The 46571-nt window shown below is 44.4% G+C and carries 47 protein-coding genes; 30 read left to right on the top strand and 17 right to left on the bottom strand.

The features are described 5' to 3' along the window. Nucleotides 1-140: 140 nt before the first annotated feature. From AB4589_RS12920 to tsaA, 6 genes are all read right to left on the bottom strand, one after another. Nucleotides 141-467, bottom strand: a complete 327-nt coding sequence (locus AB4589_RS12920) for a hypothetical protein (RefSeq protein WP_009847438.1) — start codon at nt 465-467, stop codon at nt 141-143. A 236-nt stretch (nt 468-703) separates the two neighbouring features. After that, nucleotides 704-895, bottom strand: a complete 192-nt coding sequence (locus tag AB4589_RS12915) for a DUF4250 domain-containing protein (protein WP_009847437.1) — start codon at nt 893-895, stop codon at nt 704-706. A gap of 1 nt (nt 896) precedes the next feature. Continuing rightward, nucleotides 897-1100, bottom strand: a complete 204-nt coding sequence (locus AB4589_RS12910) for a YaeP family protein (RefSeq protein WP_009847436.1) — start codon at nt 1098-1100, stop codon at nt 897-899. Between the two features lie 210 nt (nt 1101-1310). Continuing rightward, nucleotides 1311-2000 carry a tellurite resistance TerB family protein gene (locus AB4589_RS12905; protein WP_372100718.1) on the bottom strand — a complete coding sequence of 230 codons (690 nt, stop codon included), beginning with the start codon at nt 1998-2000 and terminating at the stop codon, nt 1311-1313. 189 nt (nt 2001-2189) lie between these two features. Next, complete coding sequence (locus AB4589_RS12900) at nt 2190-3905, bottom strand: proline--tRNA ligase (protein ID WP_372100716.1); 1716 nt, start codon at nt 3903-3905, stop codon at nt 2190-2192. Nucleotides 3906-4006: 101 nt separating this feature from the next. Beyond that, nucleotides 4007-4702, bottom strand: a complete 696-nt coding sequence (tsaA, locus tag AB4589_RS12895) for a tRNA (N6-threonylcarbamoyladenosine(37)-N6)-methyltransferase TrmO (RefSeq protein WP_372100714.1) — start codon at nt 4700-4702, stop codon at nt 4007-4009. 124 nt (nt 4703-4826) lie between these two features. Between tsaA and AB4589_RS12890 the strand changes: the two genes are divergently transcribed. The 3 genes from AB4589_RS12890 to AB4589_RS12880 all read left to right on the top strand — a co-directional run bounded on the left by AB4589_RS12890 (nt 4827) and on the right by AB4589_RS12880 (nt 7188). Further along, nucleotides 4827-5087 (top strand): type B 50S ribosomal protein L31, encoded by a 261-nt coding sequence (locus AB4589_RS12890; protein WP_009847432.1) that lies wholly within the window; start codon nt 4827-4829, stop codon nt 5085-5087. A 1-nt stretch (nt 5088) separates the two neighbouring features. Continuing rightward, the gene (ykgO, locus tag AB4589_RS12885; protein WP_009847431.1) at nt 5089-5214 is read left to right on the top strand and encodes a type B 50S ribosomal protein L36; all 126 of its coding nucleotides are present in this window, start codon (nt 5089-5091) and stop codon (nt 5212-5214) included. A gap of 387 nt (nt 5215-5601) precedes the next feature. After that, complete coding sequence (locus AB4589_RS12880; protein WP_009847430.1) at nt 5602-7188, top strand: AbgT family transporter; 1587 nt, start codon at nt 5602-5604, stop codon at nt 7186-7188. Between the two features lie 277 nt (nt 7189-7465). Here AB4589_RS12880 and AB4589_RS12875 read toward each other — a convergent pair whose 3' ends face one another. Beyond that, nucleotides 7466-7909, bottom strand: coding sequence for a YaiI/YqxD family protein (locus AB4589_RS12875; protein ID WP_009847429.1), 444 nt, complete (start codon nt 7907-7909; stop codon nt 7466-7468). Nucleotides 7910-7947: 38 nt separating this feature from the next. Next, nucleotides 7948-8235, bottom strand: coding sequence for a hypothetical protein (locus AB4589_RS12870; protein ID WP_009847428.1), 288 nt, complete (start codon nt 8233-8235; stop codon nt 7948-7950). A gap of 768 nt (nt 8236-9003) precedes the next feature. Here AB4589_RS12870 and AB4589_RS12865 point away from each other — a divergent pair. Further along, nucleotides 9004-9522, top strand: a complete 519-nt coding sequence (locus tag AB4589_RS12865; protein ID WP_009847427.1) for a GNAT family N-acetyltransferase — start codon at nt 9004-9006, stop codon at nt 9520-9522. On the opposite strand, the gene AB4589_RS12860 is transcribed toward AB4589_RS12865, so the two are convergent. Together AB4589_RS12860 and AB4589_RS12855 are read right to left on the bottom strand one after the other, a co-directional pair. Next, on the bottom strand, nt 9488-9796 hold the full coding sequence (locus tag AB4589_RS12860; protein WP_009847426.1) for a DUF3301 domain-containing protein: 309 nt from the start codon (nt 9794-9796) through the stop codon (nt 9488-9490). The genes AB4589_RS12865 and AB4589_RS12860 overlap by 35 nt on opposite strands. A gap of 84 nt (nt 9797-9880) precedes the next feature. Then, nucleotides 9881-10921 (bottom strand): DUF3549 family protein, encoded by a 1041-nt coding sequence (locus AB4589_RS12855; protein WP_372100712.1) that lies wholly within the window; start codon nt 10919-10921, stop codon nt 9881-9883. Between the two features lie 87 nt (nt 10922-11008). On the opposite strand from AB4589_RS12855, the gene AB4589_RS12850 reads away from it, so the two are divergent. Further along, complete coding sequence (locus AB4589_RS12850) at nt 11009-11323, top strand: YqcC family protein (RefSeq protein ID WP_012604609.1); 315 nt, start codon at nt 11009-11011, stop codon at nt 11321-11323. After that, complete coding sequence (gene truC, locus AB4589_RS12845; RefSeq protein WP_029223042.1) at nt 11323-12072, top strand: tRNA pseudouridine(65) synthase TruC; 750 nt, start codon at nt 11323-11325, stop codon at nt 12070-12072. The genes AB4589_RS12850 and truC overlap by 1 nt, the downstream gene beginning before the upstream one ends. 161 nt (nt 12073-12233) lie before the next feature. Here the strand turns inward: truC and AB4589_RS12840 are convergent, their stop codons facing one another. From AB4589_RS12840 to map, 3 genes are all read right to left on the bottom strand, one after another. Then, nucleotides 12234-12617 carry a DUF3461 family protein gene (locus tag AB4589_RS12840; RefSeq protein ID WP_004734354.1) on the bottom strand — a complete coding sequence of 128 codons (384 nt, stop codon included), beginning with the start codon at nt 12615-12617 and terminating at the stop codon, nt 12234-12236. Between the two features lie 217 nt (nt 12618-12834). Beyond that, nucleotides 12835-15456 (bottom strand): bifunctional uridylyltransferase/uridylyl-removing protein GlnD, encoded by a 2622-nt coding sequence (gene glnD, locus AB4589_RS12835; RefSeq protein ID WP_372100709.1) that lies wholly within the window; start codon nt 15454-15456, stop codon nt 12835-12837. A 139-nt stretch (nt 15457-15595) separates the two neighbouring features. Then, nucleotides 15596-16474, bottom strand: coding sequence for a type I methionyl aminopeptidase (map, locus tag AB4589_RS12830; RefSeq protein ID WP_012604605.1), 879 nt, complete (start codon nt 16472-16474; stop codon nt 15596-15598). Between the two features lie 457 nt (nt 16475-16931). On the opposite strand from map, the gene rpsB reads away from it, so the two are divergent. The 21 genes from rpsB (at nt 16932) to AB4589_RS12725 (ending at nt 39713) form a co-directional block, all read left to right on the top strand. Beyond that, nucleotides 16932-17663 (top strand): 30S ribosomal protein S2, encoded by a 732-nt coding sequence (gene rpsB, locus AB4589_RS12825; protein WP_009847420.1) that lies wholly within the window; start codon nt 16932-16934, stop codon nt 17661-17663. Nucleotides 17664-17800: 137 nt separating this feature from the next. Next, on the top strand, nt 17801-18646 hold the full coding sequence (gene tsf / locus AB4589_RS12820; protein WP_009847419.1) for a translation elongation factor Ts: 846 nt from the start codon (nt 17801-17803) through the stop codon (nt 18644-18646). Nucleotides 18647-18802: 156 nt separating this feature from the next. Then, entirely contained in the window at nt 18803-19534 is a 732-nt protein-coding gene (pyrH, locus tag AB4589_RS12815) for a UMP kinase (RefSeq protein WP_009847418.1), read from the top strand. 98 nt (nt 19535-19632) lie between these two features. Continuing rightward, nucleotides 19633-20190 (top strand): ribosome recycling factor, encoded by a 558-nt coding sequence (frr, locus tag AB4589_RS12810; RefSeq protein ID WP_009847417.1) that lies wholly within the window; start codon nt 19633-19635, stop codon nt 20188-20190. 98 nt (nt 20191-20288) lie between these two features. After that, a complete protein-coding gene (locus AB4589_RS12805) occupies nt 20289-21041 on the top strand; it encodes an isoprenyl transferase (RefSeq protein WP_371708267.1) in 753 nt (250 codons plus the stop codon). Between the two features lie 16 nt (nt 21042-21057). Next, nucleotides 21058-21900 (top strand): phosphatidate cytidylyltransferase, encoded by an 843-nt coding sequence (locus tag AB4589_RS12800; protein ID WP_017096810.1) that lies wholly within the window; start codon nt 21058-21060, stop codon nt 21898-21900. Between the two features lie 51 nt (nt 21901-21951). Further along, complete coding sequence (gene ispC, locus AB4589_RS12795) at nt 21952-23160, top strand: 1-deoxy-D-xylulose-5-phosphate reductoisomerase (protein WP_135382665.1); 1209 nt, start codon at nt 21952-21954, stop codon at nt 23158-23160. Next, nucleotides 23157-24515: a sigma E protease regulator RseP gene (gene rseP, locus AB4589_RS12790; RefSeq protein ID WP_017103660.1), complete on the top strand. Its 1359-nt coding sequence runs from the start codon at nt 23157-23159 to the stop codon at nt 24513-24515. Before ispC ends, rseP begins: the two co-directional genes overlap by 4 nt. A gap of 48 nt (nt 24516-24563) precedes the next feature. After that, the gene (gene bamA, locus AB4589_RS12785) at nt 24564-26969 is read left to right on the top strand and encodes an outer membrane protein assembly factor BamA (protein ID WP_372100707.1); all 2406 of its coding nucleotides are present in this window, start codon (nt 24564-24566) and stop codon (nt 26967-26969) included. A 27-nt stretch (nt 26970-26996) separates the two neighbouring features. Then, entirely contained in the window at nt 26997-27497 is a 501-nt protein-coding gene (locus tag AB4589_RS12780; RefSeq protein WP_009847410.1) for an OmpH family outer membrane protein, read from the top strand. 5 nt (nt 27498-27502) lie between these two features. Further along, a complete protein-coding gene (gene lpxD / locus AB4589_RS12775) occupies nt 27503-28534 on the top strand; it encodes a UDP-3-O-(3-hydroxymyristoyl)glucosamine N-acyltransferase (protein WP_371695425.1) in 1032 nt (343 codons plus the stop codon). A gap of 93 nt (nt 28535-28627) precedes the next feature. Continuing rightward, on the top strand, nt 28628-29080 hold the full coding sequence (gene fabZ, locus AB4589_RS12770; protein ID WP_009847408.1) for a 3-hydroxyacyl-ACP dehydratase FabZ: 453 nt from the start codon (nt 28628-28630) through the stop codon (nt 29078-29080). Between the two features lies 1 nt (nt 29081). Beyond that, on the top strand, nt 29082-29870 hold the full coding sequence (lpxA, locus tag AB4589_RS12765; protein ID WP_009847407.1) for an acyl-ACP--UDP-N-acetylglucosamine O-acyltransferase: 789 nt from the start codon (nt 29082-29084) through the stop codon (nt 29868-29870). Nucleotides 29871-29999: 129 nt separating this feature from the next. Continuing rightward, complete coding sequence (gene lpxB, locus AB4589_RS12760; protein ID WP_372100704.1) at nt 30000-31196, top strand: lipid-A-disaccharide synthase; 1197 nt, start codon at nt 30000-30002, stop codon at nt 31194-31196. 48 nt (nt 31197-31244) lie between these two features. Beyond that, complete coding sequence (rnhB, locus tag AB4589_RS12755) at nt 31245-31865, top strand: ribonuclease HII (RefSeq protein WP_012604594.1); 621 nt, start codon at nt 31245-31247, stop codon at nt 31863-31865. A 143-nt stretch (nt 31866-32008) separates the two neighbouring features. After that, on the top strand, nt 32009-35488 hold the full coding sequence (dnaE, locus tag AB4589_RS12750) for a DNA polymerase III subunit alpha (RefSeq protein ID WP_009847404.1): 3480 nt from the start codon (nt 32009-32011) through the stop codon (nt 35486-35488). 45 nt (nt 35489-35533) lie between these two features. After that, the gene (gene accA / locus AB4589_RS12745; protein ID WP_009847403.1) at nt 35534-36493 is read left to right on the top strand and encodes an acetyl-CoA carboxylase carboxyl transferase subunit alpha; all 960 of its coding nucleotides are present in this window, start codon (nt 35534-35536) and stop codon (nt 36491-36493) included. 130 nt (nt 36494-36623) lie between these two features. Continuing rightward, complete coding sequence (gene tilS / locus AB4589_RS12740) at nt 36624-37970, top strand: tRNA lysidine(34) synthetase TilS (protein WP_372100702.1); 1347 nt, start codon at nt 36624-36626, stop codon at nt 37968-37970. Nucleotides 37971-38016: 46 nt separating this feature from the next. Next, the gene (locus AB4589_RS12735; protein ID WP_012604592.1) at nt 38017-38340 is read left to right on the top strand and encodes a cytochrome c; all 324 of its coding nucleotides are present in this window, start codon (nt 38017-38019) and stop codon (nt 38338-38340) included. 130 nt (nt 38341-38470) lie between these two features. Further along, nucleotides 38471-38809 carry a nitrogen regulatory protein P-II gene (gene glnB / locus AB4589_RS12730; protein WP_017063373.1) on the top strand — a complete coding sequence of 113 codons (339 nt, stop codon included), beginning with the start codon at nt 38471-38473 and terminating at the stop codon, nt 38807-38809. A gap of 61 nt (nt 38810-38870) precedes the next feature. Further along, complete coding sequence (locus AB4589_RS12725) at nt 38871-39713, top strand: endonuclease/exonuclease/phosphatase family protein (protein WP_009847399.1); 843 nt, start codon at nt 38871-38873, stop codon at nt 39711-39713. Nucleotides 39714-39867: 154 nt separating this feature from the next. Here the strand turns inward: AB4589_RS12725 and AB4589_RS12720 are convergent, their stop codons facing one another. From AB4589_RS12720 to gloB, 3 genes are all read right to left on the bottom strand, one after another. Then, a complete protein-coding gene (locus AB4589_RS12720; protein WP_009847398.1) occupies nt 39868-40554 on the bottom strand; it encodes a YIP1 family protein in 687 nt (228 codons plus the stop codon). Then, nucleotides 40551-42122 carry a LysM peptidoglycan-binding domain-containing protein gene (locus AB4589_RS12715; protein ID WP_017103656.1) on the bottom strand — a complete coding sequence of 524 codons (1572 nt, stop codon included), beginning with the start codon at nt 42120-42122 and terminating at the stop codon, nt 40551-40553. Before AB4589_RS12715 ends, AB4589_RS12720 begins: the two co-directional genes overlap by 4 nt. 70 nt (nt 42123-42192) lie before the next feature. Then, complete coding sequence (gene gloB, locus AB4589_RS12710; protein ID WP_009847396.1) at nt 42193-42951, bottom strand: hydroxyacylglutathione hydrolase; 759 nt, start codon at nt 42949-42951, stop codon at nt 42193-42195. A gap of 53 nt (nt 42952-43004) precedes the next feature. On the opposite strand from gloB, the gene AB4589_RS12705 reads away from it, so the two are divergent. After that, entirely contained in the window at nt 43005-43790 is a 786-nt protein-coding gene (locus AB4589_RS12705) for a class I SAM-dependent methyltransferase (RefSeq protein WP_122046034.1), read from the top strand. 56 nt (nt 43791-43846) lie between these two features. Here the strand turns inward: AB4589_RS12705 and rnhA are convergent, their stop codons facing one another. Further along, a complete protein-coding gene (gene rnhA, locus AB4589_RS12700; RefSeq protein ID WP_372100700.1) occupies nt 43847-44311 on the bottom strand; it encodes a ribonuclease HI in 465 nt (154 codons plus the stop codon). Between the two features lie 56 nt (nt 44312-44367). Between rnhA and dnaQ the strand changes: the two genes are divergently transcribed. Next, complete coding sequence (dnaQ, locus tag AB4589_RS12695) at nt 44368-45135, top strand: DNA polymerase III subunit epsilon (protein WP_009847393.1); 768 nt, start codon at nt 44368-44370, stop codon at nt 45133-45135. 9 nt (nt 45136-45144) lie between these two features. Continuing rightward, on the top strand, nt 45145-46392 hold the full coding sequence (locus AB4589_RS12690) for a TIGR03503 family protein (RefSeq protein WP_135384116.1): 1248 nt from the start codon (nt 45145-45147) through the stop codon (nt 46390-46392). Nucleotides 46393-46571: the final 179 nt, after the last annotated feature.

Below are 46571 nucleotides of genomic sequence, written 5' to 3'. Positions count from 1 at the left end.
TAACTGATCGGCATTACCCCTTTGGGGCCTTTTTTGTATCTGTAGGTATGAGAGTTAGGTTATCTGAGAATACAGAAAGGCAGGTACTAAAAAGGGTTAATGCTTTCACATCAACCCTTTATCACTTTCTTGTGTCGCTTCTACTTTTTAATGCTAAGTAGGGTGCCTGACTTACACTTGAAAGAGTAGTAGTGACGGCTTTCGTTGAATTTACCTAAGCCTTCGCCATCACAATAGTCGATGTTGATATCGCGCATAATTTCTAGCGTATCTTCACTGTTCAAGGCAAATTTAGAGCCGTCAGAGCAGACGATACGTACTCTTTCATCATGGCTTACAGAGTAGATATCGACTTCAGTATTACACAGCTCAAAAGAGGCTTCACGGAAGTTGTCTTGTTGAGTATTTGAAGCACAACCTGCGGTAAATACGGCTGCGATAACGGCTAAAAGTCCGAGTCTTTTCATTGTTAGTCCTTCGATATCATCGAATTTGGTGATGAGTTTTATATGCTGTTTGGAGTAGCCTATACAACAACACGCTTTGATTCAAGGCGCGTTCGCTGACTCTAGGATATAAAAGTATAGGCGCAACCAGATAATTTCTAATAAGTTTATTCGTCTTTAGCCTATTATGTACCCGACCAAAAATAAAAAAACCAACACGGAGGTTGGTCTTTAAAATTTAAGTTTGTTCTAAATGACTATCGAAACTGTTTTGCTTCCGGAAGAAACTCAAAACCAGCAGACGCAAGTTTTGCGGTCAATGCAGCTTTGTCGATTTCATAGAAGTTGACTACTCGATCTAAATCACCGCCGAAGTCGTCACGCAGCTTCATGTTGACGATGCTCATCAACATCACAGGATCCATCTTTTCAAAGTTAGCGAGGTTCATATTAGTCCTCGAAATCTGAGATCAGTAGATTCGCTGCGGCAAATGCAGCACGATCTCTTGCTTCTTTAGGAAGAGATTCATCTGCAGCAAGGTCGTTCAATGTTTTTACCGCGCAGGTGATCGCTTTAGGGATATAGCCTTGGTCGCCACTGCCAATTTGAGAATACAGTTCACGCACCAAATCACAACAATCGTATACTTTCATTTTTATACCTAACCAAATGATAACTGATCTCAATATACACATAGAGATAGGCAAAAACAAAGTGGATCTGACTAAGTTCATAGTTAGTTTGTTCTTGCTCAATATCTCATTCTGTTGATGCTCAATATCTCATTCTGTTGATGCTCAATGTATCACTTTGCTAACTTGTTACTTAGCGTGATATTTACTGATTCGCCTGATAACTACCGCTTAACTAGAGATCTGCTGTTCAAGTTGATGAGTGACCTCATCAGCTAAGTTGAGCTGCTTTGCTAACTCTTTGAGGTAAGCCTTCTCCATAAAGTTCTGCTCATCCGCTACAATCAAAGAGGCTAAGTAGATCTCACTCGCTTGTTGAGGTGACGTTGCTAATTGAGCAATTTCACTTGGATCGAGTGGTTTGTGCAGCTCTTCAGAGACCAATTTAGTCAGTTGATAATCGGCGCCCATATTTTCGACCGCTTGCTCGATCTTTGCCATCTCCTCTTCATCGACATGACCATCGGCTTTGGACGCAGCAATCATCGATCTTAGAATCAGCACACTATGGTTTGAGTCGTTCTCATCAAATTGAGCTTGTTCGGAATTCGGTGCTTGGCCTTGTTTAGACTGATAGTCGTTATAGACCTTGTAAGCGAGTGCGCCAAGTGTCGCTGCGCCACCAATACCAGCGGCTTTCTTACCCATTTTCTTGGTTTTCTTAGAGCCCATTAACGCACCTAAGAGTCCGCCGCCAACTGCGCCTGCGCCGAAGGCTCCGAGCGTGCTTTTGTTGATATTCTTACCACTGCCGCCTTGAGTTAGGCCACTTAAACTTGAAGAGCCTTGGGAAAGCTTCTGAGTACCTTGTTTAACTAGATCTGACTTAAGTGCTTGGTTAAGTAAGCTTTTGATATCCATCGATACCTCCAATGTAATCGTGTCTAAAGAGTTGATGAACCCAATATACGGATTTAAAGATGAACAGGGGATTAACTTACGTTATTTACTCTACTGATAAATAGAAGGGAGTTTGAAGAGAAACGACAGGCACAAAAAAGGCCACCTAATGGCAGCCTTTCAATGTTTATCTAGTAAGTAATCGGATTACTAAGCTAGTTGAGCTTTAAGGTGCTCGATAACCGTGTCCATTGCGATAGCTTCTTTATCACCTGTACGACGGTTTTTGTATTCGAAGTTACCTTCGTCCATGCTGCGATCACCGATAACGATAGTGTGAGGGATGCCCACTAGCTCGATATCTTTAAACATAACACCTGGGCGCTCTTTACGGTCATCGAATAATACTTCGATTCCCATAGCCGTTAATTCAGCGTATAGCTTCTCAGCTGCTTCTTTAACGCGCTCAGATTTGTGCATGTTCATTGGTACGATAGCAACTTGGAATGGTGCTAGTGCGTCTGGCCAAGTAATACCGAACTTATCGTGGTTTTGCTCGATAGCAGATGCAACAACACGTGAAACACCGATACCGTAACAACCCATTTCTAAGATTACGCTCTTACCATCAGGACCAAGCACGTTACAGTTCATTGCTTTAGAGTAAGTATTACCTAGTTGGAAGATGTGACCAACTTCGATACCGCGCTTAAGTTGGATGGTACCTTGACCACATGGGCTAAGGTCGCCTTCAACAACGTTACGTAGGTCTTCAACTTGAGCAAGCTCTACGTCACGACCCCAGTTGATGCCAAAGTAGTGCTTATCATCTACGTTTGCGCCAGCGCCGAAGTCACTCATTACAGCAACAGAGCGGTCAACGATGAATGGCAGTTCTAAGCCAACAGGGCCAAGTGAACCAGGACCTGCACCAACAAGTGCACGGATTTCTTCTTCAGAAGCCATCTCTAGCGGAGCAGCAACCTGTGGAAGGTTCTCTGCTTTCACTTCGTTCAGTTCGTGATCACCACGGATGATCAGTGCGATGATGTCTGCATCTACTTCATCAGAAGCTTTAACGAATAGAGTCTTAACGGTCTTCTCGATTGCTAGACCGTGCTGCTCTACAAGCTCTGCGATTGTTTTTGCGTTTGGCGTATCAACCAGTTCCATCTCTTGAGTTGGCGCTGCCGCTTCAGTCGTTGGAGCTAGTGCTTCTGCTTTCTCGATGTTCGCTGCGTAATCCGATTCTGAAGAGAATGCGATTAGGTCTTCGCCGCTTTCAGCAAGAACGTGGAACTCTTGAGAGCCGCTGCCGCCGATTGCGCCAGAGTCTGCCAATACTGGACGGTACTCAAGGCCCATGCGGTCGAATGCTTTACAGTAAGCATCGTGCATCGCTTGGTAAGACTTTTCTAAGCCTTCTTTATCGATATCAAAGCTGTACGCATCCATCATCGAGAATTCACGTGCACGCATTACGCCAAAACGAGGGCGGCGTTCATCACGGAATTTAGTCTGGATTTGGTACAGGTTTAGAGGAAGCTGTTTGTAAGAGCTGATCTCGTTACGTACTAGGCTCGTCACAACTTCTTCAGCTGTTGGGCTAAGAACAAACGGACGAGAATGACGGTCTGTGAAACGAAGTAGCTCAGGACCCATCTTTTCAGAACGGCCAGTCTCTTCCCAAAGCTCAAACGGTTGAACTACGGGCATCAAGATTTCAACGGCACCTGCATTATCGATCTCTTGGCGAACGATATTTTCGACTTTACGCAGTACACGTAGACCAGTAGGTAGCCAAGTATATAAACCTGAAGCTAGCTTACGGATCATACCTGCACGTAGCATCAGCTGGTGGCTGATAACTTCTGCGTCGTTTGGAGTCTCTTTCAGAGTAGAAAGAAGGTAGTTACTGGTACGCATTCTATGGTATCCGTTTCATCATTGATAAAAGAAAACTTGCTGTGGTTAATGACAACAGCAAATCTGATATAGCCGCATATAATATCAGCCTATTTGGGATCTCAAAAGCGTTCAATGTCAGTTACATTGATGAAAAGCGTTTCAACCACGAATTTCACGTTAAGATCGAACAAATTTACCGCATATTCCTTGTTGTCAGGCTTACCTTTCTTATAGGCAGGGCGAGGATCTTGGCCTAATACTTCTTTGCTCACCTGAATGATATGGCGTGCTTGTGGGTGGCTTGCGAGCTTACTTTGCGCTTGTTGCGAGAAGTTAACGTCGAGCACTGCTGGTTCATCGGCGGCAAACCCCCCTAGTGCATCGGGAATTGAATCCGAGTAGGGGATATAAGGTTTGATGTCGATGATCGGTGTGCCGTCAACGAGATCAACACTGCCCAAGTCCAACCAAGTTTGTCCCTTTTCTTGAGATACCCCTTTGAGTTCAACTGCAGACATGCCTATTCCATTCGGTCTGAATGTGGCACGAGACGCGAATACACCAATACGTTCGTTCCCGCCAAGGCGAGGTGGCCTCACGGTTGGTTTCCATCCTGCTTCAAGGTTCTTATCGAACAAAAACAACAACCACACATGGCTAAATTGTTCAATATTACGAACAGACTCAAGGCAGTTCGCTGCTTCAACTAGCCTGACTCTTGAGGTAGAAGTGGGTACTAACCTAGGCTGTCTTGGCACAGCGAACTTCTCTTTATAAGGAGACTCAATAAAGCCAACAGGTTCAATGGTGTACATAGCAAGGTGTTCTCTGGTTTCAGTTAAGACGGAAAAATATCATAAAATCACTTGTTTTTCTTTTGATAATAATTATCATTTGATATGTTATAACATATCAAATTAGCCATTTAAGGGAAATACAATGAAACCGAATATCCACCCTGATTACCGCCCCGTGGTTTTTCATGACACCAGTGTCGATGAGTACTTCTTAATCGGATCTACATTGAAAACAGATCGCACTATCGAATGGGAAGACGGAAATACTTATCCTTACTTCACGATTGAGGTGTCGTCAAAGTCGCATCCTTTCTATACGGGTAAACAGCGAGTGCTACATAAAGAGGGACGCGTTGCGAACTTCACTCGTCGTTTTGGTCAATTAGGTAAGGGAGCGAAATAGAATGAAAGTTGTGAAATCACTGAAAAGTGCGAAAAGCCGTCACCCAGATTGCCAAATAGTAAAGCGTAGAGGCCGTCTCTATGTCATCTGTAAATCCAACCCGAGATTCAAAGCGGTTCAAAAATAGTCAGTCAATTTGATGTGACATGAGTGTAAAAACGAGGGGAAAGTCAAACTTCATTCATTTGTCTGTTTTTCTTTTCCTTCGAGAGGAACTTTGTAGGAGAGTATGTGCTCACTTAGCGTACGTTGTTTCTTATTTGTCACTTTATCAATGGCTTACAAGCGCAAGCATAAACCGAATGAATGCATCCATACCAATTATAAACCTAACTTTCATACTTTAATTGGAGTTATTTGCTAATTTTTTGTTTTTATTAAGTTAAAAAGAATGGTTTGTTACACACTTTGTAACATTTGCGATTTCTAATTGACCCTTTTGTCGAGTAATCTGCGCGGGCAATTTAAACATCTTTGTCACAATTGCACAGGAATCACTACAAGGAGGGAACTGATGAGTTCATCAGCTTCAATAAAAAACAATTCGCCTAAAAAACCTATTTTTACTCGCTTTTTAGATGGCGTTGAATATTTGGGGAACCTATTACCCCACCCAATCACTCTTTTCGCAATCTTCTGCTTAGCAATCCTCGTTACTTCAGGTATTGCTGGTTACTTCGAAGTGTCTGTTATGGACCCTCGACCAGAAGGTGCTAAAGGTCGTGCTGCTGACGGCATGATCCACGTTGTAAGTCTGCTTAACGCAGAAGGTCTACAACTTATTGTGACTAACTTAGTTAAGAACTTTGTTGGTTTTGCTCCACTAGGTACTGTACTTGTTGCTATGCTTGGTGTAGCGATTGCTGAACACTCAGGTCTACTATCTGCTGCAATGCGTGGCATGGTAATGGGTGCTTCTAAGCGTATGGTTACAGTAACGGTTGTGTTTGCAGGTATTATCTCTAACACAGCATCAGAGCTTGGCTATGTGGTACTTATTCCACTAGCAGCAATGCTTTTCCATTCTTTAGGTCGTCACCCTCTTGCTGGTCTTGCTGCGGCATTCGCTGGTGTGTCAGGTGGTTACTCTGCAAACCTACTTATCGGTACGGTTGACCCACTGCTTTCTGGTATTACAGAAACAGCGGCACAGATGATTGACCCGTCTTACACGGTTGGTCCTGAGTCAAACTGGTACTTCATGTTTGTTTCTACTTTCTTCATCGCGATTACAGGTGCATTTGTAACTGAGAAGATTGTTGAACCTAAGTTGGGTAAATACAACGACGAAGAAGCTTCTGAAGATTTATCAAATGATTCGATGGGCAGACTGACGGATGTTGAGAAGAAAGGTCTAAAACTAGCAGGTATTGCTGTATTGGCTGTTTCTGCACTTCTAGCGTGGACTATCGTTCCAGCTGACGGTGTTCTACGTTCAGCGTCTGGTACGGTTTCGGGTTCTCCATTCTTGAAGAGTATTGTTGCGTTTATCTTTGTATTCTTCGCTATTCCTGGTTTTGTTTACGGTAAAGTTACCGGTTCAATGAAGAACGATCGTGACGTGATCAACGCGATGGCAACGTCTATGTCTTCAATGGGCATGTACATTGTTCTTGTATTCTTTGCTGCACAGTTTGTTGCTTTCTTTAAGTGGACTAACTTTGGTCAAGTAATCGCTGTTGGTGGCGCTAGCTTCTTACAAGATATCGGTCTTACTGGCCCAATGTTGTTCTTTGCATTTATCCTAATGTGTGGCTTCATTAACCTAATGATCGGTTCAGCTTCTGCTCAGTGGGCAGTAACAGCACCTATCTTTGTACCTATGCTAATGCTTGTTGGTTACGCACCAGAAACGATTCAAGCTGCTTACCGTATCGGTGATTCAACGACGAACATCATTACACCAATGATGAGCTACTTCGGTCTTATTCTTGCTGTAGCGACGCGTTACATGAAGAACCTTGGTATCGGTACTCTGATTGCTACAATGCTTCCATACTCAATCTGCTTTATGTTCGGTTGGAGCATCTTGTTCTACCTATGGGTGTTCGTATTTGGTCTTCCAGTAGGCCCAGGTGCAGCAACGTTCTACACGCCGTAGTAACGTTAGTACAAGTCATATTGTTAGATTTTAAAGCCTGCCTCGTGCTGGTTTTTTTTGATCGAAATTATGGTGTACCAATCACGGAAAGTGATCTGAAAGAGTGTAGAAAATTGGGATGATTTAAAAAGAAGAGATGGTGGCAAGATGGATCATCAATACTCCGTTAAAGTAACACTTAGTATCAAGTGTTAAGTAACAAGAACGGAGTATGTCGACAAACATATCTACAGGTTCACGGTTATGGCTATGAACGAATATCAATGTTTCTTAATGATTATCGCTTTGCTAGCAGGCGATCAAGGTGATTCGCGAACTCACGACGATCGGTCTGTGAGAGGGCGCTTGGTCCACCCGTTTGGATGCCGCTTGAACGCATGGTATCCATAAAGTCACGAATGTTCAGGCGCGCTTTGATGGTTTCTTTGGTGTAGAGCTCGCCACGAGAGCTAAGTGCTTGACCACCTTTGGTGATCACTTCATCGGCGAGAGGGATATCGGATGTAATCACGAGATCACCGGGTTCAGTGCGTTTTACGATTTCATCATCTGCAATATCAAATCCGCTTGGGACTTGAATTGAGTGAATGTTATTACGCTTGGGAACGGGAACCAAATGGTTCGCGACAAAGGTACATTCGACCCCTGTGCGCTCAGCTGCGCGTACGATTGTTTCTCGGATAACCTTGGGACAAGCGTCCGCATCAACCCATATTTTCATAGTGTTCTATTTCTCTGTTAGCTTATTGCTCAGTTAACTTATTGTTCCGTTAACTTGGCTTCTAGCGTGGCAACGCGGGTGGTAAGTTCAAGGATTTGCTTTTCCAGTTGGCTAACACGATCGAGTGCTGGCTCTTCTTGTGTCGCGACTTCAACTTTAGGAACGCGATTCGCGCTTTTCCAGCTCTTGATGGTTGTGATTAAAGCGGGCATCGGAACCGATGTACTCATACGAGCTTTAACTAAAGCAACTGTAGGCTCTTTCCCTTGTGCTTGCAGTCCTTCAAGCACTGATTTCAACTCTTCAGACACATCTTTTGTCAGCATGTTGACCTCCATTTTTAGTCTTCAGCCATTTTACTCGCTCTGGTGAGTGATAGCGAATCATAAAACCGCCCATAGCTTGTGAGAGATCTCTTACAAAGGTTGTGAGATAACACGAATACATCGCTAGAGAGATTGAGGTGCATATGATTAAGTGGTTGATTTTTTGTTGTTTTATATAATTAACAACTTTTATGAATTCAAAGTGTGATGCAAATCTATTGTCCCAAATCGTAAATCGCGTAAATTAAACCTTGTCGGAAGGATTCTGACACGGAACAGGAAAGCACCAAGGATTTGGTTATCTTCAGGATGAAGATTTGGTTACTTAGGATTGAGTAGTCAAGCATGGAGCGTAAGGACATTGTAGGGATACAGTCAGTTAACAGGAAGTTAGCTGCAACGGAATGACAATGGACACCTTTAGGATTTAAAGGGTTGGATTAGCATCAGGACGATGTAAAGGACACCGCTCACGGAACAAGTGATGTGCGCTAACTAGGATTGTTAGCTTTCAGGATGATTGGACACCGCTAGGACGGCGAAGTAAAGGAAAGAGCTGAAGGATTACAGCCACTATTATGGATGATGCATGGAGCATTTATTAGTAGCCGGACTGCTGCGAGTAAGACCCTAGCCCTGACACTTCGGTGTCGGGGCTTTTCTTTATCTGAGGCTTTTCTTCTCTCTAGGGGGCTCTTTAATTCAGGAGCTTTTATCTAAGATCGCGACATCTGCTTTTCTGCTAATGGTCAACACAAGGAGTGTTTTATGACGATAGCAACCTCAAGAACGCTGTTGGTACCTTATACCGAACAGCTACAACACGACTTTATCAAGTTGAATTGCTGCCCCGTTAATCGTTCTGAAATGAATGGGCCGCACTCTATTGCCTCTGCGAAGTTCTTATTTCAAGAGATACTGCAAGACAACGTCGGCTTCTGCCGCGCTATCATCCACAACCAAACCCGTGAATATCTTGGGCATGTCTTTATTTCATCAGAAGAGGGTAGGCATGAGCTTGGCTTTATTTTGGATAAAGAGTATTGGAATCGCGGCTTTGCTAGTGAGGTGCTAAAACCATTTTTAAGTTTGGTGTGTTTTGAAGAGCGCCTAACGAATGTTGTTGCGACTGTGAATGTCGGCCACAACCCATCGATTAAGTTATTAGAAAAACTAGGGTTTGAATTTAAGGAAACCAAACAAGATTCGTTTGGCCCTTATCATGAATATAGCTATAACGCGCACTGCGACGTTACATTCTATGAGGCTGTAGCTCAAACCGCATAGAGCGGAAGCCGACCATGGTCAGTTTTCCTTGGTATAGGTCATCACCTAATGCCGAAAATTCAAAATGGTACACAGTATGCCAGCGCCAAATGGTCGTGAGCTCATGGCGCATCTTAAGTTTATGACCGTTGAAGGCAACGCTTAATAGCTGCAAGTCGAGCTCTTTACACTTTCTCGCAATGGCAGCTTTCGCAAGCTCGGATTGCCTGCGCTGCTGCCAAAACAGAAAGCAAAAGAAGCACAGCATCAAAATAGCCACTAAGTTATCTATCATTTAGTCCATACTTCCTTTTATCTTTCTATTCCAATTGTGTTTTGAGCTCGTTGTTACGAGCTACTGAGCTGTTCTGTCTAGTTTTTATTGCGACTTAGCCGCTTGTTGTAACTCAATCAATGCGTTTGCGAGTTCTGGTGATGGGTTCGAATTCAACAACGGCAAAAATACCATTCTTAGTGTCGGAATCATCACTAAATCTGCAAATAACTGATTGAACAGGTTTTGGTTGCCTGTTTGTGCGAGGCGCAACAAGAATTGCTCGGCAATCGCTGGATCTTGTAGTGCGTGCCAGCTGCGACCCGCTAAACCAATTAACACCTCTTGGTGGCTAAAGCGTGGACTCGCGAGAACTTGGTTAATGATGTTATTCGCGATCCTTTGTTCTGCACCGGAAAGGGCACGAACCAAAGCTGACAGTAAGAACAGATCCGGCTCTTGACTGTTAATCTCATTGTCTGCCATTTCTTGTAAGCGTTGAGCGAGCTTATCATTGATTTGCGTGTGCTCAAGCGCCCCTAGTGTTGCGTATAGCGGCTCTGATGGCAGTTTATTCAATGCTTTGCGAATAGCGACACCGTTTTGCTGACTGCCTAAGCGAGCACACATATCGGTGATGCCTTGAAGACCAACGGTTTTCCAGTTATCCCAACCAAGCTCACCTGTGAAGTAATGCTGAGCGTGCTCGTAATATTGGCTCGTCGCGAGGTCTAACCCTGCTCTTACTTGGCTATGGAATACGGCCATTTTGTCTTCAGAAGGCTTGAAGGTATAAGGGTTGTTTGACAGCTTTTGTTGTTGCTCTTCGCTGATATCACCGTTCAAACGAGTGCCCATCGCTTCGATAACAAACTTAAGAAAATTACCCACATCCCCTTGATGCAGTAAGCCTCTTTCATCGAGTTTGAATTTTAGGAACCAGATCCAAGGTTGCTTGTGTTCGTTCCAGTAGCTAATCGCTAAGTGAGCTTGTTTCTGAAGTGGAAACGGGTATGGCTGTTTCCCCTGCTCAACATCAGAGAATAGGGTGTTGTCGATTTTCTGGATACGACGACCTAGGTCGTAGATGTCGTATTGGCAACCGCTATTCTTTAGTAACTGAGTGAGCGTGTGAATGGTTTCCATAGTAATAAAGCTCCTAACTTTCTTTCCTAAATAGATGGTACTCTATGCCCCAATTTCAAGGTCACTAGATAAATAACTTGGTGAAAAATGACAGCTGCCACAAAGTTACCTCTTTTACTTCAACAATTAGAACAACAAATGCGCCAATGTTCGCTATGGAGTGATGTTTCGCCTTCGGATGAAGCTTTGGCGAGCGTTGAGCCTTTTGCGATTGACTCGCTACAGCCAGAAGAGTGGTTGCAGTGGATCTTTATCGTAAAGATCAACGCAATGATGGATGCCCAAATGAGCCTACCGAAAGGCTTTGCGATTCATCCTTATTTTGGTGAAGTGTGGAAAAATGAGGCAGACAAAGCTGAGCTGCTAGTGACGATTCAGAGCATTGATGAGGTATGCGCGTAATGTTAGAGATCATTTATCAAGATGAGTATTTTGTCGCGGTGAATAAGCCTGCGGGTATGCTAGTGCATCGCTCATGGTTGGATAAACACGAGACTCAGTTTGTGATGCAGACTCTGCGCGACCAAATTGGTCAGCACGTATTTCCTCTGCATCGCTTAGACCGTCCAACGTCTGGCGTATTGGTGTTTGCTCTGTCGAGTGAAGTTGCCTCTGAGGTGATGCCGATGTTCGCCAACCACGAGATGCAAAAAACCTATCATGCGATTGTGCGTGGTTGGATAGAAGAGGGCGATACGCTCGATTATGCGCTTAAGGTTGAGCTGGATAAGATCGCCGATAAGTTCGCGAAAGAAGATAAAGAACCACAAGAAGCCGTCACTGTTTACGAGCCGTTAGCTAAAGTTGAAGTGCCGTATTCAACAGGCCGTTTTCCTACCAGTCGTTATTGCTTAGTTGAGATGATGCCAAAGACAGGACGTAAACATCAGCTGCGTCGTCACATGGCTCATCTAAGACACCCAATCGTGGGCGATACTTCACATGGTGATGGTAAGCATAACCGACTGTTCCGTGATGATTTAGACTCACACCGTCTGTTGCTGCATGCTTCTGAATTGCGCTTCATTCATCCTTTCACTAAAGAAGAATTGGTGATGAAGGCGAACTTAGATGAAACGTGGTTAAGGTTGTTTGAAACTTTTGAGTGGGATGCCCACTTAATCGATGCTCAAACTTGCTTGTCGAAGTAAGTCACGCGTGTTTAAGCAATCGCGAGTCTAAGTGAATAGAGAAAATAGAATAAAAACAAAGGGCTGATAGTGATATCAGCCCTTTTTGATGTCTGTGCTATCTTAACAGCATAACTAATGTTGGTTGGTTAATCGTTAATCGCTAACCGTGAATCGCGGGATCATTTAAGTTTTTCTAGATCGGCTTCGATCTCTGCGATCTTGCTTGATACCACTTTTTCTAGATGGCGTAAGTCAGTAAGGATCTTCTGCTTCACATCCACCTCAGCCGTTGGCGTCGGTTTGGTGATCTTGTTGAGTTCATCAATCACAAGAGTGAGGTTGCGGTTAATCTCGGTCACTTCTTTGTATTGATTATTGCCGCCGCTAACAAGCACACTTTTTACTTGTCGCGGGTACTTAAACTTAACGCTTTTCGCGAACAGTTCACCTTTCTGCTTACGAAAGTAAATCTTCAGGATATCTTTGTGCGCTTCTTGGCGAAGGGAGTAACGTTCAATCTGTTTAGGTTCGTGGATACCTAAGCCAGTGAGGTTTGGATACATAAGCGACCTCTAGGTTATGAATGTAATACTTTTATGTAATTGACTTGATCAATGTAGCAGCCTAACGACGAGCTAGATAGTTGATATCTGTGAATTGATTGTAAGTTGTGGGCAAGATCGCTCTCTATCTTTGCCCACACTTATTTGGCTATTAAGCAGCTCCAAGAGCTAAACTTGTTTCCTAGTCACAACTTACTTCTAGCTCTAAATTAGCTTTCTAAGGTGCGAGTTCTGAAACGTGTTCGGTTAATCTTTCTCTTAAGGCTTGTTCTTGTTCTTCAGACAACCTTCCTCCCGCGTCACTGGTCAGAATAAACAAATCTTCTGCACGTTCGCCGATGGTGGTAATTTTAGCGCCGTGCAAATTGATGTCTAACTCAGCAAAGGTTGCGCCGACTTGAGCCAACAACCCCGGTGTATCAAGAGCTCTCAACTCCATCAAGGTGCGCTTCTTGCTCTTGGTTGGTAGGAACTCAACCCGAGTTTTTACCTTGAAATGCTGCAAGTTTCGAGGCGTGCGACGTGTCTTAATCTTAGTTGGACGGCCATCAGCCAGAACATGAGTTAGATGTTTCGCAACGGCTTTGTGTCTTGCTTCATCAATCGCTTCACCATGCTGATCAAGTACGATAAAGGTATCCAAAACGTGACCATCTTTACTGACCATGACCTGCGCGTCATGAACGTTGAAGTTACGTCTATCAAGCTCAGCTACAACGGTCGCAAAAAGTGCGGCTTGGTCTTTACAGTAAACAAACACCTCAGTACCGCCACGCGTCGCTTTCTTGCTGATCAAAACTAACGGTTGGCTCGGATCTTCTAAGCGAAGTAGGTGCTCACAGTGCCAAGCAATTTGAGTGTGTGTATGACGCAAAAAATAGTCAGCTTTAAAACGCTGCCACAACACTTCAATTTCACGAGCGGAGAAACCTTCTTTACGCAGCAGTGCAGATGCCATTTGTTGATTGTGACGAATACGGTCTCTGACATCGACTGGGTTTTCCAAGCCGCGACGCAGTGCTCGCTGTGTTGAGTGAAATAGCTCCGCTAACAGGGTGCGTTTCCAGCTGTTCCATAATTCAGGGTTAGTCGCACAGATATCGGCGACGGTTAAGCACACCAGTAGCTCTAAAGATTCTTCATCGCGGACTTTTTTAGCAAACTCAGTGATGACATCAGGGTCGTAGATATCACGGCGTTGGGCGGTGACAGACATCAATAGGTGGTTCTGAACGAGCCAAGCGACTTGTTTTGCTTCTGGTTTTGACAATCCGTGTTCGATACAGAAGGAGTAAGCTTCAACTGCGCCAATTTCCGAATGGTCTCCACCACGGCCTTTTCCGATGTCGTGGAAGATAGCGGCTAGGATCAGGAGTTCTTTTTTCTGAACTCGAGGGTACACTTCACAACAAATTGGGTGTTTGTCGTGGTTCTCTACTTGGCTAAAGCGGTTGATGTGCTTGAGCAGGCGAATACTGTGTTCATCCACGGTGTAAACGTGGAACAGATCAAACTGCATTTGGCCGACAATTTGGCTCCATTGCGGTAAGTACGCCGATAGCACGCCCAGTTTATGCATCAAGCTAAAAGCTTTGTGCAGTGCGTTGGGGTGGCGAACTAAATCCATGAACTTGTCACGAGCTTCAGGAATGGTATGCAGGAAGCGGTTCAATCGGCGACGCGCCGTTCGCAGTTGTCGTAATGTTGGGGGGCTTACCCCTTCGATCGTCGAGTCATTCGCGATATGGATAAACATATCGAGAATCGTTTCTGGTCGTGCTTGGAATAGGGCTGGCTTACGCGCTTCGATTAATGAACCTCGACGTTGGAAGTCATTGTCGAGAATCTCGGCTTCTTGTGTTTGACCACCGTTAATGATTGCTTGGTCAAACAGCTTAAGCAGCATTTTGTTGAGCTCTGCTACACGACGAAGTGTTCGGTAGAACTCCTTCATCATCATTTCTACGCCGCGATTGCCCTCACCAGTGTAACCAAGGTGTTCGGCTACTTGAGCCTGATGCGCAAAGGTAAGACGATTGTCGTAGCGGCGCAGCTCTATGTGCAGTGCAAAGCGAACGCGCCATAAGAAGTCTTGGCACTCCACGAGTTCACGATATTCAGCATCGGTAAGAAAGCCATACTTGCTCATTTCCAACAAAGAAGTCGCACCGAAGTGGCGACGTGCTACCCAACTCAGAGTGTGGATGTCTCTGAGTCCGCCCGGAGTTGATTTGATATGCGGTTCTAGATTGTAGGTGGTGTCGTGGTACCGAGCATGACGCTCTCTTTGTTCTTGAATTTTGGCTTTGTAAAAGGTCTCACTTGGCCAAAATGAATCGGAATGAATCTTTAGTTTCAGCTCTTGGAAGGTGTCTTCACTGCCACACAGTAAGCGCGATTCTTGCAGGTTAGTCGCAACCGTTAAATCGTCACTACCAATCTCAATACATTCAGCAATGGTACGCACTGCGTGGCCGACTTCTAGCTTCAAATCCCACAATAGGGTGATGAATTGACTGACTTTCTCACCTAGTGCTGATGGTAGAGTTCTTTGCGAGACGATGAGAATATCAATATCGGATAAAGGGTGTAGTTCACCACGGCCATAGCCGCCTACTGCGACCAACGCAATATGAGGCAGTTTGCTAAATCCGAAATGTTCCCATAAACGATTGAGAAGCAAATCCATGTATTCGGAGCGCAGCAGAACCAAATCGGTAACTGGATGATGATTTAGAAATTCGCTCTTTTGATACAGCGTGAAGATTTCGAGCTGATTTTTTAATTCGCAGATTTCAAGTTGTTCGTCATTGAACGTAATAGGGCATTGATAAGGCATAGTCTGCTATCCGTGCAAGCAAATGAGAATAGTAAACAATTTAACAGAAGCTGATGCAAAATCGAAATTGAGCGGATAAAAAAATATCCTCGGCAATGCGAGGATATTTTCAAAAGTCTGAGGTGTTCAGTTTGTTGAACTAAGCGTTCTTCATGATACGTGGAATCGTATCATCACTGCGTAGTGTTAGTACTTCACAACCTGTATCAGTCACAACTAATGTGTGTTCCCACTGAGCCGAGTTCTTGCTGTCAGCTGTGTACACTGTCCAGCTATCTTCGTCATCTAGACGACAGCCAAACTTACCCGCATTGATCATTGGCTCGATAGTGAAGCACATGCCTGCTTTTAGCACTGTGCGATCGCTGTTTTTGTAGTGAACGACTTGTGGATCTTCGTGGAACTCAGAACCAATGCCGTGACCACAGTAATCTTTTACAATAGAGAACTTAGCGCGTGGGTTATTCTTGTTGTTTGTCTTGATGTACTTCTCGATAGCAGTACCAACTTGGCCAAGTTGAACGCCTGGTTTAACCTGACGCATGCCTTCATAAAGTGCTTCTTGAGCAACCATGCATAGACGTTTGTTTGCTGGTGAAACTTCACCCACAAGGAACATTTTAGATGTGTCACCATGGTAACCCTGCGGACGAGTGCTTAGGTCTGCATTTTCGTCATCAGGAACAATCACAGTGATATCAACGTTTAGAATATCGCCATCTTTCAATACTGCAGGTTTGAATTGACCAGTGCTACCAGTCTCATCTTGTGATGCTGGAATACCATGACACACGATGTGGTTGATAGACGTACAGATAGACTTAGGGAAACCGTGGTAATCAAGTGGTGCTGAGTATGCGCCTCTCTCTAGAGCGTACTCGTGACAGATTTGGTTAAGCTCTTCTGTCGTTGTACCCACTTGGATGTGAGGTTCAATCATCTCTAAAATTTCAGAAGCCAGCTTGCCGGCGACGCGCATTTTTTCAATTTCTTCAGCAGTTTTAATTTTTACAGCCATTGCATATCTCTTAATTTGGTAGCACCTAAGTGTGCATATTGGGGCTATTCTATCAGTGCAGCATTTTAGCGCAACATTCCCATATCCATACAATGCTGGTGGATACTGCTTAACTTAAGCCGATATTGCGCTGTAAGACGATGCTGAATCGATTTGATTAGGCCGCGATTTATCGGTGAAATCCGCTAATAGGCTAGAGTATAGCAGTCGCCATTTTTGGATTTTTTTCTAGCCATAGATAGACAAAATATGGTATAAAGCGCGCCGGACATCAGGACTGTTTTCTCCAATTGGCGAAACAAGCTTTGTGTCCACTAACTTATTTCTTTAAATCACACACATTCCGACACATGTTCCGGGGTGCCTCAACAACACAGATAACGGCTGAAAAGTGGTTAGTTGTTAGGGGTCGGATTCATGGGGGATGTGGAGGCCTAACCCCATAGAGGATTTTAAAATGGCAACTGTATCAATGCGCGATATGCTTAAAGCTGGTGTTCACTTCGGTCACCAAACTCGTTACTGGAACCCAAAAATGAAGCCATTCATCTTTGGTGCTCGTAACAAAGTACATATCATCAACCTAGAAAAAACTGTACCAATGTTCAACGACGCTCTAGCTGAAATCGCTAAAGTTGGCGAGAAGAAAGGTAAAGTTCTTTTTGTTGGTACTAAGCGCGCTGCATCTGAAGCTGTTAAAGAAGCTGCTATCAACAGCAACCAGTTCTACGTTAACAACCGCTGGTTAGGCGGTATGCTAACGAACTACAAAACTGTTCGTCAGTCTATCAAGCGTCTGAAAGAACTTGAAGCGCAAGCTCAAGACGGTACTTTCGACAAGCTTACTAAGAAAGAAGCTCTAATGCGCACTCGTGAAATGGAGAAGCTAGAGAAGTCTCTTGGTGGTATCAAGAACATGGGCGGCCTTCCAGACGCTCTATTCGTTATCGATGCTGATCACGAACACATCGCAGTTAAAGAAGCAAACAACCTAGGTATCCCAGTTTACGCTGTAGTTGATACTAACTCTAACCCAGACGGTGTTGACTTCGTTATCCCTGGTAACGATGATGCAATCCGTGCAGTACAGCTTTACCTAAACGCTGCTGCAGACGCGGTTAAAGAAGGTCGTAACAAAGATGTTGCTGCTGTAGCTGCTGAAAAAGACGGTTTTGTAGAAGCTGAATAATAGCGGCTCTGAGCCATATTTAGTTCATATTAAGCGGTCATAATCGATGGCTTAAGAACTGAATACAGTCAATATCAGGGGCCAATTAATTAGGCCCCTGTTTTTTATCTTTTTTAGAATTTACTGAGGAATAGAGAATGGCAACTGTAACTGCAGCTCTAGTTAAAGAACTTCGTGAACGCACAGCTGCGGGCATGATGGAATGTAAAAAAGCGCTTGTTGCTGCTGAAGGCGACATCGAGCTAGCAATTGAAAACATGCGTAAATCTGGCGCAGCGAAAGCAGCTAAAAAAGCTGGTAACGTTGCTGCTGAAGGCGCAATCATCATTAAAGAAGAAGCTGGCGTTGCTGCTCTTCTTGAAGTGAACTGCCAAACTGATTTCGTAGCTAAAGATGCAGGTTTCCTTGCATTCGCTAACGAAGTTGCTGAAGTTGCTCTAGCTGAACGTCTAGACATCGTTGCACTTCAAGCTAAGTTTGAAGACGCACGTATCGCTCTAGTAACTAAGATCGGTGAGAACATCAGCATCCGTCGTGTTGAGCTTGTTGAAGGTGTTGCACTAGCTTCTTACCGTCACGGCGAGAAAATCGGTGTTGTTGTTGCTGGTGAAGGCGAAGCTGAAACGCTTAAGCACATCGCTATGCACGTTGCTGCTTCTAAGCCTGAGTACGTTAACCCATCTGACGTACCTGCTGACGTAGTAGAAAAAGAAAAAGCTGTTCAAGTTGAAATCGCTATGAACGAAGGCAAACCACAAGAGATCGCTGAGAAAATGGTTATCGGCCGTATGAAGAAATTCACGGGCGAAGTATCTCTTACTGGTCAAGCTTTCATCATGGAACCTAAGAAAACTGTTGCTGACATTCTTAAAGAGAAAGGCGCATCAGTTACTACCTTCGTTCGTTTAGAAGTTGGTGAAGGTATCGAGAAAGCAGCTGAAATGAGCTTCGCAGACGAAGTTGCAGCGGTACAAAAAGGTTAATCCTTAGCGTATTGTTTGAAAAGAGACCGTGGCAAATGCTGCGGTCTTTTTATGAATAATGAATTATTTCCGGCTTTTAGCTGTTATGAATGCAAACTGAGCTCTTCAGTTTTTATCCATGACTGTTAATCATCAACTCTTTGGAAGGTAAGCTCCATGACTACGAACCCTAAACCAGCGTATCAACGTATTCTGTTAAAACTTAGCGGTGAAGCGCTACAAGGCGAAGAAGGTTTTGGTATTGACCCAACGATCCTTGATCGTATGGCTCAAGAAGTAAAAGAATTAGTTGAACTAGGCGTTCAAGTTGGTGTTGTTATCGGTGGTGGTAACCTTTTCCGTGGCGCAGGCCTAGCAGAAGCGGGTATGAACCGTGTTGTTGGTGACCATATGGGGATGCTTGCAACGGTAATGAACGGCCTTGCTATGCGTGACGCACTACACCGTGCTTACGTAAACGCACGTGTAATGTCAGCAATTCCTCTTAAAGGTGTATGTGACGACTACAACTGGGCAGATGCAATCAGCCAACTACGTCAAGGTCGTGTTGTGATCTTCTCTGCAGGTACTGGTAACCCATTCTTTACTACAGACTCTGCTGCATGTTTACGCGGTATCGAAATCGAAGCTGACGTAGTTCTAAAAGCAACAAAAGTAGATGGTGTATTTACTGCTGACCCAGTAGCAAACCCAGACGCAGAGTTGTATGATACGTTGTCTTACAACACAATTCTTGAGAAAGAATTGAAAGTAATGGACTTGGCCGCATTTACGCTAGCACGTGACCACAAAATGCCAATCCGTGTATTTAACATGAATAAGCCAGGCGCACTACGTCGCGTGGTTATGGGTGAAACTGAAGGTACATTAATCAGCGACGCTGACTAATTTTTCGGGCTTACTGAAGTATAATGCTTCGGTAAGCTTATCCTTATCACTCCAAATAAAAAGCTTTCTTGAAGAAAGAACATAATCAAGGTGAAATTGTGATTAACGAAATCAAAAAAGACGCTCAAGAGCGCATGGTAAAAAGTGTTGATGCACTAAAAAACAGCCTACAAAAAATCCGTACAGGCCGTGCTCACCCGAGCCTACTTTCTGGTCTTACTGTTGAGTACTACGGTGCACCAACACCTTTGACTCAAGTAGCTAACGTTATTGCTGAAGACGCACGTACACTAGCAATTACAGTGTTTGATAAAACACTGACTCCTCTTGTTGAAAAAGCAATCATGACTTCTGACCTAGGCTTAAACCCTATGTCTGCAGGTACGGTTATTCGCGTTCCACTTCCACCGCTTACGGAAGAGCGTCGTAAAGACCTAGTTAAAATCGTTCGTGGCGAAGCTGAAGGTGGCCGTGTTGCTATTCGTAACATCCGTCGTGACGCGAATGGCGATCTAAAAGCGCTTCTTAAAGACAAAGAAATTTCAGAAGACGAAGATCGTAAAGCACAAGACGAAATTCAAAAGCTAACTGACGCTGCGGTTAAGAACGTAGACGAAGTTCTAGCAGTTAAAGAAAAAGAGTTGATGGAAGTTTAATTTTCCATATTCTTTTCTTTCAGGAAAAACGCTGTACTCACGGTGCAGCGTTTTTTTATGCTATTCTGTTCGACTATTAGAATTTGATTCACTCTTTTATGCATAATTCTCAAGCGTTCACAGACTCTCTTCCTAAACACATTGCTATCATTATGGATGGTAATGGTCGCTGGGCAAAAGCTCAGGGTAAGCCTCGTGTCTTTGGTCATAAAAATGGCGTTCAAGCTGTTCGAAAAACCATATCTTCAGCAGCCAGACTTGGTATTAAAGCCGTAACTCTTTTTGCTTTTAGTAGTGAAAATTGGCGTCGTCCTGAAGAAGAAGTGGGTGTCTTGATGGAACTGTTTATTTCAGTGCTGTCGAGTGAAGTAAAAAAGCTTCATAAAAATAATCTTCAACTTCGTGTTATTGGTGATAAAAGTCGTTTTAATGCGCGACTACAAAAGAAAATAGAAGAAGCGGAAGCTTTGACTAGCACCAATACGGGTATGGTTATTAATATTGCGGCTAACTACGGCGGTAAGTGGGATATCCAGCAAGCGATGACTTCGATTGCTCAACAGGTTAAGTCTGGCGATATTAATGTAGAAGACATTGATGAAGCTATGATTACACAGCACCTGACGATGGCAGATATTCCAGAAGTCGATCTACTTATCCGCACCAGTGGCGAGTGCCGCATTAGTAACTTTATGCTTTGGCAATTAGCTTACGCCGAAATGTATTTCACTGAACAATTCTGGCCAGACTTTAATGAAGACAGCTTAGTAGAAGCTGTGACTTGGTTTGTAAATCGCGAGCGTCGTTTTGGATGCACCGGTGAGCAAATTAAAGCTCTGATGGACAGTTAATAAGGATTTTTTTGGTTTGAAACAACGAATTATTACGGCGTTGATTTTAGCTCCCCTAGTTATTCTAGGTATTTTCGAGTTATCACTTCCCACGTTTATTCTTTCACTAGCAGTAATCTCGCTATTGGGTTTTTGGGAGTGGACTCAGTTTGTTGAAAGCAAATCACGTTATTTAGCGTTGATTCCAACAGTTGTGGTAAGTGCTGCAAGTTTTGCTTTTATACCTTTTGATGCATTTAGCCTTAATAACTTATCGGGTGCTCACTACGCCATTCTAACGATTGGTTCAATTTGGTGGGTAATCGCGAGTGGTATGGCAGTGACTTATCCTAAGTCTATGCCAGCATGGAAAGACTCATCCATTCTTCGTCACGCATTTGGCGTGCTGACTTTGCTACCATTCTTCTGGAGTGTGGTTATCCTGCGTGCTAACGGTATCGATGTTGATCCTTACCACGGCGCAAAATTGGTGATGTTCGTTTGCTTGCTTGTTTGGGCTGCGGACAGTGGTGCTTACTTTTCAGGAAAGAGCTTTGGCAAGCGCAAAATGGCCCCTGCGGTGAGTCCTAATAAAACGATTGAAGGTCTTATTGGTGGCATCATTACAGCAGTGATCGTGGCCTGGATCTTTGCTGACTTGTTTGATATCCAATTCACAAGCCCTCTCCACATGATTGTTATTACTCTTGTGACCGTCGTTATTTCTGTTCTTGGTGATCTTGTTGAAAGCATGTTTAAACGTGTTTCTGGGGTGAAAGACAGCAGTAATCTGATTCCTGGTCATGGTGGTATACTTGATAGAATAGATAGCTTAACGGCTGCGTTCCCTGTCTTTGCTCTGCTTTATTTAGCATTCTAATAAAAAAGGGCAGTGATTCTGCCCTTTATTACATTTCTACGGTCATATGTGATGCGAAATCTAACTATCCTTGGCGCTACCGGCTCAATTGGTGCAAGTACACTAAAAGTCGTTGAACAAAACCCAGAACTCTATTCGGTTGTAGCAATGGCTGCAGGCTCGAATGTTGAAAAGATGCTGGCGTTAGTTGAAAAGTGGCAACCAAGCTATGTTGCTATGGCTTGCCCTGATGCAGCATCTAAGCTGACTGAAGTGCTGTCTACAAATTACCCAAACATCAAAGTTCTTTCTGGTTCTGAAGGCATGTGTCAGGTCGCTTCTCTAGATGAAGTGGACACGGTAATGGCTGCTATTGTGGGTGCGGCAGGTTTGCTTCCTACGATGTCAGCAGTTAAAGCGGGCAAGCGTATCTTACTTGCTAATAAAGAAGCCTTAGTGATGTCAGGGCAGTTGTTCATCGACGCAGTCGAAAAATATGGCGCTGAGCTACTTCCTGTCGATAGTGAACACAATGCTATCTTTCAATGCTTACCGCAAAATGTACAAACCAATCTAGGTCGTTGTAATCTGGAAGAGAACGGTATCAACCATATTCTCTTGACGGGTTCTGGCGGCCCTTTCCGCTATACCGATGTCGCAGAGCTTGAATCCGTTACTCCTGAGCGTGCTATTGCACACCCTAACTGGTCAATGGGCCCTAAAATCTCTGTCGATTCAGCAACTATGATGAATAAAGGCTTAGAGTACATTGAGGCGAAATGGCTATTTAATGCCTCTCAAGAGCAACTCAAAGTTATTATCCACCCTCAGTCTGTGATTCATTCTATGGTTCAGTACAAGGATGGCTCGGTGCTCGCTCAAATGGGCGAACCCGATATGGCAACGCCAATCGCTTTGACGATGTCTTATCCTGAACGCACAGAAGCGGGTGTTAAGCCTCTGGATTTCACCAAAGTGGGCGAGCTTACCTTCTTAGAGCCCGATTTAACTCGTTACCCATGTTTGAGATTAGCCATTGAGGCGTGCTATTTGGGTCAGCATGCAACAACAGCGATTAATGCGGCAAACGAAATTGCAGTCGATGCTTTCTTGAACAATCAAGTAAAGTTTACCGATATTGCTATCATTAACGAGTATGTTATGAACAAAGTATGTGAACAACATAACTCTGAGGGCTTAGATAGCTTGGAAAGCCTTCTTGAGCTCGATAATATGTCTCGTCAAATAGCCATTCAATTTATAAAAGAGCAGCTAGCATGAGTGGAATTCTGTGGAACTTCGCATCCTTTATTGTAGCGCTTGGTATTCTGGTCGCTGTTCATGAATTTGGACACTTCTGGGTTGCTCGTCGCTGCGGTGTGAAAGTAGAAAAATTCTCGATTGGTTTTGGTAAATCGATCTGGAGTAAAGTTGGCCGCGATGGAACGGAATATAGCTTGTCAGTCATTCCATTGGGTGGCTACGTTAAGATGCTTGATGGTCGTGTTGATGACCTTTCTGAAGACGAACAGCAATACGCTTTTGATAAGAAACCGTTGTGGAAACGAACGGCGATTGTGGGGGCAGGTCCAGCATTCAACTTTATCTTTGCCGTGTTCGCATATTGGCTGGTATTTTTGATTGGCGTGCCTGCGGTTAAACCGGTGATCGGTGAGGTCACCCCGCAATCTATTGTTGCACAAGCCGGAATTGAAACTGGAATGGAACTTAAATCTATTTCAGGAATCAAAACCGCAGATTGGGAATCAGTAAACTTGGGTTTGATATCACATATTGGTGATGAGTCCATGACGGTAACGGTTTCTTCTCAAGACGACATCGGCTTTGAACAACAGATAACATTGGATATTTCTGACTGGTCGTTCAACCCAGAAACTGAGTCAGCAATGACAACGCTTGGTTTTAGACCCTATTCTCCAGAGATATCGACAGTGCTCGCTCAAGTTATTGATGACGGTGCTGCCTATTCTGCAGGGCTAGAATCTGGCGATAAAATTGTCGAAATTAATGGTCAGCCTATTGAACAGTGGAAGTCGGTTGTTGAATTAATCCGTTCACACCCAATGATGCCCTTGGACCTTGTCGTATTACGAAATGGTGTTGAGCGGTCATTGGTTATGACGCCGAATAGTCGCGAATTTTCTGATGGTTCTACAATCGGCTATGCGGGTATTGCTCCCGAAGTCGCAGAATGGCCAGAAGATTATCGCTTTGAGTTACAATTTGGTGTAATTGAGTCTGTAGGAAAAGCATTTGATAAAACAGGTCAAATCATAGGTTTGACGCTGACAATGCTTAAGAAGCTCATCGTTGGTGATGTTGGCTTAAATAACTTGAGTGGCCCAATTTCAATTGCTAAAGGCGCAGGGGCAACCGCCGATTACGGTTTGGTTTACTTCTTAGGTTTTTTAGCTCTGATTAGTGTTAACTTGGGTATTATTAATTTAGTTCCGCTGCCTATGCTTGATGGCGGACATTTGCTCTTTTTCGCTATTGAGGCCGTTACTCGTAAACCTGTACCTGAAAAAGTTCAAGAAATGGGATACAGAGTGGGAGGCGCAATCCTCTTCTCTTTGATGGCTCTGGCAATATTTAATGATTTTACTCGTCTGTGAATGGTTTCTCACAGGCATTGGTAGTAGCAAGGAATAATTAGAATAAGTATGGCGATTAAGCAAATTCTGTTCGCAAGTCTATTGGCCACTAGTGTGGCTGCGAACGGAGCACAAAACTTTGTAGTTCAAGATATCAAGATCGAAGGTTTACAGCGTGTTGCACTTGGTGCAGCTCTACTGAAAATGCCAGTACGTATTGGCGATGAAGTGGATGACGGCGATGTATCTGAGATCATTCGTGCACTGTATGCTTCAGGCAACTTTGAGGACGTTAAAGTCCTTCGCGATGATGATGTTTTAGTTGTTCAAGTCAAAGAACGACCGACCATCGCAAGCATCTCATTCTCAGGTAACAAGGCGATCAAAGAAGAACAACTTCAGCAGAACCTAGATGCATCTGGTGTTCGTGAAGGTGAAGCCCTTGACCGAACTACACTGAGTAACATTGAGAAGGGCCTTGAAGATTTTTACTACAGTGTTGGTAAGTACAACGCGACAGTGAAAGCCGTAGTGACGCCTCTGCCTCGTAACCGTTCTGACCTTAAGTTTGTGTTTACTGAGGGCGTGTCCGCTAAGATTCAGCAAATTAACTTTATCGGTAACGAAGTTTTCTCTGACGCTGATCTACTTAGTCGTTTCAACTTGAACGTTGATGTTGCATGGTGGAATTTCCTTGCGGATGAAAAATACCAGAAGCAAGTACTGGCTGGTGATATCGAAGCGTTGAAATCTTACTACCTTGACCGTGGTTACCTTAAGTTTAAGGTAGATTCGACTCAGGTTGCGATCTCTCCTGATAAGAAAGGTGTTTACATCACGCTAGGCCTAGACGAAGGCGAAGCTTATACCGTTAAAGATGTCTCTTTCCGTGGTGAGCTTATCGGCCGCGAGGCTGACTTCGAAGCGTTAGTGCCATTCGAAGATGGCGATACATATAACGGTTCTTCTGTAACGTCTTTAGAAGAGAGCGTGAAACGAATTCTAGGCGAATCTGGCTATGCGTACCCACAAGTTCGTACTATTCCTGAATTTGACGATGAGACCAAAGAAGTGTCGTTGGTTATCAATGTAGAAGCGGGCAGCCGTATCTACGTTCGTGATATTCGATTCACGGGTAACAACTCAACGAAAGATGAAGTACTGCGTCGTGAAATGCGTCAAATGGAAGGCAGCTGGCTGAACTCCAAGTCGATTGATATAGGTAAGAGCCGTCTTAACCGTTTAGGCTTTTTTGAAACGGTCGATGTGCAAACGGTACGTGTTCCTGGCAGTGAAGACCAAGTGGATCTGGTTTACAACGTTAAGGAAGCTAACTCGGGTAGCGTCAACTTCGGTGTTGGCTACGGTACTGAATCGGGTGTCAGCTTCCAGGTTGGTTTACAGCAAGATAACTTTGCAGGTTCTGGTAACCGTGTTGGCGTAAGCGCCATGATGAACGATTACCAAAAGAATGTGAGCTTAGACTACCGCGACCCATACTGGAACCTTGATGGCGTGAGTATGGGCGGCAAAATCTTCTACAACGAATTTGAAGCCTCTGAAGCTGGTATTGTCGATTATACCAACCAAAGTTATGGTACGAGCTTAACATGGGGTTTCCCTATGGATGAGCTGAACCGTCTCGAGTTTGGTTTTGGTTATACGCACAACAAGATCGGTAACGTTCCTACCTATATTCAAGTTGAACAGTTTGCGAGAAGTATTGACCAATACGGTGATGAGCATATCTTAACCGATGACTTCGATATCAATATCTCTTGGACGCGCAACAACCTTAACCGTGGCTTCTTCCCTACTGAAGGTAACCACCAACGTGCTTTCGCGAAAATGACAGTACCTGGTTCGGATGCTAAATACTTCAAAGCGCAATACGATGTAAAACATTACATTCCGTTGACTAAAAAGCATGAGTTCACACTATTGATGCGTGGTCGATTAGGCTATGGTAACGGTTATGGTCAAACGGATGGTAATGATAACTTGTTCCCATTCTACGAAAACTACTACGCGGGTGGTTTTACAACACTACGTGGTTTTGGTTCTAACTCAGCTGGTCCAAAAGCTGTTTACGGAAATAGCACGGGCAACAACCCGACGTACAATTCTGCAACCGATGATTCGGTTGGTGGTAATGCGGTTGCTTTGGCTAGCGTAGAGTTAATCGTACCAACACCGTTTGCTTCTGATGAAGCGCGCAGTCAGATTCGAACTAGCGTGTTCTTCGATATGGCAAGTGTATGGGATACCGAATTCGTAGACCGTGGCGCACCGAATAGCGGTCAACAGTACTACTACGATTACTCTGACCCAACAAATTACCGTTCATCTTATGGTGCCGCTCTTCAGTGGATGTCACCGATGGGACCATTGGTTTTCTCTCTAGCGAAACCAATCAAAATCTACGAAGGCGATGACGAAGAATTCTTCACATTCACCATTGGTAGAACTTTCTAATCTTTAAAGGACAATATTTTGAAAAATATGATTAAAGCAGCAGGTTTAGGCCTTGTAGTTCTTAGCTCTTCTTTCTTTGCAACAGCGGCTGAAGCTGCGCAAAAAGTGGGCTATGTAAATACTGCACAAGTATTCCAGGCTCTACCTCAGCGTGAAGTTGTTCTTCAAAAAATGCAGGAAGAGTTCAAAGATAAAGCTGCTGAGCTTCAAAGTATCCAAGCTGAAGCTAAGACTAAGATTGAAAAGCTTAAGCGTGATGGTGAGCTATTAGGGCCTGATGAAGTAGAGAAACTTCGTATTGAAGTCGGCCAACTAGACAGCAAATACAAAATCAAAGCTCAAGCACTAGAAAAAGCAAGCCAACGTCGTGAAGCACAAGAGAAGCAGAAGCTATTCAAAGTAATTCAAGATGCTGTAACTAAAGTTGCAGAGAAAGAAGGCTACGACATGATCGTTGATATTCAAGCTCTGCAGTACGGTAAGCCAGAATACAACATCTCTGAAAAAGTAATTAAATCACTGAAATAAGTTTTATGAAGAATCTGACCTTAGCCGAATTGGCAACGATTACCGGTGGAGAGCTACACGGAGACGGTGCAGTTACCGTTTCAGCAGTCGCTCCTATGGATAAAGCGCAAGAAGGAAATATTACGTTCCTTTCGAACGTGAAGTACAGCAAGCACCTTGGTGACTGTAAAGCATCCGCTATTATGGTTAAAGAGAGCGAGCGTGAACTGTGTAAGACCAACATTATTGTGGTCAGCGACCCTTATGTTGCTTTTGCTAAGGTTGCTCAAGCGCTTGATTCCACGCCAGCGCCAGCTACGGGTATTGCTGATTCTGCTTCAATTTCAGGCGACGCGACCATTGGACAAAATGTGTCTATTGGTGCCAATGCTGTGATTGAAACTGGCGTAGTGCTTGGTGATGACGTCGTTATCGGTGCTGGTTGCTTTATTGGTCAAAATGCAAAAATTGGCGCAGGTACTAAGCTTTGGGCTAACGTAAGTGTTTACCATGAAGTGGTGATTGGCGAAGCATGTTTGATTCAATCTAGTACAGTGATTGGATCCGATGGTTTTGGTTATGCGAATGAGAAAGGCGAGTGGGTTAAGATCCCGCAAGTCGGTTCAGTTCGTGTTGGTAACCGCGTAGAAATCGGCGCGTGTACTACCGTTGACCGTGGCGCATTAGATGACACTATTATTGAAGATAACGTTATCTTAGATAACCAACTTCAGATAGCTCATAATGTTCACATCGGATATGGTTCTGCTATTGCAGGTGGTACTATCATCGCCGGCAGCACAACGATAGGTAAGTACTGTATTATTGGTGGCGGTTGTGTGATTAATGGTCATATAGAAATCGTTGACGGCGTTACAATCACCGGTATGGGGATGGTAATGCGCAGTATCACCGAAAAAGGCATGTACTCTTCAGGTATTCCTTTGCAGCCAAATAAAGATTGGCGTAAAACAGCAACGCGAGTTCATCGTATTGATGAAATGAACAAGCGTTTGAAAACCGTTGAAAAACTTATCGAGAACAGCGCGGAATCATAATTCCAGCATTTCTAATAAAAGGCTCGCGTACAGCGAGTCTTTTTCGTTTATAATCCTTCTCATTAAATAAAGAATATACATAGGAATACGACTTTGACTACTGAACAGACAACGATGAACATTACTGAAATTCAGGAACTATTACCTCATCGCTACCCATTCTTAATGGTTGATCGTGTGACTAGCTTTGAAAAAGAAAAAACACTGACTGCGATTAAGAATGTTTCTGTTAACGAACCTCAGTTCACAGGCCACTTCCCACAACTTCCTGTATTCCCAGGTGTGTTGATCTTAGAAGCAATGGCGCAAGCAACTGGTCTTCTAGCATTTAAATCTTTTGGTGCTCCTTCTGGTAATGAGCTTTACTACTTTGCTAGCGTAGATAAAGCGAAGTTCCGCAAGCCAGTAGTGCCAGGTGACCAATTGGTTATCGAAGTTGAGTTCTTAAAAGAACGTCGTGGCATTGCATCGTTCAACGGTGTAGCGAAAGTTGACGGCGTAGTTGTATGTTCAGCTGAACTTAAATGTGCTCGTAGAGAGTTTTAATATGATTCATGAAACAGCGAAAATTCACCCGGCAGCAGTAATCGAAGGTGATGTAACTATCGGTGCTAACGTGACGGTTGGTCCTTTCACTTACATTGCTGGTAACGTGACAATTGGTGACGACACTGAAGTGATGTCGCATGTTGTGATCAAAGGTCACACGACAATTGGTAAGCAAAACCGAATCTTCCCACACGCTGTGATTGGAGAAGAAAACCAAGATAAGAAATACGGTGGTGAAGACACGACTGTTGTGATCGGTGACCGTAATGTGATTCGTGAAGCAGTTCAGATCCACCGTGGTACAACTCAAGACAAAGCTACCACTGTGATTGGTGACGACAACTTACTTTGTGTAAATGCTCACGTAGCGCATGATGTTATTGTTGGTAACCATACTCACATTGGTAACAATGCTATTCTTGGTGGCCACGTAACCGTTGGCGATTATGCGGGTGTTATGGCGCTTTCTGCTATTCACCCATTTTGTTCTATTGGTGCTTACGCTTATATTGGCGGCTGTTCTGCGGTTGTTCAAGATGTACTGCCGTACGTGCTTGCACAGGGTAATCATGCCGCTCCATTCGGCCTCAACCTAGTGGGCTTGAAGCGTAACGGATTTGAAAAACCAGAAATTCGAGCATTACAGAAAGCGTACAAAGAGTTATACCGTTCAGGCAAAACACTTGAAGAAGCGAAAGCCGCTTTAGTTGAAATGGCGAAAGAGTTTGCTTCGGTAACTCCTATGTTAGAAATGCTAGAGAGTTCTGAGCGCGGTATTATTCGTTAATACTTGATGTGGTTATGTACCAATCAATATGAGTATGACAATAGTTACCTCGTTAGATTGGTATAACAAAAAGATCGCTACTCGTTAGGCGATCTTTTTTGTTTTAGGCAAGAAGGGAATTAGAAAACTATGGCACAGCAAGAAGCAGCAACCAATAGCTTGGACTTTGTTTCGAATGAACCTCTGCGTGTAGGTATCGTTGTCGGAGAACTCTCTGGTGACACGCTTGGCGAAGGCTTTATTAAAGCGATCAAATCACAATATCCGAATGCTGAGTTCGTGGGTATTGGCGGACCAAAAATGAAGGCGCTTGGTTGTGAGTCTCTTTTCGAAATGGAAGAGCTTGCCGTGATGGGGCTTGTAGAAGTGCTTGGTCGTTTACCTCGCTTGCTAAAAGTGAAAGCGGAGCTAGTTAAGTACTTTACTCAAAACCCGCCAGATGTCTTCGTCGGTATCGATGCGCCAGACTTTAATCTAAGACTTGAATTAGATCTTAAGAACGCGGGCATTAAGACTGTTCATTATGTCAGCCCTTCAGTCTGGGCATGGCGTCCAAAGCGTATCTTTAAAATCGACAAAGCAACCGATTTGGTGCTGGCTTTCTTACCATTCGAAAAAGCGTTTTATGATAAATATAACGTTGCTTGTGAATTCGTTGGCCACACGTTGGCTGATATCATTCCACTGGAACCGAATAAGAAAGAGGCTCGCGATCTTTTAGGTTTAGATCAAGATAAGCCGTGGTTAGCGGTATTGCCAGGTAGCCGTGGTGGTGAAATGAGTTTGATTGCTCAACCATTTATCGAAACTTGTCAGCGCATTAAGCAAAAGTACCCTGATATCAATTTTGTTGTTGCATTGGTTAATGAACAGCGCAAGAAACAGTTTACAGAGATCTGGCAATCGACGGCACCTGAACTTGAATTTACTTTGGTAGAAGATACGGCTACCAATGTGATTACTGCTGCTGATTCTGTTTTGTTAGCTTCTGGTACTGTTGCTCTTGAGTGTATGTTGCTGAAACGCCCGATGGTCGTTGGCTACAAGGTCAACAAGCTCACTGGCTATATCGTTAAGAAATTGTCGATCACAGAATTTGTCTCGTTACCGAATATCCTTGCGGGTGAAGAAATCGTAAAAGAACACATTCTTGAAGAGTGTCACCCTGATTACCTTTTCCCATCGGTCGATAAGATGCTTTCAACTGACAACGCGCCACTTATTGAACGCTTTACTGAAATGCATCACTGGATTCGTAAAGATGCTGACAAACAGGCGGCTAACGCAGTCCTGAAATTGATCGGTCGAGAGTGTGTTGAATCATAAAGTGCTTCTTTCAAAAGCACTTGCTTAAAAGTTACAAAGAGAATTGTCATGGCAGTAAAAGAGAAAAAAGAATTTCCTCCTTTTGAGTATCCTCAAGGCTACCAGTTATTCGCTGGTGTTGATGAAGTGGGGCGTGGGCCGTTAGTTGGTGATGTAGTTACCGCCGCGGTTATTCTCGATCCGAATAACCCAATCGAAGGCTTGAACGATTCAAAAAAACTGTCTGAGAAAAAGCGCCTTGCTCTGCTTCCTGAAATTAAAGAGAAAGCCTTGGCATGGTCTGTGGGTCGTTGTTCCCCACAAGAAATTGATGAGTTGAATATCTTACAAGCGACTATGGTAGCTATGCAGCGTGCTATTGCCGGGCTGAGTGTTCAACCTGATATGGCGCTAATTGATGGAAACCGAGTCCCTGAGCTACCGATGGCCGGTCTGGCTATTGTGAAAGGGGATTTACGGGTGGCTGAAATCAGTGCAGCGTCTATCATCGCTAAAGTGGTTCGTGACCAAGAGATGGAAGAACTTGATAAGCTTCATCCAGAGTTTGGTTTTGCTAAACATAAAGGTTACCCGACAAAAGCGCATTTTGAAGCGATTGAAAAACATGGCGTAACCGAGCATTACCGTAAAAGCTTTAAGCCAGTAAAACGTATTCTTGGCATAGATTAGAGCGAATTGAATAAGCTCTATATAGATTAGAGCTTTACGTAAACTAGAGCTTAGCATCGAATAAAGTTGCTTAGTGACGCTAGAAAAAAATAGAATACACACAGTTGTAATCCTAGGCTCAAACCTAGAACTCAGGAAAAATAATGTCAGATCCAAAATTTGTTCACCTACGCGTACACAGTGACTTTTCGATGGTGGATGGCCTATCCAAGGTGCCACCATTAGTTAAAAAAGTCGCTGAAATGGGTATGCCTGCTCTAGCATTGACCGACTTTACCAACCTGTGCGGTTTGGTGAAATTCTACGGTACTGCTCATGGGTGTGGGGTTAAACCAATTATTGGTGCTGACTTCTTGATGCAGTCTCCGGATTTTGGCGATGAATTGACAAAACTCACCGTTATTGCAACGAGTAATAAAGGCTACAACAACCTAACGTTATTAATATCAAAAGCTTACCTTCGTGGCCATGTGCAGCATCAGCCTGTTATTGATAAAGAGTGGCTGATTGAACATGCGGAAGGCCTGATTCTTTTATCGGGTGCAAAAGAAGGTGAGATTGGTAAAGCGTTGCTGAAAGGCAATAGAGAGTTGGTTGCAAGCAGCGTTGAGTTTTACAAAACACATTTCGCAGACCGTTTTTATCTGGAGCTCATTCGAACTGGACGTACGGACGAAGAGTCTTATCTGCACTTTGCGCTGGAATTAGCCGAGCAAGAAGACCTGCCAGTTGTCGCGACTAATGAAGTGGTCTTCATTTCCGAAGACTTGTTTGACGCTCATGAAATCCGTGTGGCGATTCACGACGGCTTTACCATGGTTGATCCACGTCGACCGAAAAACTACAGTCCACAACAGTACCTCCGTAGCGAAGAAGAGATGTGTGAGTTGTTCTCAGATATCCCTGAAGCATTAGAGAATAGTGTTGAGATCGCTAAGCGTTGTAACGTGACTGTACGTTTAGGGGAGTACTTCTTACCTAACTTCCCAACGGAAGGTTTAGCGATTGAAGACTTCCTGATCAAAAAATCAGAAGAAGGTCTTGAGCGACGTTTAGCATTCCTGTTTCCAGATGAAAAAGTCAGAGCTGAACGCAGGCCTGAATACGATGAGCGACTTAAAATCGAGCTAGAAGTAGTTAATAACATGGGTTTCCCTGGTTATTTCTTGATCGTAATGGAGTTCATCCAGTGGTCAAAAGATAACGATGTACCAGTAGGCCCTGGTCGTGGTTCTGGTGCCGGTTCTTTGGTGGCTTACGCGCTTGATATCACCGATCTTGATCCACTTGAATATGACTTGCTGTTCGAACGTTTCTTGAACCCAGAACGTGTATCCATGCCCGATTTCGATATCGATTTCTGTATGGATAAACGTGACCAAGTTATTGACCACGTAGCTGAAATGTACGGCCGTGATGCCGTTTCTCAGATCATCACCTTCGGTACTATGGCGGCAAAAGCGGTAATCCGTGACGTTGGCCGTGTATTAGGCCACCCATTTGGTTTTGTTGATCGAATTTCTAAGCTGGTTCCGCCTGATCCGGGCATGACGCTAGAGAAAGCATTCCTCGCTGAGCCTGCATTGCCTGAACTCTACGACGGCGATGAAGAAGTTCGCGAACTGATTGATAAGTGTCGCATCCTTGAAGGTTGTACGCGAAACGCAGGTAAACACGCAGGTGGTGTTGTAATCTCACCGACCACGATTACTGATTTTGCACCTATCTATGCCGATGCGGAAGGTAACTTCCCAGTAACGCAATTCGATAAGAATGACGTAGAAACTGCTGGCTTGGTTAAGTTTGACTTCTTGGGGCTGCGTACACTGACGATCATTGACTGGGCATTAGGCCTAGTAAACCCTCGCTTAGCGAAAGAGGGGAAAGATCCGGTTCGTATCGAGTCGATTCCTCTGGATGATCAAGCGTCATTTAACTTATTACAAAATTCTGAAACGACGGCGGTATTCCAGCTGGAATCCCGCGGTATGAAAGACCTGATCAAGCGTCTACAGCCCGACTGTTTTGAAGATATCATCGCATTGGTGGCCTTGTTCCGTCCGGGCCCTCTGCAATCAGGCATGGTAGATAACTTTATCGACCGTAAACACGGACGAGAGGCAGTATCTTACCCTGATGAAACGTGGCAACACGAATCGTTAAAAGAAACACTAGAACCGACTTACGGTATCATCCTGTATCAAGAACAGGTAATGCAAATCGCTCAGATCCTTGCGGGTTATACGCTTGGTGGAGCCGATATGCTACGTCGTGCGATGGGTAAGAAAAAGCCTGAAGAGATGGCAAAGCAGCGCGGTACCTTTAAAGAAGGTGCTGAAGCCAATGGTGTTGATGGCGAACTGTCCATGAAGATCTTTGACTTGGTAGAGAAGTTTGCGGGCTACGGCTTTAACAAATCTCACTCGGCTGCATACGCACTGGTTTCTTATCAAACACTGTGGTTGAAAACACACTACCCTGCGGAATTCATGGCGGCAGTAATGACCGCGGATATGGATAACACCGAGAAGGTTATTGGCCTTGTCGATGAGTGTTTCCGTATGAAGCTCAAGCTCCTTCCACCTGACATCAACTCGGGCCTCTACCGCTTTAATGTGGATGAAGATGGCGCAATTGTTTATGGCATCGGTGCAATTAAAGGGGTTGGTGAAGGCCCAATTGAAGCCATCATCGAAGCGCGTAACAAAGGTGGTTACTTTAAAGACTTATTCGACTTCTGTGCACGTCTTGATCTGAAGAAGGTCAACAAACGTGTTATCGAAAAGTTGATTCTATCCGGAGCCTTAGATAGATTAGGTCCTCACCGAGCGGCGATGATGGCATCTTTGAAAGATGCGGTTAAGGCAGCAAGCCAACATCACCATGCTGAGTCGTTCGGTCAATCTGATATGTTTGGTGTGTTGACCGACGCTCCGGAAGAGGTTGAACACAAGTATACTCAAGTGCCTAAATGGCCTGAAAAGGTTTGGCTAGAAGGTGAACGCGAAACGCTTGGTTTGTATTTAACGGGTCACCCGGTGAATGCTTACATTAAAGAACTTGCGAAATACACCAGCTGTCGCTTGAAAGATGCGACGCCGACTCGTCGTGACCAATCCTTGACGATTGCAGGTTTGGTCATTGCGGCTAGGGTCATGACCACGAAGCGCGGTACTCGAATCGGTTTGATGACTCTTGATGACCGATCGGGTCGGATGGAAGTGATGTTGTTCTCTGATGCGCTCGATCGCTACGCAGAATTGCTCGAAAAAGACAAAATTGTGGTTGTTTCTGGACAGGTCAGCTTTGATGATTTCAATGGTGGGCTTAAAATGTCCGCGCGCGAGGTCATGGACTTAGGAAGCGCCCGTGAGAAATATGCTCGTGGGGTGTCGATATCTATCGAGCAATCCCAAATTAACGGTCAATTTTTTGAACGCTTTGGTCAAATCTTAGAACCTTATAGAGCCGGAACGGTCCCAGTCAATGTATACTACCAACGTGCCGACGCTAGAGCGCGGTTAACATTGGGCACAGAATGGCGTGTGACGCCAAGTGATACATTACTAGACGAATTAAAACAGCTGCTTGGAAATAGCCAAGTAGAACTCGAATTTAACTAAAATTTAGCTCCGTAACTGCGGAGCTGAATCAACAAGGATTCATAGATGAGCCTGAACTTTCTAGAATTTGAAAAGCCTATCGCTGAACTTGAAGCAAAAATCGAAGCGCTACGTGACGTTTCGCGTCACGGTGGTGACACAGCGGTAGATCTAGACAAAGAAATTGAACAACTAGAGAAAAAAAGCTTAGAGCTTAAACAGAAAATCTTTAGTGACTTGGGTGCATGGCAGGTAGCTCAACTTGCTCGTCACCCTCAACGTCCTTACACCAAAGATTACCTGGAGCATGCCTTTACAGAGTTTGAAGAGATGGCGGGCGATCGCGCTTACGCTGACGACAAAGCAATTGTGGGTGGTATGGCTCGTCTAAATGGTCGTCCTGTTATGGTTATTGGTCACCAGAAAGGTCGTGAGACTAAAGAGAAAGTGATCCGTAACTTTGGTATGCCAAAGCCAGAAGGTTACCGTAAGGCACTTCGCCTAATGGAAACGGCTGAGCGTTTCAACATGCCAATCATTACTTTCATCGACACAGCGGGTGCATACCCAGGTGTTGGTGCAGAAGAGCGTGGTCAATCTGAAGCTATCGCTAAGAACCTAAAAGTGATGGCCGGCCTTTCAGTTCCGGTTATCTGTAACGTTGTAGGTGAAGGCGGTTCTGGTGGTGCACTAGCGATTGGTGTTGGTGATTACGTGAACATGCTTCAGTACTCTACGTACTCAGTAATCTCTCCAGAAGGTTGTGCTTCAATCTTATGGCGTGATTCAGATAAAGCGCCACAAGCTGCTGAAGCGATGGGCCTAGTAGCTCCTCGCCTTAAAGAGCTTGAGCTTATCGATGAAATCATCCCTGAGCCTCTAGGTGGCGCGCACCGCGATCCAATACAGACAGCTCAGAACATGAAAGACATGTTAGTTAAGCAGTTAGAAGAGCTAGAGCAATTTGATAACGAAGCACTTCTAGAGCGTCGTTACCAGCGTCTAATGAGCTACGGTTACTGCTGATAAGCGACCTTAGCAAGGTGTAAGACCTGCTTTCCGTAACAAGTTGATGAAAGGGTTGGACTCAGTGCCAACCCTTTTTTATTATTAAAACATTCTCCTTTCTCATTAGTACACACGGCTCACTAACCCCATGACTCACTTAATCGAAACCTTCACATCTGTACTTCATCAAAGCGCACTCAAGCCTAGTCGATTGATCGTGGCTTTCAGTGGCGGTGTTGATTCTCGAGTTTTGTTAGAGTTAGCAGCGCAGTACGCGCAAACGCATGGCATTGAGTGCTGCGCGGTGCACGTTCATCACGGTCTCAGTAAGAATGCTGATCTTTGGGCTGAGCAATGCCAAACATGGTGTGATGCTTTGTCGGTTTCGTTAGCAGTAGAAAGGGTCTCGTTGGATATCAACTGTGGTGAGAGCGTTGAAAAGCTTGCTCGAGATGCTCGATACCAAGCTTTTCAGCAGCACATCAGACAGGGCGATGTGCTTGTTACGGGTCAACACATTGACGATCAACTTGAAACCTTCTTGCTTGCGTTAAAACGTGGCAGTGGTCCGAAAGGACTCTCTTCAATGGCGAAAGTGATGTCGTTTGGCGAAGCGTTTATTGTGAGACCTTTGCTGTCAGTGACTCGATCAGACATCGAAGCGTCGGCTCATGATATGGGATTAACTTGGGTCGAAGATGAGAGTAATCAGGATCTGCGCTTTGATCGAAATTTCATTCGTCATCAAGTCACTCCGACGTTGACTGAGCGCTGGCCTAGCTTTCGAGAATCGGTCTGTCGCAGTGCTCAATTATGTGCAGAACAAGAGTCGCTACTCGACGAACTGCTTGAGTCTCACTTACAACAAGCTTTGGGAGGCTGTAACAGTAAGAGCCAGAGCTTAAGCATTGATTCGTTATCTCAGCATTCTGATTTGTTACGAGCACGTTTGATCAGAATGTGGATCAGCCATTGCAATCAACCGATGCCAAGCCAAAAGCAGCTAAAACTTATTTGGGATGAAGTGGCTTGTGCTCAGGCAGATGCCAATCCTAAGCTGGTGTTGAATGATGTTGAGATTAGGCGCTTTAACAATCAGCTCTATTTGGTACAAGACACCAAAGATTTGTCGAACTGGGAAAGTGAAATCTTGATTGATGAGAATTTATTATTGCCTGATAGTTTAGGTGAGATCCATTTGAAAGCGGTGTCGAGTGGTAGTGCATCTCATAACCGAGACGTACAACGTTTTTCCCTCACTAAAGCCAACGGAACCTTGCGAGTGATCTTTAACCCTGAAGGAGTGTCAGCTCACCCAGTTGGACGCGGCCACAGTAGAAAACTCAAGAAGCTTTTTCAGGAATACCAAGTACCCAGCTGGTTAAGACGTAGAACGCCGATATTAATGGATGGCGATCGAGTGATCGCTGTTTTAGGCCTATTCGTAGATAAAAACTACGAAGGTCAAGATTGTGAAGCGCTTTGGAGCAAGTAGAAAAAGTTTGTGTCACAATTCACCGTCACTTTAATAAAAATAATTAATGGAATATGCAATGAAGAAAATTACACTAGGATTAGTTCTTGGATTTGGACTATTGAGTGGTAACGCTCTGGCGGGTGATGTTGCTGCGGGTCAAGCTAAAGCGGCAATCTGTGCGGCTTGTCATGGCGCAGACGGTATCGCAATGATCCCAGGATATCCAAATCTTAAAGGCCAAAACGAGCAATACATCGCTTCATCAATTAAGGCATATAAGAACGGCCAGCGCACCGGCGGTTTGGCGGCTGTAATGCAGGCTCAGGCTTCAATGCTGAGTGATGAAGATATTGCTAATCTAGCTGCTTACTACTCAAGCCTTAAGTAAAACCTTCTTAAAGCGCTGATTAAACAAGATGATAAATTTCGAGCCAGAGCTTTAATGCTCTGGCTTTTTTCATTGAATGTTTACTATAGCTAACCGATAATGAGCTATTCGCACAGTTTAAGGGATGAACATGAAAAAGATTGAAGCCATTATCAAGCCATTCAAACTTGATGATGTACGTGAAGCACTTGCAGAAGTGGGTATTACGGGTATGACAGTATCTGAAGTTAAAGGCTTTGGACGTCAAAAAGGTCATACTGAGCTATACCGTGGCGCAGAGTACATGGTCGATTTTTTACCTAAAGTGAAATTGGAAATTGTTGTGACCGACGAAGTGGCTGACCAATGTGTTGATACCATTATCGAAACGGCTCAAACAGGTAAAATTGGTGACGGTAAGATCTTCATTACTGAAGTTGAACGTGTGGTACGTATTCGTACTGGCGAAGAAGACGAAGACGCCGTATAAAAAAACTATTACCTTAAAAGGAGCGTTTATCGCTCCTTTTTCATTTCTGGTAGGGTGCTGTATGTTTAAGAAAACCATCATTGTTATCACGCTATTGATAACGCTTGCTGTTGTTAGCTTTCATATTATATTCGTGATCCCGAATAAACCCAATTTGATCACTTCTTCTCAAAATACTAGCAACGATATCTACAGCTGCTACCAAAACTCAGCCCCGAAAGCGATTGATGTGTCTGATGGCCTAGACATTACCGTGTGGAATATCTATAAGCAAAACCGAAATAATTGGCAAAGTGAGTTAAATCAGCTGTCAGCCGGTAGCGATTTAGTTTTGCTGCAAGAAGCGAGTATGACAGAAGGGCTTCGCCAATGGGTAACGAGTGGTCAATGGGGAAGTACTCGAGTGAATGCATTTGAAGCTTTTGAACAAAGTGCAGGCGTACTCAACCTAGCGACGCATCTACCGATTGAAGCTTGTGCTTATACTCATGAAGAACCTTGGCTTCAATTACCTAAATCTGCACTTTGGTCTCGCTATCTGCTAAGTAATGGCGAAGAACTGGCTGTGATTAATATCCATGCGGTGAACTTTACCTTTGGTACGGAAGATTATGAGGCTCAGCTCAAGAGCTTAACCGACAATCTCCAAAAGTATCGTGGGCCTGTTATTTTTGCTGGGGATTTTAACAGTTGGAGTGAAGCTCGCTTTGCTGTATTGAAAGATGCGTTGGAACAGGTAGGTTTGACGGAAGTTGCTTTTGAACCAGATAACCGTACACAGTTTATGACAGGGTTGGTGCTCGATCATGTGTTCTATCGAGGGTTAGAAGTAGACAAAGCAAAGGCGCCCATTACGGACGCCTCTGATCATAACCCTATGCGAGTGACCTTTAAGGCTAAATAGAAGAAGCTATCTAGCCTATTAGCCTATTAGCCTATTAGCCTATTAGTCATTGGATCTTAGCTATTCACCATTCACACTGTGGTTACTTTGGGTAATAAGCAGGGGAATAAATAGGCTAGTGAATTTTCGCTAGCCTTGTTTTTATCTATTCAGCTTAAAAGATTAAAATGTAGAGAGCCCAGATTAGGTAATAGCCAACCCATGGCAAACCAGAGATGACCAGTGCCTGACCACGCTCAAACTCCGTCCAAGTTAATACTGCTGCATAACCCAATACAATGTACCAAGGCAACAAGAGTGGTAATGAGCTGGCAAATTGCGACCAATCATTGGTTAGTGGCAACTTGATTAAGCCGTTTAAGCTGTTCAAGTCGGCCGCGTAGCTCATCACATGCCCGTGCTTGAGTATCAGGCTTGCGTAGCTTGCTACATCGCCTAGAACGGCAGGGAATATCACTACCGATGCGGCTGCAAACCATCGCCAAAAGCTATGTTGGTGTTGGCTTGGCTTTGTTGCTAAGTTAAACCAAAATGCCAACAGAATGATGGTTAACGTACGGCCGAATACATCACTGATGATTTCACTCGCGAGTAGAGTATTACTGTCAAGTAACGCCAATTGGTCAGGGTTTGTTTGAGCCAGTTGCTGTGACAACTCAGCGCTTAACCATGCAAAATCTACATTCGAAAAATAGGCTCCCCAAAATAAGAATGGGCTGAGCATTAATACGACGTAGGGTTGCCATCCCCAAGCACTTCGTTGATAAAGCGCTAAGAAACACGCTGTTGGTGAACGGAATATATCCAACAGCATGACGAGTGGGTTACTTGACGGGTTCATACACTTACCTTAGTTACATCAACATACAGCTTCAGTTTTTGTCCTGGCTGTAGGTATTTCTTGTTCTGCAAAGCGTTCCATTTTACAACATCTGCGCTTTTTACTTTGAACTTTGATGCAATACCGCTGACTGTGTCACCTGATCTTACGTTATAAAAGACAGTTCGGATGATGGCACCGTCTGAACTATTCTTCCAAATGACCAGTTCTTGACCAATTCTAAGAGTGTCACGTGGTCCCATGCCATTCCACTTAGCCAGTGATTGGTGAGATACCTTATTTGCGCGCGCAATCGTCCATAGGCTATCACCACTTTTTACGGTATGGCTAAGCTTATATTGACCACGACTCTTTGACTGTGTGCTTGCTAGGCGATTTGAAGCGCTTAGTGCGTATGTCTTATCGTCTTTGGTTGATGTTGGAATAAATAGGTGCTGACCAACACGAATATTATTGTTGCTCAAACCGTTTGCAGAGCGGATCACTTTGCTGGTGGTGTTGTATTTACTCGCCAGTACGCTGATGCTATCGCCAGATTGCACTTTATAGCGCACCAACTTCATGCCTTTGCCTTTATTGGCTGCCACTTCTTTGTTGAACTTCTCAACAGAGCTTAGAGGAAGCAATAATTGTTGGTGTTTCTCTGGTGCCGTTGCCCACTGGTTATAAGCTGGGTTGTAGCCTTGCAGCTCTTTGACAGGAATGTCGGCGTAGCTTGCGGCAATGGCTAAATCAAGTTGTTCATTTGGGTTAACCAGAGTCAGTACTGCCTTGTTCGGGATCGCAGGGATATCGATGCCATACTTTTCTTGGTTGGCAATCACGTCGGCCAGTGCAAGTAGCTTAGGTACATAGCTGCTGGTCTCTTTTGGTAAGTCTAGAGAGAAGAAGTCGATTGGCTTACCCAGCTTCTTGTTCTTACGGATTGCGCTGTTCACACGACCACCGCCACTGTTGTAGGCAGCGATTGCGTGTTGCCAGTTCCCATCAAAACGTTTGTTCAGGTCGGTTAAGAAATCCAATGCAGCGTCGGTTGAAGCGGCTACGTCACGGCGGCCATCGTACCAGAAGTTTTGTTCTAGTCCGTAAGCTTTGCCAGTACCCGAAATGAACTGCCATAGTCCAGCAGCGCTACCGTGAGAATAAGCAAATGCATCAAACGAGCTTTCAACGACGGGCAACAGGGCCAGCTCCAAAGGCAAGTCTCTTTCTTCAATCTTAGTTGTGATCAAATAAAGGAAAGGTTCAGCGCGTTTTGATACAGTTTTTAGATGACCAGGGTGCTTGAGGTACCAAGTGCGGTAGTAGTCGACTTTCTTTTGGTCCGGCACTTCCATTTCAAGTTGCATCGCAATACGTTTCCAAACATCTTGCTGTGTTTGTGGAGTAACGACGGGTGTTTCAACTTTTGGTTGTTCTTGGATCGCTCCCGATGAAACGTTCGCTTGAGAAACTTCTTTAGTAGGGGAGGTGTTGGTTTGCTCGGAAGCTTGGTCTGGATTCTCTGACTGAGTTAATTGGCAACCAGAAAGTAGTAGTACCAAAGCCCAGCTGTACTTAACTCGCATGTTACAGCCTTTTTAATAAACGGCCGATGATAATACTTGCCACTCCCTATGAGTGACAAGCCTGTATTTGTTAAAATTCGTTCTTCCACGCACGTAAAGCGGTAAAAACCGATAAAGGATCGGTCTGCTCAGTACGATTAGATACTGATTTCACTACACTTGGTTCTGTGTAGCGTAAGAAGGGGTTAACAAACTTTTCTTGTCTTAAATTTGTGGGGATGGTCGACTTATTTTGGGCTCGAAGCCGATTCACTTGGTCGCGGTATTGTTGCAAATGTTGGTTGTCAGGCTCAACAGCCAGTGCAAAAGCGATATTGGCTGCCGTGTATTCATGAGCACAGTAAACCTCGGTTTCTTGTGGGAGTGCTGTGATCTTGTTCAATGCATCAAACATCTGCTGTGGTGTGCCTTCCATGATTCGCCCACAACCAGCTGAAAACAGTACATCGCCACAAAACAGTTTGGCATCACCAACATAACCAATGTGCCCAGCGGTGTGCCCACTGAGCCCTAGCACGAGGAATACTTCGCCAAACAGCTCTAATTGGTCACCGTCATCAACGGGATGCGTTAAGGTCGGGATAGGTTCATTTTTGGGGCCAACGACATCCACGCCAGGGAATTGTCTTACCAGCTCTGGCACGCCACCAATGTGATCGTGGTGGTGGTGCGTAATCAAGATTGCATCTAAAGTTAGCTCATGGTGTGCTAAGTACTCTAATACTGGAGCTGCATCACCAGGGTCGACGACAGCACAACGGCGATCGCTATTTTGAATCAGCCAGATGTAATTGTCGTTAAATGCAGGTATGCTTTTGATATGTAACATTATTGGTTCTCCAGTCACTTTTAGTGAGACAGAATAAGTGAGACAGATTATTGATGAAGCCAGCACGTAGCAGAAAGAAGTTTGAGCGTCCTTATACTTGGGCACAATTGCACAATGGGGACTGGTTGAGAGAATCTATTCAAACTCGACTTGATGAGTGGTGCCCAAAACTATTTGGTTACCATATGCTCAAACTTGGTGGCCTCAGCAGTGAGATTTCTAGCTGCACATGCAACATTCAACATCAAGTAAACCTAGATATCCAGAACCCATTACATAATGTGATAGCAGATGGTTATAATTTACCCTTTTTAGAGAAAAGCTTTGATGTTGTGGTGCTGAGTCATCAGTTAGATTATAGCAACGACCCACACCGGCTATTGAGGGAAGTCGACCGAGTAATGATGGACGATGGCTATATTATTATCACCGGCTTTAACCCTTTTAGTGTGACTGGGCTTGCCAGTTTGATGCCTTGGCGAAAGAACAGCTTGCCATGGAGTGGACGTATGTATACGCCAAACCGAATTAAAGATTGGCTAGGCGTACTTAATTATGAAGTGATTCATTGTGACACCTACGCGCTGTTCCCGATGAGTAAATACCAAGCGATGTGGACGTGGTTGGAGAACAGCTTAGGCAGCTGCGCATCGTTCGCTGGTAGCCAATACTTTATTGTTGCCCGTAAACGTACTTATCCACTTAAGCCTATCAAGCCACATTGGCACCTTAAGCGACGCTTCTCCCCTGTAGGAGCCAGTTTTAGAACCAATACGCGTCGCACCTTGGACTCGGCTAAAACTTCGTATCCGTTAAAAACAGAAAAAGCCGACTCATAGTTGGCTTTTCATTGCAGTATCTTTTTTAGATACTGACATTTCCTTTAAGAAAATGATCAGCTTGGTTGATAGCCCGTATCTTCTTGGGTCGGGTTTTCTGCTGCACTTCGAGCTAAATCATCACACATTTCATTTTCTCGGTGCCCCGCGTGCCCCTTAACCCAGCGCCAATCAACGCTATGGCGCGCCGTCTCTTTGTCGAGTCTTTGCCACAGGTCTGCGTTTTTAACGGGCTTTTTATCGGCTGTTTTCCAATCACGCTTTTTCCAGTTGTGAATCCACTGGGTGATACCTTGACGTACGTATTGGCTATCTGTGGTCAGAATGACAGAGCAAGGCTCTTTGAGGGCTTGGAGAGCCACAACAGCGGCGAGCATTTCCATGCGGTTATTGGTGGTTAAGGTGAAATCTTCGGCTAACGTCTTCTCTACTTTTTTGTAGCGAAGTACGATGCCGTAGCCGCCAGGACCTGGGTTGCCTAAACAAGAACCATCAGTGAAAATTTCAACTTGTTTCGTCATGATTTGATACTATTACCTCAAGCACATTATCGGCATAGTCTGACACAGTTATCCTTATGAATACCAGTAGCACTCCAGAACAAAGCACGAACGAAAAAAATAGTTCGAATGAAAATAAACGCATCGTTGTACTTGATACCGAAACCACCGGTATGAATACAGAGGGTGGCCCCCACTATATGGGACATCGCATCGTTGAAATTGGTGCAGTAGAGATCATCAACCGTAGGCTGACTGGGCGTCACTTTCACGTCTATATCAAGCCCGATCGTGCGATTCAAGAAGAGGCGATTGGCGTTCACGGTATTACCGATGAATTCTTGATTGATAAACCAGAATACCAAGACATACATAAAGAGTTTCTCGACTTTATTAAAGGTGCGGAGCTGGTGGCTCATAACGCGCCCTTCGATACGGGCTTTATGGATTATGAGTTTGAGAAACTTAACCCTGCGATAGGTAAAACGGATGACTACTGTAAAGTTACCGATACCTTGGCGATGGCGAAGAAGATATTCCCAGGGAAAAGAAACAATCTAGATATCTTATGTGACCGTTATGGTATTGATAACTCACACCGTACTCTTCACGGCGCATTGCTCGATGCGGAGATTCTAGCTGACGTCTACTTATTGATGACAGGTGGGCAAACTTCGCTGCAATTTAACGCTGGCCAACAAGAAGGCGAAGGCGAAAGCATACGAAGAGCAGAAAGTGGTCGAAAATCCCTAAAGGTTTTGCGAGCTACGGCCGATGAAGTAGAAGCGCATCAAAGTCGTTTAGACCTCGTCGAGAAAAGCGGAAGCTGCCTCTGGCGTCAGTAGGGAGAAAGTATGTTAAGGGTATTGGCTACCGGTTGTTTATTGCTGTTGAGCTTTGGCTTACACGCAGCAACAGAATCTGTAATGAGTTTATTGGATAATCGCTTTCGAGTTGATCCCAGTATCGAGCAAGTTACTTTTGTAATCTATCGAGCCGATAATTCTAAACCCGTCGTCTTGGTTCGTCCTGATGGCAAGAAGTATCACGCTTTGCGTCATGCTGATAATGTCCGTTGGTACCAAGAATCGTCAATGGATATTATCTCTATCGACAATCCGATGCCGGGTCCCTGGCAAGCGGTAGGTAAAGTCTCACCTAAAAATAATATCAAACTTTTATCTCATCTGGTTTTAGACGCCAATGAATTTCCAGACAAGTTGTACCAAACCGAACACATTAAATTTACCGCTCGTTTGACATCCGATGGCAAGCCGCTTGTGCTGCGTGACTTTCTTGACCGTGTGAAGCTTAAAGTAACATTCACTAAGTTCGTCGAAAACGAAGAGTCCTTAGTGAGAGAAGCGCGGCCAATTCCGGTTGTCATGGGGGAATTTGCCGATGATGGCGTTGATCTTGACGAAAAAGCTGGAGATGGTGTATTCACGGTATCGTTGCCAATGGACATTGAGCCTGGTAAATATCGAGCTCGAATTACTTCTGGTAATGGTGTGTTCCTGCGAGCGCAAGAGCAAGAAGTCTTGGTCTACCCAACGCCAATCACCACCACCTTCATTCAGTCTCGCAAAGAAGGCTTATCTCATACCGTCGTGGCATCTGGCGAGCCAGGTATGATTGCACCAAGTTCTTTAGCAGCTCATATTGAGTATAAAGCTCCTGATGGGTATGTGATGTATAAGCAAGGGCAAGCAGAAGCTGATGCGATGAAAGTATCTTTATCGTTGCCTTATAATGATGATTTGGGAATTTACACTTGGTCGGGGATGGTTTATGCCACCGATGCGTCAAGCCAGCGTCCACTGATCTTCCCGATTACCGAGCAGTCGTACAGCGTTGTTCAAGAGATAGACCTAGCAGAATCTCGACGTCTTCAAGAGGAAGCTCTTGCTGAGCAGAAGCGTATTGCTGAAAAATTAATGATTCTTCAAAAAAGAGAAGATGACAGGCAGCGCAGCATAATGATTATAGCGGTAGGGAATGTGGCTGCGATTTTATTGGGCTTACTGATTTGGTTTGTAATACGTAAAATCACAGCGAAGAAGAGAGCGTTACCCGAGATGCAGCTCAAGGCACCTAAGTAACTCGTCTGCATTCCTAGAGTTGTCTTGAGGTTGTTGTCTTGAGTGAGTAAACCTCGGGACAACAAACCTCGAGAGACTAAACTTAGATAGAGCAAGCCTCGAGAGAGTAAGCATTAAAATTTGTGACAATGAAGTGATGAATAAAAAAACGGGACTCATAGGAGTAATGCCGATCAGTT

The organism is Vibrio sp. 10N.222.49.A3 (assembly GCF_041475145.1).
Taxonomy (GTDB): domain Bacteria; phylum Pseudomonadota; class Gammaproteobacteria; order Enterobacterales; family Vibrionaceae; genus Vibrio; species Vibrio tasmaniensis_A.
This window is presented reverse-complemented; position numbering and strand designations above follow the sequence as displayed.

Bases quoted from the DNA above. Each gene is read 5' to 3' on its own strand.
- rnhA (WP_372100700.1), bottom strand. From the start codon at position 44,311: ATGACGAAACAAGTTGAAATTTTCACTGATGGTTCTTGTTTAGGCAAC.
- tsf (WP_009847419.1), top strand. From the start codon at position 17,801: ATGGCAACTGTAACTGCAGCTCTAGTTAAAGAACTTCGTGAACGCACA.
- ispC (WP_135382665.1), top strand. From the start codon at position 21,952: ATGCGAAATCTAACTATCCTTGGCGCTACCGGCTCAATTGGTGCAAGT.
- dnaQ (WP_009847393.1), top strand. From the start codon at position 44,368: ATGAATACCAGTAGCACTCCAGAACAAAGCACGAACGAAAAAAATAGT.
- AB4589_RS12900 (WP_372100716.1), bottom strand. From the start codon at position 3,905: ATGCGTACCAGTAACTACCTTCTTTCTACTCTGAAAGAGACTCCAAAC.
- ykgO (WP_009847431.1), top strand. From the start codon at position 5,089: ATGAAAGTTGTGAAATCACTGAAAAGTGCGAAAAGCCGTCACCCAGAT.
- rpsB (WP_009847420.1), top strand. From the start codon at position 16,932: ATGGCAACTGTATCAATGCGCGATATGCTTAAAGCTGGTGTTCACTTC.
- glnD (WP_372100709.1), bottom strand. From the start codon at position 15,456: ATGCCTTATCAATGCCCTATTACGTTCAATGACGAACAACTTGAAATC.
- gloB (WP_009847396.1), bottom strand. From the start codon at position 42,951: ATGTTACATATCAAAAGCATACCTGCATTTAACGACAATTACATCTGG.
- map (WP_012604605.1), bottom strand. From the start codon at position 16,474: ATGGCTGTAAAAATTAAAACTGCTGAAGAAATTGAAAAAATGCGCGTC.
- accA (WP_009847403.1), top strand. From the start codon at position 35,534: ATGAGCCTGAACTTTCTAGAATTTGAAAAGCCTATCGCTGAACTTGAA.
- AB4589_RS12705 (WP_122046034.1), top strand. From the start codon at position 43,005: ATGAAGCCAGCACGTAGCAGAAAGAAGTTTGAGCGTCCTTATACTTGG.
- tsaA (WP_372100714.1), bottom strand. From the start codon at position 4,702: ATGTACACCATTGAACCTGTTGGCTTTATTGAGTCTCCTTATAAAGAG.
- bamA (WP_372100707.1), top strand. From the start codon at position 24,564: ATGGCGATTAAGCAAATTCTGTTCGCAAGTCTATTGGCCACTAGTGTG.
- rseP (WP_017103660.1), top strand. From the start codon at position 23,157: ATGAGTGGAATTCTGTGGAACTTCGCATCCTTTATTGTAGCGCTTGGT.
- AB4589_RS12850 (WP_012604609.1), top strand. From the start codon at position 11,009: ATGACAGCTGCCACAAAGTTACCTCTTTTACTTCAACAATTAGAACAA.
- AB4589_RS12870 (WP_009847428.1), bottom strand. From the start codon at position 8,235: ATGCTGACAAAAGATGTGTCTGAAGAGTTGAAATCAGTGCTTGAAGGA.
- AB4589_RS12890 (WP_009847432.1), top strand. From the start codon at position 4,827: ATGAAACCGAATATCCACCCTGATTACCGCCCCGTGGTTTTTCATGAC.
- AB4589_RS12875 (WP_009847429.1), bottom strand. From the start codon at position 7,909: ATGAAAATATGGGTTGATGCGGACGCTTGTCCCAAGGTTATCCGAGAA.
- lpxB (WP_372100704.1), top strand. From the start codon at position 30,000: ATGGCACAGCAAGAAGCAGCAACCAATAGCTTGGACTTTGTTTCGAAT.
- AB4589_RS12805 (WP_371708267.1), top strand. From the start codon at position 20,289: ATGCATAATTCTCAAGCGTTCACAGACTCTCTTCCTAAACACATTGCT.
- AB4589_RS12880 (WP_009847430.1), top strand. From the start codon at position 5,602: ATGAGTTCATCAGCTTCAATAAAAAACAATTCGCCTAAAAAACCTATT.
- AB4589_RS12855 (WP_372100712.1), bottom strand. From the start codon at position 10,921: ATGGAAACCATTCACACGCTCACTCAGTTACTAAAGAATAGCGGTTGC.
- glnB (WP_017063373.1), top strand. From the start codon at position 38,471: ATGAAAAAGATTGAAGCCATTATCAAGCCATTCAAACTTGATGATGTA.
- lpxA (WP_009847407.1), top strand. From the start codon at position 29,082: ATGATTCATGAAACAGCGAAAATTCACCCGGCAGCAGTAATCGAAGGT.
- AB4589_RS12915 (WP_009847437.1), bottom strand. From the start codon at position 895: ATGAACCTCGCTAACTTTGAAAAGATGGATCCTGTGATGTTGATGAGC.
- AB4589_RS12715 (WP_017103656.1), bottom strand. From the start codon at position 42,122: ATGCGAGTTAAGTACAGCTGGGCTTTGGTACTACTACTTTCTGGTTGC.
- rnhB (WP_012604594.1), top strand. From the start codon at position 31,245: ATGGCAGTAAAAGAGAAAAAAGAATTTCCTCCTTTTGAGTATCCTCAA.
- AB4589_RS12865 (WP_009847427.1), top strand. From the start codon at position 9,004: ATGACGATAGCAACCTCAAGAACGCTGTTGGTACCTTATACCGAACAG.
- AB4589_RS12690 (WP_135384116.1), top strand. From the start codon at position 45,145: ATGTTAAGGGTATTGGCTACCGGTTGTTTATTGCTGTTGAGCTTTGGC.
- AB4589_RS12725 (WP_009847399.1), top strand. From the start codon at position 38,871: ATGTTTAAGAAAACCATCATTGTTATCACGCTATTGATAACGCTTGCT.
- AB4589_RS12905 (WP_372100718.1), bottom strand. From the start codon at position 2,000: ATGGATATCAAAAGCTTACTTAACCAAGCACTTAAGTCAGATCTAGTT.
- AB4589_RS12720 (WP_009847398.1), bottom strand. From the start codon at position 40,554: ATGAACCCGTCAAGTAACCCACTCGTCATGCTGTTGGATATATTCCGT.
- AB4589_RS12735 (WP_012604592.1), top strand. From the start codon at position 38,017: ATGGAATATGCAATGAAGAAAATTACACTAGGATTAGTTCTTGGATTT.
- lpxD (WP_371695425.1), top strand. From the start codon at position 27,503: ATGAAGAATCTGACCTTAGCCGAATTGGCAACGATTACCGGTGGAGAG.
- AB4589_RS12840 (WP_004734354.1), bottom strand. From the start codon at position 12,617: ATGTATCCAAACCTCACTGGCTTAGGTATCCACGAACCTAAACAGATT.
- AB4589_RS12920 (WP_009847438.1), bottom strand. From the start codon at position 467: ATGAAAAGACTCGGACTTTTAGCCGTTATCGCAGCCGTATTTACCGCA.
- dnaE (WP_009847404.1), top strand. From the start codon at position 32,009: ATGTCAGATCCAAAATTTGTTCACCTACGCGTACACAGTGACTTTTCG.
- AB4589_RS12910 (WP_009847436.1), bottom strand. From the start codon at position 1,100: ATGAAAGTATACGATTGTTGTGATTTGGTGCGTGAACTGTATTCTCAA.
- AB4589_RS12860 (WP_009847426.1), bottom strand. From the start codon at position 9,796: ATGATAGATAACTTAGTGGCTATTTTGATGCTGTGCTTCTTTTGCTTT.
- tilS (WP_372100702.1), top strand. From the start codon at position 36,624: ATGACTCACTTAATCGAAACCTTCACATCTGTACTTCATCAAAGCGCA.
- truC (WP_029223042.1), top strand. From the start codon at position 11,323: ATGTTAGAGATCATTTATCAAGATGAGTATTTTGTCGCGGTGAATAAG.
- AB4589_RS12780 (WP_009847410.1), top strand. From the start codon at position 26,997: ATGATTAAAGCAGCAGGTTTAGGCCTTGTAGTTCTTAGCTCTTCTTTC.
- pyrH (WP_009847418.1), top strand. From the start codon at position 18,803: ATGACTACGAACCCTAAACCAGCGTATCAACGTATTCTGTTAAAACTT.